Origin of the sequence: Streptomyces sp. NBC_01304, assembly GCF_035975855.1 — a bacterium.
In the GTDB taxonomy this organism is placed as follows: Bacteria; Actinomycetota; Actinomycetes; order Streptomycetales; family Streptomycetaceae; genus Streptomyces.
The window spans coordinates 10,528,209-10,585,495 of sequence record NZ_CP109055.1 but is presented as its reverse complement, the minus strand read 5'-3'; the positions used below and the strand labels follow the sequence as shown (position 1 = coordinate 10,585,495).

The following is a 57,287-nucleotide window of genomic DNA, read 5'->3' as shown; positions in this document are numbered from 1 at the left end:
AAACTCACTCGTAAGCTCGGAGAGAAGCCGCCCATCGTGGTCGCTTTCGAGGCCCACACCGGCGGGCAGGAGCCGGTCTCGTGCCTCATCGCCGCAGAGCGCCTCGACATCGTCCAGGAAACGGTCCTGCGCTACTGGCGCGAGGATGCAGGCCCCGATCAGCGGTTCGCTCCCTGGGTGTCGGTCCCGGGCCAGTAGACGCACTCGGCTATGCGGCCGCTGTGCCGATCTCGGCGGTGGTGCCGGGAAGGCCAGTGCCTCGTCATCTGGATGGCGCTGCTGGAGGCCATGGCAGAGCTGGCCGATCATGCGGTTGACGAAGTTGTGCTGGGCGGCGAATTGCCAGCCCGACGCTCACGTGACCGTCATCGCCGCCACTTCAGCTCCCGGTGTGGCCACTTCAATTCCCCGCTGGCGGCCATTGCGCCTGCAGAGCGTGACGTCACGGCGATGGCGTCGGTGGGCGCCCTCGTTCATGACGGCCGCCCGCCGAACTCCCAGTTGTGCACCTCGATGTCGGCGTACCGGTCCTGGGTGAGGATGGCGCGTGCGGTGTCCGGGTCCGGCGCCCGGACCAACGCCGCCGTGCCCAGCCAGAGGGCGTCATCGTCGGACAGCAGAGACCCGTAGGCGATCAGCTCGTTCCGCTCGGGCGGCAGCGCGAGGTCGGCAGCCTGCCCTGTGCCGAGGCCGAGCACCAGGTACCGGTTGCCTCCGGTCCGGCCGCCGGGGAAGTCCCACATGGTGCGCCCCAATGTGTTGCGCCACCGTCGCACCAGCACGTCCCGGTAGGCGCCGGCCTGGTAGTTCGGCTCGTCGAAGGCGAACGCGCGAGCAGCGGCAGGATCGGGCAGGTCGAGGATGTGCACGCTACCGGTGAGGGTGTCGCCGTCGTCCGCGAAGGTCGGACCACGGGCGATCATCTCCTTCGCGTATCCGTCCATGTAGGACAAGTGCGCGTCGTTCAGTTCGTAGCGCAGCGCCAGGGAACCGGTGCGGTCGCGGTGATAGCAGAGGAACTCCATGGCCGCAGTGTCCCTTTGAAGAGGCGCCGAATGCGAGGAGGTTTGCCTGCAATGACCACTCGGCGGACTCACCCGAAGCATGGTGCCGATGGCGACGACGAAGACTGACCAGGGCCGAGACTGCTGAGTGTGACAGTCGGGTGGGGTATCGAGCCGGCCGTACGCGGGATCTTCCACTGGCCGCCGACAGAAGACAGCTACGCAGACCACGGCCGCGGCACTGCTCGCGGGCGGCGCGATCGGGCTCGCCTCCGCAAGCGCCGCCACCAACGACGAACCTTGGCCGAGGAGCAGTGGCCTCCCACCGGCAACCGCGGACACCGACCACGACGGGACGGCGCACGCTGACAAGGTCGTCACACCACACCCACGGTGCCAAATGACGCTACGTCACCGTGCCGGAATCCAGCTGGTCTACGGTGACGACACCCCAGTGCCGCCGAACCGCGCGACCAGGCGGCCGAGTGCACCGCTGCAAGGCTCAGTGAGGGAGTTGCAGGCCCGTGCAGCCGTGCTGCTTCGCGGAGCGCTCGGCGAAGCCCTTCAGCAGGGCCAGCTTCTGCGTCCGCTCGTCGGGGGGCATCTGGTATCCGGGGTCCGGCTCTTCGAGAGGGACCCGCCTGAGTATGAACAGTGCCCCGGAGCCATACTCGCGGCACTTGGCACTCGCCCATACTGCGACGTTGTTCATACCGGCTGTACCGGGATAGATCGCGGGCTCGTCGGGACCGCGCCGCAGGCGCTGCGCGTAGGGGCCATACGCGGACTCCAGCATCGCATCCTCGCCCAACAGGCAATATTCCACTGGCGAGGCGCCGCTTGCCTGCGTCTCCGTGAACGACACGATGTTGTAGGTGCGCAGCGGAACGCCCCTGCAGGTTCCGGAGGCGCTGCCGGTTGCGGCTTCCAGACCGGGGGCCGAGAGCAGGGGGATGCGCCCACCGCCGACGGCGCTGCAGGACCAGTGCCGAGCCGCCTTTACCGCGACCGCGGCGACCAGTTCCGCAGCTTGGCGAGCCCTGCGGGCGTCGCCATAGTCGCCGTCTGCGTCATCAGCCGTTACGAGCACCGAGGCATTCCGGTTCGTGCACGGCAGGACCACAGCGGATTTGACCGTGTCCGTGAAGCCGCGCCAGCCGCCGCCCAGGGGGGCCGGCGGGTATGTCGGGACACTCGCGTTGAGCTGCGCGACGGTGTTGGGGCCGCCCTCCCGGGAGCCAACGCCCGTCGCCGGGACCAGGCCGACCAGGAGGCTCATTTCCCCGACCGTGCAGTGCCTGTTCTGCTCGCTGCCGTTGGTGTCCTCCCACAGCTCGCCGGAATCGGTGCGGCGGCCGGTGAAGGGCCTGGACTCGGCCTGCGGGATCAACCCGTCGCAGTACGTCGCGAGCTTGTCGTCGAAGCGCCAGCGCTTGCCCGTATCGCTCCACTGGTACCACCCGCCACCCACCGCCATGACCAGCGCCAGCCCCAGTGCCACGCCCACCATCGGCAGCCGTTCTCGTGCCACCACGCACCCCCGTAGCGCCAGCGTCACCGGAACGTACCGCACCAAGACATGTTCGGTGAATCGCTCGCGCTTTGAAGGCGGGAGCTCGATCACGCCGGGACGGCGGCACACTACGAACGGCTCGTCACCGCCTGCGCCTCCCGCTGATCGCAAGTTTTGGATGCCGGACATCAGGGCGGGCGCGGTTCGGACCAGGCGCGCAAAGCCGGGGGCTGCGACGGAACGGTAGGGCGCTGGGCCAGACGCGTGGCGCCACTGCTGCGGCCCGGGCTCGGCGTTCAACGCCGCATGATCAGCACCAAGACCGATACCAGTCCCGCACCGACCAGCAGGGCATTCCCCAGGGCCGGATTGCGTAGAGCAAGGCACGTGACGAACGCTGCAGCAGCCTGTGGTGGTGCCATCACGTAGCAGAGAGCTAACCTTTCGCGGCCCTCTGGCGTCCAAGGTCCGGCGTGCCGGAAGTGCTGGCGGCTGGGGGAGGTTGGCGCACGGCGGGCAGGCGGACGGCTGATGGGACGGCGAGCGCGGGGGCGGCTGGGTTGGTGAGCGTACGGATGGCGCTCGCGGCTGCCCTGATGAGCTTGTCCGTGGCCTGCGCGGGGACGGGCACCACGCAAGGCGGGGCGACCACGCAGGGCGGGGCAGCCGGTTCCTGCGTGGCCCTGCTCGTGTACCTGGGCCCTCCTGCACGCGGCCTCCAGCCGAGAAGTCCGGCTCCTGCGCGTGGGCGATATCGAGCCGGCAGACCGCACTGTCCGCCTGGGCAAGCGCCCGCGTCCAGTGCCGCTGGACCCGGCCAGCTGGTCGGTTCTGCAACGGTGCTTGGCCCACCGCGAGAGCCAGCGCACCGGCAACCCCCACGTCGTGGTCACCCGGATCACCAGGCCGGTCGGGCGCCGGCGTCGACCGCCCATGTCAGCCGCGTCCTGGACCCCTACGGCATCCCACCCAGGGCCCTGCGATGCACCCGCCTCGCCGACCGGGTGAACGTCCTCGACCCCGAACTCGTCGCCGTGGCCCTTGGCATGGAACCCGAGGGCGTCATGATCTATCTCGCCGACCACGTCGACCGGACACGGCTCCCCGACACACTGACGGAGAAAGGCCCATGAGCACCCCACTATCCGACGACGAGCTCTGGCAGGCATTCGTCGAGACCAAGCGGGAAATGCACCGCCGCCAAGCCGACTTCTACCAGAAGGCCCACGACAGGCCAGGGCTCCTCAAAGCCACGCTGGCCGCAGGAGCAGGACCGTGGCAACAGGGCGCCGCCCTCGACTTCCTCGCGGCACTCCCCGATGACGTTCCGGCTGTGCTCGGCGACCTTGTCGGCCTCTCCCTGTCTCACGGGTGGGCTCTGGCCGCCCGACAGGCCATCGACCGCATCCCGCACGCTGACCTGGTACCGCTGCTCGAACCTCTCGTTTTGGAGCGACTCGACTCGGCCGACGATGACGAGTACCGGCGCCTCGCCGAGCTCCTCGCGCATATCGAAGCCTGGGACCTCCTCGGCCGGCTCGTGCACCGCGCCCTGGACACCGATGACCTCGCCACACACGAAGTAGCCGAAGACTTCACGCAGTCGTACGGTGCGATGTGGCTCTCCAAGCCCAACCCGTGACGTTTCGCTGCCGCCTGGCACAGGTTCGCCGGAACATGTGCGCTGTGTTGAATGCCGCGTTGGAGGCGATCGCGATATTGCTCTCTTCCACACGCTCAGGGAGGACCTGGAGGAGCATTTCCGCACCGCGGCGGTCCAGTTCGAAATAGCCGAGCTCATCGATTTCGAGAAGGTCCACGCGCCCGTAGCGGGCGATGGTTTCGCCCAGCTGCTTGTCGTCTGCCGCCTGCGCACGAGCTCGTTCACCAAGGCTGCCGCGGCGGTGAAGCGGACTCGGTAGGTTCGTCACGGCCGTTCAGGATCTCGAGCCGGGGAAGTCGATGACGTTGCCGGAGACAGGTCAGGTCTCTTCCATCTCTTCGGCGTTCGTGCGTGAGGACGGCGCTGGCGAGGTTGAGCTTGGTGACCCGTTGGCGGAGCTGATCGAGCTCGGCGTTCTTGTCCGCGTGGCAATGGACCGCATCCTGGAGGGAATCGCGCAGCACTCCAACGGCGCGCTGACGATCGTCGCCCTGGCCCAGGAAGCTGGCTTTCCGCGCAAGGTGCTGACACAGCGCCACCTGGACCTCGACAACGACTTCTACACGCAGGTCAGGGCATGCGGACAGACGCCGGACTCCGAAATCCGTCTGCGTCAACACGTCGTCAAGCTCAAGGAACTACGCACCAAGGGCGCCACCGAGTCGGCCCAGCTGCGGACCGACGTCGAGCATCCCGCCCGAGCGGTCGACCAACTGACCGCGTACAACCGGCAACTGCTCCGCGCACTGTCCCAACTCGGCTTTCCCGTCCAGGCCCTGCCTACCCGGTGGCACCCGGACCGAAGGTACTGAGCCACTCCCCTACTCGCAGCGCAGCGAACCGGAGACACCCTTGATTCGGTGTCCATCCATCGGCCGGGGCAAGGCCACCTGCCTCTGCAACACCAAAGGCACCGCAGATCGGGCGGTCCCGCGTCACGACTCGAAGAGTTCGGCGGACCGGTGAACCTGCGCGAGGCGGCGCAGGGCGAGGAGGAGGGCGTCGCCGAGGATGTTCCCCAGGACCACACCTTCGGCCATGCTGTCGACGTCGCCTCGACGCCGGATGATGTCCAGGTCGGTGGCGGCAATGGCATCGGCGGCGAGGGCGTAGTCGTCGAGCCGGTCGGCGAAGTCGTCCTGGCCCAACTCCCGTAGGGCGCCGAGGACTTCGGCCACCGCGGCGAGCGGGGGGCTCTGGGGGGAGACCTTCCAGTTCAGGCGCTGGACGAGTCCGAGGACCTCGGTGGTCGCCGCCGTACGTGTGTCGTCGTCGCAATACGTCACAGTGCGGGTGACGGTGTGTTGCGCTGCGCCGAGGAGTTTGTGGGTGCCGGTGTCGGTGCTGTCGAGCGCGGCGATGACGTCACGCGCCACGGCAACGGACAGTCCGCCCACGTCGAGGAGAGCGCGGATGAGGCGCAGCCGACGCACATGCCGGTCGTCGTACTGGGCTTGGTTGCGGCTGGTGCGCTCCCCGGGCGGCATGAGCCCTTCTCGCAGGTAGTACTTGATCGTTGGCGCTGCTACGCCGCTGAGGCTGCTGAGCTCCGCAATGCGCATGGCTGATCCTCCGTGCTGTCGAAACTGGGGCTTGCACTGCTCCCCGACCATGATAGATAGTCCAACTACCGGCAGTAGAGCTATCTACTATCTATCGAGGGGCTCATGCTTACTTCATTGGGACGGCTAACCGCACGTCACCGTTGGTGGGTCGTGGTCGCAGCGGTGCTGCTGAGCGTGCTGGGCGGTGTGTGGGGGACGGGCACCTTCGGGACGCTGACCGGCGGCGCCGGATTTGATGATCCGCGCAGTGAGTCCGTCCGGGCCGATCGGATACTCGCCGGCCCGTTGGGCCGCCAGTCCGCCGACCTGGTCGTGCTCTACGCCAGTGAGAGCCACACCGTCGACGACCCGGCCTTTGCCACTCCCGTCCGCAAGGCCCTGGAGAAGGTGCCCCGTGAGGGCATCTCACGCGTGGAGTCGTACTGGTCGAAGGAGAACGGTGCCGCTCGGGCCGGGGACTTCGTCTCCCGCGACCGCCATGCTGCCTACGCAGTCGTCCAGTTCACCGCCGACGGTGATCAGGATCAGGTCACCGCCCTGAACAAGATCAAGGACCGGTTCGCGGTGCCCGCTGCTTCCGGCGTCACCGTCCGGTTCGGCGGCACGGCGGCCATGACCGAACAGGTCAACGCCCGCACCGGTGCCGACATCGCCCGCGCCGAGATGCTCTCCATGCCAGTCCTGCTGGTGCTGCTCCTTGTGGTCTTCGGCAGCGTCGTCGCGGCCTCTCTGCCGCTGGCCGTGGGCGTCCTGGTGGCGCTCGGCTCCCTGGTCGTGCTGCGGACACTGTCCTTCTTCACCGAGCTGTCCAGTTCGGTGATCAACGTGATCACCATCCTGGGCCTGGGGCTCGCGATCGACTACGCGCTGTTCATGGTCGGCCGCTTCCGCGAGGAACTGGCCGCGGGTGCCGACGTGGACCAGGCGGTCGAGCGCACCACCGCCACCGCGGGGCGCACGGTCGCCTTCTCCGGCCTGGCCGTGGCCATCTCCTTCGCCGGTCTCGCTCTGTTTCCCTCCCGCTTCCTCAGTTCGATGGGCTACGCGGCAGTTGCGGTCGTGGTCTTCGCCGTCGTCGGCTCGCTCACGCTGCTGCCGGCTCTGCTGCGATTCGCCGGACACCGCATCGAGGCCGGACGGCTGCCGTTCCTGCGCCGCCGCTCCGGCAGCACGGCACGCGGCCCGCAGGAGCAGGGCCGCTGGTACCGGATGGCCCACAAGGTCATGAACCGCCCCCTGCTCACCACCGCACTGCTTGTCCTCACACTGCTGGGGCTCGCCGGGCCGGCACTCGGCGTGAACTGGGCGCGGCCGGCCGACTGGGTCCTGCCCACCGGTGCCGACGCCCGTCAGGTCACCGAGCAACTCACCCACCACTTCGACCACGACCCCACCAAAACCGTCACCGCCGTCGTCGACCCGCACGGCACGGCTGCCAACGACCCCGCGAAGGTGGCCGCTTACGCCGAGCGGCTCGGCACGGTCGAAGGCATCAAGGACACCTCCGTCACCGCGGCCCACGGCGACCTCACCCGGATCACGTTGCACTACAGCCCGGACCCGATGTCTCCCGAGGCCCGCACCATGGTCGGCGACCTGCGCGCGCAGACCCCGCCCACGGGTGCCGAAACGCTGTTCACCGGCATGCCCGTCTCCCGCGTGGACATCGTCGACATGATCGGCCAACGCGCCCTCTGGATGGGGGTGTTCGTCGCCACCGTCTCCGCGCTCGTCCTGTTCCTCGCGTTCCGGTCGCTCGCGATTTCGCTGATCACCGTGGCCATGAGCGCCCTGTCGCTGCTCGCCGCCTTCGGAGTGATCACCTTGATCTTCCAGTACGGCATCGGGGCCGGCCTGCTCGGCTTCGAGCCGGTGGGTGCCGTGGACGCGAACTTCCCCGTCCTCATCGTCGCCATCGCCTTCGGCCTGGCCATGGACTACCAAGTGTTCCTGCTCTCCAGGGTCCGCGAACGCTACCTGGCCACCGGCGCTCCGGCCGAGTCCGTCGCCACCGCCTTGCAGCGCACCGCAGGAGTCATCACCAGCGCCGGGCTGCTGCTCGCCGTCGTGGTCGGCGGCTTCGCGGCCTCCTCCATCACCTTCCTGAAGATGATCGGCATCGGCCTCATCCTGGCCATCGCCCTGGACGTGCTGATCGTACGGGCCCTGCTGCTGCCCGCCGTGCTAGGACTGCTCGGCCACCGCGCCTGGCCCAACCCCCTGCGCCGAGACACCAACACGCACCCGTCCGCCGGGAACCGGACCGAGAACACCGCCGACACGCAGGTACCCGCATGACCACCCAGACCGCCTCGGCCGCACTTTCGGACGCCCTCGTCTTCCTCCGGCAGTTCACCCGCACCTCCCGGAGCACCGGAGCCATCGCGCCCAGCGGCGCCGCCCTCTCCCGCGCGCTCATCCGCCACGTCCACCCCGGCGGCCCCGACCAGCCCCGCGCCGTCCTGGAAGTCGGGCCCGGCACCGGAGCCGTCACCCGACACCTCGCCAGGCGCCTCGGCCCGTACGACACCCTCGAACTCGTCGAAGCCAACCCCCACTTCGCGCACCGGCTCTCCAACGCCCTGCACCGCGACCCCCTGCTGACCGCCCTCGCGCCACGCACCCGGTTACGGCACGGCCTCGTCCAGGACCAGATGCTCGGGCGCTACGACAGCATCGTGTGCGGCCTGCCGTTCGCGAACTTCCCGCCCGACCAGATCGAGGCCGTCTTCCGCCAGCTCTTCGCCGCGCTCAGGCCAGGCGGCCGGCTCTCCTTCTTCAGCTACGCCGGCGGCCGCACACTGCAGAAGATGGACCGCCGCCAAGCCGCCGCCCGCCACGCCCTGCGCACGGCAACCGACCGGCACCTCCTCCACAGCGAACTCGTCCTGCCCAACCTCCCGCCGGCACGGGTCCACCACCTGGCAGCCCCCACACCGGCCCTGTGCCGGTGTGGGGGTGCCCGCCACGAGGAGCAGGACAGCAGAGCGTGATCGAGAACCTTCTCGAAGGACTCCCCCAGCCCAGACATACGCGCTCGCCGCCGCGGTGATCGCGATGGAACCCGCCCTGCTCGTCGGCATGGCGCTGCCGAGCACTCCCACCACCCGGCTGGTGGGGGTGCTCGGCCACCTCGCCCAATCGGCCACCCGGCGGCCCACAGAACACGGATCGGTTCTCTGAACCCGTTCTCACACAAAGTGAGCCGGCGAGCCTTCGCGCGTCCTCACACCACAGCGCCCGAATCCCGTGCCCGTCCGCGTCGCTCGAGCGGACTGCGCGCCCCGTTGTCCTTGGTGCGCTTGGGGTGCGCCGGCGGCGCCGGGTGGCTGCTCTCGAGTTGTACGGCGATCGGCACGGCGGTGAACACCGTCGACGCCGTGCCGATCAGCACGCCGGCGATCAGTGCCATGGAGAAGTCCGCGAGCGCGTCGCGGCCGAGGATGGCCAGGGCCGCGAGGATGAACAGGGCGCCCATGCCGGTGTTCACTGTGCGTGGGAGCGTCTGGATGACGGCGTTGTTCGCGGTGGTTTCCAGGTCGGACGCCGGATCGCGGCGGCGCGCCTCGCGCACCCGGTCGAAGACGACGACGGTGTCGTTGACGGAGTACCCGATGACCGTGAGCAGGGCTGCCAGGAAGACGCTGTCGACGGGTTTACCGAGCCAGGCGAACAGGCCCACCACGAGCAGCACGTCGTGGACCATGGCGGAGACCGCCGCGGTGGCGAACGTCCAGCGGAACCGCACGCTGAGGTAGATCAGTTGGGCTGCGACGGCGATGCCGAGCGCGATGAGTGCGTTCCTGCGCAGTTCGTCGCCGAGGCTCGGGCCGATCAGTTCGTCCCGCTCGACGGTGACCTCGCCGCCCTGTTTCGCCAGCGCTGTTTTGATGGTGTGCTGCTGGTCGTTGCTCAGCTCACCGGTGCGTACCGAGATGTTGCCGTCCCCCGATTCCTGCACCAACGCGCGTGGGAACCCGGCGTCCGTGACCGCCGTACGTGCTGCGTCCGCGTCCAGGGGTCTGCTGGTGCTGTACTCCACCAGGCGTCCGCCGGTGAACTCCACTCCGAAGTCCAGGCCGCGCAGGCCGATTCCGGTGACGGCCACCACGATCAGCAGCGCGCTGACGCCGAGCCAGCGGCGCCGGTGGTGCAGGGGGCGGGGCCGGCGGCGTGCGAGCCAGGCACGCACCCTGCCGGTGGAGGTGATGCCGGTCAGGCCGGGCCGGTTGCGTACGAAGCGGCGGCGGATCGCGAAGTCGGCGAGGACCCGGGTGATCACCAGGGTCGAGAGCATCGAGACGAGGACACCGATGGAGAGGGTGACGCCGAAGCCCTTGACGGGTCCGGTGGCGAAGAAGAAGAGCAGCCCGGCCGCGAGCAGCGTGGTCACATTCGAGTCGACGACCGCGCTGAAGGACTTGTTGAAGCCGGTGCGCAGCGGCTTGTCCAGGTGCGGCGAGGCCGCCTTCAGGGCCGGCTTCGAGGCGCGGGCCGCCAGATACTCCTCCCGGGCACGCTCGAAGACCAGGACGTTCGCGTCCACGGCCATGCCGATCGCCAGGACGAAACCGGCGAGTCCGGGCAGGGTCAGGGTCGCGCCCAGGGCGATGAGTGCGGCGTAGGAGATCAGTCCGTACAGGGCGAGCGCGAGGGTGGCCAGGGCGCCGAGCAGGCGATAGACGACGAGGATGAACAGTCCCGTCAGGGCGAGTCCGATGAGCGCGGCCTGGGTGCTGGCAGCGATGGCGTCGGCGCCGAGCGTGGGGCCGACGGTGCGCTGCTCCACGACGTCTACGGGCACCGGCAGGGCACCGCCCTTGACGAGTGCGGACAGCTCGCGGGCCTCTTGTCGGTCGAAGCCGCCGGTTATTTGTGTGGAGCCGCCGGCGATGCCGGTCTTGCATGGCACGTCCGCGTTGACGGCGGGTGCCGAGAGGACCTTGCCGTCCAGAGCGATGGCGACGCGCCGGTCGGGGGCGCCCTGCGGGGCGCAGGCCGCCGCTCCGGTGACCCGTGCCCAGTCCTTGCCCGCCTCTCCGCGGAAGGTGAGGTTGACGGTCCAGCCGGACATCTTCTGCTGGTCGAGGACCGCCTCGGCGTCCTTGACGCCCTCGCCGGTCAGGGCGGTGGGCCCGAGCTTGAGGAACCTGCCCTTGCGGTCGGGGTCGGCCAGGGTGCGTGAGCCGTCCTTGGCCGGCTTTCCGTTGTTCTCGTTCTGCTTGTCCGTCGTGCCCTGTACCGGGTGGACCGTCAACTGGGCGGTGCGGCCGATGACTTGGGCGGCCTTGCGCGGGTCCTGCAGGCCGGGCAGCTCGACGAAGATCCGCTGTTGTCCGGACCGGTACAGGTTCGGCTCGGACACGCCGAGCGCGTCGACCCGCTGGCGCAGCACCTCCAGGGCCCGCTGGGTCGATTCGGCATTGGCCTCGACGGCGGGTGAGTCCTTGGTCTGAAGGACGATCTGGGTGCCGCCGCGCAAGTCGAGGCCGAGGCGGGCGGGCTGGGTGAGGGCGAAGAAGAGCGAGGCGGCGATCACACCTAGGGCGATGATCGCCCGCCACAGGGGCGCGCGAGACATGAATTCTCCACGATGGGCAGGCAGACGGAGTCGACGTCCTTGCCGGGCGCGGAGGCGAACGGTCAGGCGTCGATACGGACTTCGGTGCTCCATCGGGACGGCGGGCCGCGCGGGCGATACGCGTGGGTGCCCGAGCTCGTTCCTGCCGTGGCGGCCGCCACGGGCACGGCGGGGCCGCCGACAGCGCGGTGTGGGGCCGTGTCCCCGGCGCCAGGGCCCAGGAAGCCGTGGAACGGGTACGGCACCGTGTCGTTGTGGCCGCGCACGGGGTGCGCCGCCGTGACAGGCCGCTGCGTGTCGGCGGTCACGGAGGCCTGCGCGGTCGCCGTCGCGGCCGTGCCCGTCGAGGACGGGCGGGACGCCGGCGCCGACTTCGCCGACACCGGCAGGAGGAAGGTCAAGGCCGCGAGCAGCGCGCAGAGCATGGCGGCGGCCGGGCGCGAGGAGTGTGCGGGATGCTCGCGGGGGTGCTGCACGCCTTTTGCCCCCCTGGCCAAGTCGTCGTACGCAATCAGCAGTTGGGCACTGTGAGCCGACGGCTCGGCTTCGTTCGGCCGTCAGTGACACGAACGCCGTGCGGCGTGCTGAGGTTCCCCGCCCACCGCAGGAAGACTGCTGTTGCATCGACGACGGCGTTCCGTCCGCCTGCTGGATCGTGACCAGGCGCTCGTGCCGTACGCGCCTTCCGGGCGAGGGCGATGCGCTCCTCGCCGGACCTGAAGTGAACTGGCGCGGTCGTTGTTGCAATGGACGCCGAAACGGCCGGGTTTGCTGTCACACACCTCAAGTGGCGGGTGTTCGCTGACCGCAGTGCGCCGGTCGACCGGCGACGGACCGGTTATGGCGCCCTGTGCGCCGAAAGCCCACTCGGCTTGTCGTACAGGGACCAGATCCAGCTCTTCACTTCGTGTGGGGGACGATCTGCTCGCCGAAGGCGGCGGCCTGTTCGAGGAACTCGCTGCGGGTGCGGGCGGGAAGCGCGATGGTGACGCCGGTGACCCCGGCGGCGGCCTGCTCGGCAAGGTCGGCCAGGAGCGCGTCGGCGTCGAACCCGGCGCCGGAGAACATGCTCAGGCCCCGCGGCATGAAGGTGACGTCGACGGGGTCGGTGCGGCCCACCGACTCTGCGTACTCACGCAGGTAGTCGAGACGGGCAGACAGGTCGGCCAGGGATTCGATGCCGGGTGTGCGCAGGCTTTTGGAGGCCTTGGCGGGGGCCGGCATCGGGAGCCAGCCGTCGCCGAGGTCCACCACGCGACGTATCGCCCGCTTGCTGTTCCCCCCGACCCAGACCGGTATCGGCCGCTGCACGGGCCGGGGCAGCATGGTGTTGCCGGCCGCCGCGTACCCCGAGCCCTCGAACACCACCGACTCACCGCTCCACGCGGCACGCATGGCGCGCAGTGCCTCGTCGAGCCGGTCGTTGCGCGCGGCGAAGTCCGCGCCCAGGGCGGTGAATTCCGGCTCCAGGTAGCCCGCACCCACGCCCAGGATGACGCGACCGCCCGACAGGGCATCGAGCGAGGAGACCATTTTCGCGCAGACGAAAGGATTGCGATATGCGGGTACGAACAGGTTCGTGTGCAGGCGCAGCGTAGAGGTCGCGGCGGCGGCGAACGACAGGGCGACCATCGGGTCCAGGGTGTGGTGCCCGCCATGGGCGAGCCAGGCATCACCGGGGAAGGGATGATCGGTCACGAAGGCCGCGTCGAACCCCGCGGCCTCGGCGGCACGCGCCATCTCCATGACCGCCTCGGCACTGACCAAGTCAGTACCGGCGTCCACCAGATGGGTCGGCAGCCCCAGCGAGAAGAACATGCCCGCACCGTAACTGACGCATCGTCAGATGTCAGCATCACGGGCATGCCCCTGTACGCCGGTCACGTCAGGCGGCCGGCCTCCATCACCTCCGACGCCGAAGCCGAGCGCGGGCCTACGCACCGTGCACTGCACAACCGGCGCCTGCACCTCGCTCCCCGAGCCCTTCAACTGTCGCGTCACCGACAGCAGAGGCCCGGCGCTCCACGGCTGCGCCGTGCGGGTGCGGGCGACCAGAAGCGTTGCGGCAGGCGGGCACGCGGCGGAGGCCCGAGGGCCCCGTCGCATGTCCGCCGGGACGGCGTGTCAGACCAGGGCGAGCCGGTCCACCAGCAGCTCCACCCTCTGCTCGGCGCCCTCCGGCGGGAGCCGTCCGGCCCGGGTCAGGGTCGCGATTCCGTGCAGGGCCGCCCAGAACGTCTCGGTGAACAGCCCCGGGTGGACGCCGTCCCCGGCGACCTCGCCGAGGCTCTCCAGCATCGCGGCGAAGGCATCCTTCAACGGCTCGGGGGTGTCCTCCTGCGCGTACGCCAGGCCGCCGTCGAGCTGGAACAGGGCGTCGTAGACCGCCGGATGGTGTGCGGCGAAGTCGAGGTAGGCGCCGGCGAGGGCGGCGACCCGCTCGCGCGGGCCCTCCGCGGCGCCGGTCGCGGTCCGCATCGCCACGGCCATCTCGGCGGCGCCCTCCAGGGCGACGGCGCCGATGATCTCCCGTTTGCCGCGGAAGTGGCTGTAGAGGACGGGCTGGCTGTATTCGATGCGCTCGGCGAGCTTGCGGGTGGTGACCGCGTCCCAGCCCTGCTGCTCGGCGAGTTCGCGGGCCGTCGCCACGATGAGGCGCTCGCGGACCGCCCGTTCGCGCTGCTTGCGTTCCTGTACCGACATGATTTGAATCCTAGCACCGCTAGACAACAGAGCGGCAGTAGTACTAGCGTTGCCTCATCACCTAGCGACGCTAGATACCAAGAGGGGTCACCATGCTCAACGCACTCGAGATCGTCACCACCGTGCTCGTCGGCCTGATGGTGGGAGTGGAGTTCGCCGTCGCCTTCGTCATGAACCCGATCTTCAGCGCCCTCCCTGACGACAGCAACCAAAGCGCCCGCAGCCACGGCGGCCGCATGCTCGGCGCCGTCATGCCCGTCTGGTACATCGGCTCGCTCATCCTCGTCGCCACCTGGGCCATCGCCGGATGGGACCACGACGGCGCCGGCCTCGTCGTCACCTCCGGCGCCTTGCTGATCCTCAGCGTGATCATGTCGATCCTGCTGCTCGTCCCGATCAACAACCAGGGCAAGACCTGGACCCCCGAGAACCGGCCCGCCGACTGGAAGCAGCAGATGAACCGCTGGGACCGCTACCACTACGCCCGCGTCGCCGTCATCATCGCCGCCTTCACCCTGCTCGTCACCGCCCTCGTCTGAGCCCGCGGGCCGGCCCCGCGCCGGCCCCGCGCCGACGGCGCGCACGCTCCCCGCTCCCCCGGGCAGCAGGCCACCCAACTCCCCGATCAGCCGGGTCTGCGCGGCCCGATCAGGCCCACACACCACTAGGCAAGCTCCACGCACCTAACCCAGCCGATGACGACCCGCAAGGAGAAGCACCATGACACTGAAGAAGATCAACACCGTTCTGGCCGCCGCCTTCATCCTCTTCATCCTCTGGTTCGGGACGGAGTTCATCCTGAGCCCGCAGACGACGGCGCCGGGCTTCGGCCTGCCGAGCTGGCCGTCCGGCGACGGCGGCGGCTTCCTGATCATCAAGGGAATCCGCGACGTCGTCCTGGCCCTGGTCCTGGGCATCCTGCTGGTGACCGGCCACCGCCGGGCGCTGGGCTGGGCGCTGCTGGTCGAAGCCCTCGCCGCGTACGGCGACATGACCACCGTGCTGGCCCACCAGGGCTCCGTCGCCACCGCACTCGGCGTCCACTGCCTCACCGCGACACTCATGGTCGTCAATGGCCTGCTGATACTGCGCGAGACCCGCAACGTCGCGGCCGCACCGGCCACCCTCGCCCCACAGCCCGCCTGACCCCATCAATCGTGAGGAAGGCCGCCGAGGCCACCTCGGCGGCCGCCGCCACGCGTAGTCCCGTGCCTGAAAAGGAGTCACCATGCCCGTGGAACTGAATCACACCATCGTCCCCGCCCGTGACCCGCAAGCGTCGGCGCAGTTCCTGGCCGGAATCCTCGGCCTGAGTGTCGACCCGCCGGTGGCGCACTTCACGCCGGTCACGCTGGCCAACGAAGTCAGCCTGGACTACGACCAGCTCGACGACTTCGAGCCGCACCACTACGCGTTCATGGTCGGCGAGCGGGAGTTCGACGCCGCCCTCGCCCGCATCCAGCACGGCGGAATCACCCACTACGGCGATCCCAAGTGCCAAGAGATCGGGCAGGTCTATCGCAGCCAGGCCAGCAAAGGCCGCAGGGGTACCTACTTCCATGACCCTGACGGACACCTCATGGAAATCCTCACCCCGGGCAGCGCCCGGCCGTGAACCGATGACCCCCAGCCGACCCGGTGCGAACAATCATGGCCTGGCCGGAAGCGCAGGGAATGGCATGGCTGGGTCAGCGCCGGGCCAGTCCTCACCGGTGAGGGTCGCGGTCAAGCGCCCGTCCCGCAGGGCCACGCCGACATCCAAGCCGTGAGCTGCGGCCTCGGCAGCTGCTGCGGGCGGGGTGTGATTGAGCAGGAAGACGAAGTGGAGCGTGAACGGTGGCCAGTTCGCGTGCGGAACTCCATCGGCGTCGAGCTGAAGGTTTGCCTTCCAGCCGGCCTGGCACAGGACCGATACGAACAGGCCGAGGAATTCGCTACCGAGCAGGGCATCGGCGTGGTCGATCAGGATGGCGGCGTCCTTGGTATCGCCCCCGTGGCCGTGCCAGTCGTGCAGGCAGTCCACCAGCGCGTCCCAGTTGCGGCCGAAGTAGCCGGGAAAGGACAACTCCCGGGCGAAGGCAGCAAACAGCGAGGCCGGCTCGCGCATTTCTCGGCCGTCGAGCCGGAACACGCGCCCGCCCTGCTCGCGGAGCTTGGCTGTCTCGCTGCTCACCCATGGGTCGTCAACGCGGGTGAAGACGACCCATGGTGACCGGCGCTCCGTGAGGGTGGGGGTGTCCATGGTGCGATCCTCACACGGGTCTCCGGCTCCACCGAAATCCGCTTCACCTGGCACGTCGCAGCATGCTGAGCGAGACCCTGCGCACGGTTCCAGGCGGCCCACGGACCACCCAAGTTCGCGCCCTTCATGGGCAGCAGGCCACGACCACTACCGCCCTTCGGCCGACCGCTTCCCACATCCGGGTCGGTCGCGGCAGACGGTCTCGCGGGTGCGCTTGCAGGTCCTGGACTCCTTGGGGGAAGTCGAGGTCGTCGACAGTCAGGACCCGCGCGCCTCGGGTCTCCTTGCGGCCGTTCCCGGCGGTGCGGTCGTAGTGCTTCGCCGTGACGTCCTTCCAGGGCAGGGCATGGAGCTGTGCGTAGAGGCCGACTTGGTTCCGTTCTCGCATCCAAGCTGGAAATCGACGCAGGACCCGGCCCCGTTGACCCGTCACCGGGGAAACACTCGCGAGGCCGGCTGGCAGCCAGAGTCCTGCACTCTCACCGCTGGTGAACTCCCAGGCCGGCGCGGCCCGGTGCGAGGTCGGGCCGTAGGACGAGTTCGTCGTCGTACTCACCGCCCGCCTCGGGCCGGTACGTCAGCGGTTCTTCGTCGGGCAGCGTGCGCAGCCGCTGCCGCAGCGCGGCGGACGTACGGGCGTAGTCCGCCGGGTCATGCCGGTCCGCGCCGTACGCCACGAACGGCTTGAGCGGCGCCATCCCCGTGTACCAGAACGTGCCGTGCAGCAGCGGGAACAGCACCTCGTCCACGTGCCCATGGATCCCTCGCGGCCCGAACCCGGGCGGCCGAGCCCCCACTGACGTGACGACCAGGGCCCGCTTGCCGGTCAGACCGCCGTCGCCGTACCGGCGGGTGTGCCCGTCCGGTGTCTTCACGCCGAACCCGAGACCCTGCACCAGGACCCGGTCGAACCAGCCCTTGAGGATCGCCGGAGGCCCGAACCACCACAGGGGGAAGTGCAGGACCAGCACGTCGGCCCAGGCCAGCTTCTCGATCTCGGCACGGATGTCGGCGCTCAACTCACCCGTCTTGTACGCGCGTTCCTGCTCGGCTCCGACGAACAGCCGTTCACGGACGGACGGCCCGTCGCCGAAGTCGCCGGCGTCGAGGACCGCCTTCCACTTCATCGCGTACAGGTCGGACACCTGGTACGCGTGCCCGAGCCCGTCGAGAGCGCCGAGCGCGTCGGACATCAGGGAGCCGTTGAGGGAGTGCTGTTCGGGGTGGGCGAAGATCCAGAGGATGTTCATGCCCTCGAGCGTGCACCTTCGTCGTCGTACGACATCAGCGGCCAGATGGTCAGAGGGTGAAAGAATCTGGCCACTGCGGGGAGAGGGACTGGCGCTCATGCAGGCCGCCTCGTCCGCCACGCACAGCGGCGCCGGGCGGCGATCGTCGGGAGTGGGTGGGAATCGCCGCGGTCTCGATTCCATCAGGGCGAACCGCCATACCCGCGCTCCCTGATACGGCGCCACCACAAACGTCACGCATCCGATCAGGTGCTCGGCACCGGCACCGGCACCGGCCGGGCCAGCACCTGGTCCAAGACCTCGGTGAGGAATCGTGCCGGATCCGTCGCCGGTGTCGTGGCGCGCATCGCGACGATTCCGTCCGGGCGGACGAGCAGGGCCCCTTCGTCCGCGAGCCACGGGACTGCGACGCGGTGTGCGGGGAGTTCCAGGTCCGCTGCCGCGGTGAGCCAGCGCTCGCCGGCGGTGCCTGCCAGCAGGGTCCATCGGGAGGCCACCAGGTCGAGTGTGGAGACCCCGTCGATCCACGCGTGGGGTACCCGTGAGCCCGGCGATCCGTCCAGTACCAGGTCGACTGTGGAGGGGAGTTCCGGGCGCGGGTCGACGACGGCGGCCGAGTCGTACCTGTGGCCGAGGTGGACGACCGGCGCGGCCCACACTCCCGCTGCCGCCCTGGCGGCGTCGGCCTCGGGTCCGCGGCCCCAGTGCAGCTGCGGGTCGGCGAGTCTGCGCATCGCCTGGTCCAGTGTCGCTGCGGCGACCGGTTCACGTTCGTGCGCGTAGGTGTCGAGGAGGCGGGCGCCGGCCTCGCCGTGGTGGACGGCGGCCAACTTCCACGCCAGGTTGTGTGCGTCGGCGATCCCGGTGTTGAGGCCGAACGCGCCCATGGGTGACACGGTGTGCGCGGCGTCGCCGACGAGGAACACGCGGCGGTCGACGGCGAAGGTTTCGGCCGCCGCGCTGCGTGGGCGCCACGGGAGCACGCTGCGTACCTCGACGTCGAGGTCGGGATCGCCGACCGCGAGGCGGACGAGTGCGGCGCAGCGCTCGTGGGTGAAGTCTTCGGGGCGTTCGCCGGCGTCGACGTCGCAGGCGACGTGGAAGACCCAGTTCGTCGCGCCGTCCACGGTGGCAAGCAGGCCGGCGGCCTTCGGCGTGGTGATCGTGCAGGTGGCGAAGGACATTCCCCGCAGGTGCGGTCTCAGGTCGGCGCGGAACAGGATGTTGATCATCGTCTTGCCCAGGTCGCCGGGCCCGGAGGTGCCCACGCCGAGCGCGGTCCGCACGGTGCTGTGCGTGCCGTCGGCGGTGACGAGGTGCGTGCACCGCAGCGAGTAGCGGCCGTCGGGGCCTTCCAGTTCGACGTTGACGCCGTCGGCGTCCGGCGCGATGTCGATCAGGCGGGTCGACCAGCGCAGGTCCGCTCCGCGGCGGGCCAGGTCGGCTGCCACGACGGCGTCGAGCCGGTCCTGGGCGCAGACGCCGCGCAGTCTGAACGGCGTCACGTCCAGTTCGTCGGCGGACGGGGTCGGCATGGGCACCGTCACGACGTCGCCCGCGCCCATCTCGACGACGGTCGGCGCCACCGCCTTGCCCGCGCCGCCCCTGAGGTCGACCGCGGCGGCGTCGACGGCGGCGTCGAGGCCGAGTTCGCGCAGGACCTCGACGGAGCGCGGTGCGATGCCGGTGGCACGCGGGTGCACCGACGGCCCGGACCTGCGCTCGACGAGCACCGCGTGGACGCCGTGGTGGGTGAGCAGTGCCGCGGTGAGCAGGCCGACGCTGCCACCTCCGACTACGAGCACGGGGGTGGGTGCGGGCGTGGGCGTGGACACTTCTGGATACGGTGTTTCCGTCATGGATACACCGTAGCCAGAAGGTAGGATGCAGGTCAACGAGGAAAGGAACCAGCCCCGATGACCGAACCCGCCCCCTCCTCGGTGTGGACCCGGCCGCGCCCGGAGCCGCGCCGACGCGCACCCGGAGTGGACCAGTACGTGGCCGCCGCGCTGGCCGTCGCGGACGCGGAGGGACTGGCGGCGGTGTCGATGCGACGGGTCGCAGGTGATCTCGGCTCCGGGACTGCCTCGCTCTACCGGTACATCACCAACCGCGACGAGCTGGTGGACCTGATGGTCGACGCGGCGCAGGGTGAGGATCCGCTGCCCGAGTCCACCGACGACTGGCGTGCCGATCTGGGCGCGGTCGCGCACGCGTTGCGCGCGACGCTGCTGCGGCATCCCTGGCTGGCCGGTGAACTGGCGGGCCGGCCCGCGCTCGGCCCCCACTCGTTGCGGCGGTCCGAGTCCGCGCTGCGCGCCGCCGTCGCGCTCACGCCCGACATCACCCTGGCCTCGCGGGCGCTCGGCGCCGTGCACGCGTACGTGCTGGGTTCGGTCGCCGCCCAGCAGGCCCTACGACGCGCGGAGCAGCGCACCGGGCTCAGCGAGGAGGAGTGGCAGCGCAGCGTCGGCCCCTACATCAGCGAGGTCCTGGCGGCAGGCCAACACCCGATGCTCGCCCGCCGCGTCCACGAGGCCGAAGAGCCCGACCCCGACGTCGAGTTCGCGTTCGGCCTGGACTGCGTGCTCGACGGGCTCGCGGCTCGGATGGATCGCTGAGCGGTCAGTACGCGCAGCAGTTCACGGCCTCCGGGTGGCCCGTGAGTGACCTCCGTCCGGTTCGACCCATGACGGTGCCCTACTCGGCCATCTTCAACGTGGCGCCCTGACCGCCTGGCCGTACCGAACCGGTGGAGCACTCCCCGCGCTGCGCAGGCACGACAGACCTGAGTCCGCAGCGGCCCACGCCGCACCAATCGGCCATTTATCCCAGCTCGCCCAATAACAGGGTGATTCACCTTCCAACTCCCCTGTACCGGCGTTACGTTCGCCTCGCCCGGCCAACGGGCCGGGGCTCCCGCGTTCGTCAGGTGACAGGAGACCGGAAGATGTCCAAGGTCGACACGTCAGGCACGTGGACAGCCATCAGCATCAACCCGCCCAACCTCGAGGGACTCAGCACCGACAACGTCAAGTGGGGCATCCCCGCGGGCAGCGGCAAGAGCGGCTACCTGTTCGCCGGCGGAACCGTGGACGTACTCCTGGACGGCACCGAGTTCACCCTGGGCACGCTCACCCACCAGAACTTCCCGATCCAGGGCATGCCGCAGAACCAGTTCGAGGTGCACCTCTCCGCGCGCGTCGTGTTCGAGGACCAGGTGCCGCACGACTTCAGCTTCCGCTTCCAGCACAACGAGACCCCCAACGTCGGCCCCAACCCGGAAGACATCGTCGACCTGCCCACCCGGGTGTCGCCCGAGACGGTGACCATCGACAACACCGAGTACGCCGTGGTCATCACCGGCTTCAAACAGGGCGGCCAGATCGTCACCCGGTTCATCAGCCCGGAGAACGCCGCCAACAGCGCCGACCTGGTCGCCGTCCTCGCCCGCACCGGGCAGCCCGACGTCCAGATCACCAACGTACGTTTCAAGGGCGAGGTCAAGCGCACCCAGGCCGACGAGTTCGTGGAGGTCGTCAACCGGGGCACCGCTCCTGCCGACATCTCCGGCTGGGTCCTGGGCGCCGACGACGCCGGACAGGACTTCACGTTCCCGGCCGGCACCGTGCTCCTGCCCGGTCAGCGCATCCGCATCTACACCAATCAGGTCCATGCCGAGTGGGGCGGCTACACCTACGCCAGCGGGCGCCCCATCTGGAACGACCGCGGCGACGCCGCCAAGCTGCGCGACACCCAGGGCACCCTCGCCTCCGAGTACCGATACGGAACCGCCGCCACCCCGTAATCCGACCGCCCCGGGCCGGCGTCGGGCGAAGACGTCGACGAGCGGCCCGGGCCGGTGGCTGTCCGCGCGAGCTTGACGGGCCGCAGTGCCGGCGGCCTGCGATCACCCGCGAAGCGAACGGGCCCCCGGGCTGCCCGGGCGGACCTACCGCGATGTCGCCCGGCGCCGGCCACCGGTGAACTCCGTACAACCAGCTCCGTACTTCGACGGTCACACCAGATGTCCGTACTCCGTCGACCGAGTGAGAGCCTCCGTGCCACACAACCACCGCATCTTGACGTACGCCATCGCAGTCGCCGCTGCGGCCACCGCCGGGCTCGTGCTCCCGTCCGGCGCCACCGCTGCCGCACCCCCTGCCGCCACGAGCGACTTCAATGGCGACGGCTACGCGGACCTCGCCGTCGGCGTCCCGGACGGGACCGTCGCAGGCCAGGCCAAGGCCGGGTACGTGAACGTGGTCTGGGGCGGTCCGAGCGGCGTCGGCGCCCACGGCAGCATCCGTGTCAGCCAGGCCACTGCCGAGGTTCCCGGCAGCCCCGAGGCGGGTGATCGCTTCGGCGCATCCGTGGCCCTGGTGGACCTCAACGGCGACTCCGTCGCGGAGCTGCTCGCCGGTGCCCCCGGCGAGGACGTCACCGACCGCGGTACGGACGCGGGCATGGTCATCGCCGTAGGCGGCTCGGAGGACGGGCCGGGGCCGGGGTCGACGGTCCTCACCGGGCCGTCGCCGTCGGCTGCGTACGGCAGATCGGTCACGGCGGCGCACCTGACCGGCGGCGACAACAAGACGATCGTGATCGGCGGTACGGACAAGGTCGTCGCCCGTGTCATCCAGGGTGAGGACAGCCTGGTGACCACCGTCGTCGCCGCCCCGATGGGCGGCCGTGCCCCCGTCCTTGCCACCGGCGACTTCGACAGCGACGGCACGGCGGACCTGGCCGTGGCGTACTGGACCGCGGGCGACCCCAACACGCAGTCCCACGTACGCCTGTGGAAGTGGGACGCCGACCGGGGCGAGATGGCGAACTTCTGGAACACGGACAACGCCGGTGTGAGCGCTCTGGCCGCCGGTGACTTCGACGGCGACGGCCACGACGACCTGGCGCTCGGCGAATGCCGTGAGATCGCCGACGAGAACATCGACGACCCGTGCGGTCCCGAGCAACTCGCCAAGGGCGGCGGCCTTCACATCCATTACGGAAGCACCGCGGGCGGCTCGTTCGGCAGCCGTGCGCAGACCCTCAACCAGGACACGGCAGGCGTCCCGGGTGTGGCCGAGGACGGTGACCGCTTCGGTGCCGCCCTCGCCGTCGCGGACGTCGACCGCGACGGCCGCGACGACCTGATCGCGGGCGCTCCCGGTGAGGCCATCGGGAACAAGGCGAGGGCGGGCGCCGCCTGGTTGCTGCACGGCGGCGCCAAGGGCCTGCTCGACACCGACGGCGGGGCCAGGTCCGTCTCCTGGAACCAGGACACATCCGGTGTCCCGGGCGTCGCCGAGGCGGGCGACGCCTTCGGTGCGGCGGTCGCCGCGGGCGACCACAACGCTGCCGGTGCAATCGATGTCTCGGTCGGATCCCCCGGTGAGAACGCCTCCCTGGGTGCCGTGTGGCTCCTTCCCGGCGGCTCGGCCGGGGGCTCAACTGCCTTCTCGCCCCGCACGCTCGGCCTGCCGTACCTCTCCACTGCTCAGAAGTACGGCACGGCGCTGCACAGCCACTGATGGCCCAGAGCCCGGTGTGGAGATGACCGCCTCCACGCCGGGCTCCGCTGTGCCCGGCTTGCGTCTGCCTTGCAGTGGAGCGGTGATCCTGGGGTGAACCGCGGCAATTTCATGCCCAGCCTCTGGACGAGCTCGCCTTGGAAGGACTCCACGTGATCACTCGAACCAGGATGGCACCGGCCGTTGGCGCCGCGCTCATCCTCACCCTGTTCACCCCCGCGGGCGCCGAGGCGGACCAGGGCCCGACCACGGTTGCGACCGGCCTCGACAACCCGCATGGCCTGGCCTTCTCGGCGGACGGGTCGTTGTACGTCGCCGAGGGGGGCGTCGGTGGTGCCGGGCCGTGCTTCCCCGGCGCGCAGGCCGATTTGGAGTGCTTCGGTACGTCGGGGGCCATCACCAAGATCAGCGGTGGCAGCCAGCGGCGCGTGGTGACGGGGCTTCCGTCGATCGCCGCACCTGACGGTGCGCGGGCCATCGGCCCGTCCGACGTGACGGTGGTCGGCGGCGTCCCGATGTTCACCGCCGGACTGGCCGTCGCGCCCGCCAAACGCGACACCCTGCCGGCCGCGGGCCGCAACATCGGATGGCTCCTTGCATCCGTGGAAGGTCGCGTGACGCGGGTCGCCGACATCGCCGGACACGCGGCCAAGACCGATCCGGACGGCGGCAATCCGAACTCCGTGACGTTCACGGAGAACGGCGCGGCCGTCGTCGATGCGGCGGGCAACACGCTCGTCCGCGTCGCGCCGAGGGGCCGTGTCTCCACCGTGGCCAAGTTCCCGAGCCAGGAGGTCGACGCCCCGCCGTCCACGGGGACGCCGCCGGGCACCAAGATCACCTCGCAGGCCGTGCCCACCGCGGTCGTCGCAGGCCCGGACGGCGCGTACTACGTCAGCCAGCTCACCGGGTTCCCGTTCCCGGTCGGCAAGGCCGGTGTGTTCCGCGTGGTGCCCGGGCAGGAGCCGACCGTCGTGGCCACCGGCTTCAGCACCGTCATCGACCTCGCCTTCGACCGCGACGGCTCGCTCTACGTCCTCGAACTGGCCCACAACGGCATGCTTTCCGGCGACCCGTCCGGTGCGCTGATCAAGGTCAAGCGCGACGGCACGCACCAGATCGTCACCACCGACCTGACCGGCCCCGGCGGCTTGGCGATACGGGACGGTGCCGCGTACGTCACCGACTGCGGCGTATGCGCCGGGACCGGCACCGTGGTGCGCATCCCGCTGCCCTGACCACTCGTAGCCCTGTCCGAAGCGTGCTGCCCGTCGGGTTCTCCGCCTCTGGCGGACAGCACGCTTCGGAATCTTTTCGGGGTCGACCCTGATCGTTCTCAGGGCTTTCCCGGAGTGCGCCGAGGTATCCGCCGAACCTAGCGTGCGGGCATGTCAACTTCCCTGCGCATCAAGGCCTTTGCCGCCTGCGCGGCGGTGCTAGCCGTCGCCGCGACGACCACTGCTACCGCTACGGCCTCCGGCGACCCGGATCCGTTCGCCCGCTTCCACGGCCAGCGCGTCGACTGGCACGCCTGCGCCCTCGGCGCCGACGACGAACTCGGCCGGAAGCTGGATGCCGCCGGCGCCGACTGCGCCGACATCACCGTGCCGCTCGACTACGCCGACCCCGGCGGTCGCACCCTCACCGTCGCCATATCCCGCCTGCAGGCCACCGACACCGCCCACCGCGTCGGCCCGCTGCTGCTCAACGACGGCGGACCGGCCGGCCCCAGCCTCCACATGCCGCTGACCAAGTCGGAGGTGATGGGAGAGGTCGCCGGCCGCTACGACCTGATCGGCATGGACCCGCGCTTCGTCGGCCGGAGCACCCCGCTGGACTGCGGCTGGGACCTCGGCTCCGCACCCCTTCGCTCGGCGGGCGCCGACCTGGCGGCGTACCGCGAGGAGGTCGCCGTCGCGCGCGAGCTGGCCGGGCGGTGCGAGCGCGCCCACGGCGACGTACTGCCGTACGTCACCACCCGCAACACCGCCCGCGACATGGACGTCATCCGCGCCGCCCTCGGCGAGGACGCCCTCTCCTACCTCGGCTACTCGTACGGCAGTTACCTCGGCGAGGTCTATACGCAGCTCTTCCCGGGCCGCACCGACCGCATGGTGCTCGACGGCGTCAACTCCCCGGAGCGCTACAACCACACCCTGCTGCGCGGCGCCGAGGCGGCCAACGAGGCGGCCCTGCGCGCGTGGGCGTCGTGGGCCGCCGCGCGGCACGGCACGTATGGGCTGGGTGCAACGCGCGCCGAGGTCCTGGCTACGGTGGAGCACATCCTCGGTGCCGCCGAGGAGGAGCCGCTGCGGATCGGGGAGGCGTACCGGCTGGACGAGCATGTGCTCCCCTTCTTCTTCATCGGCGGCCTCGGGAGCGACCTCGACGAGCGGCGTGCCGAACTGGCCGGGACCGTACGCCTCTTGGCGCGTGCTGCGGACAGGGAGCCGGTCGAGCCGCCCGAAGAGCTCGCCGGGCAACTGGAGTTCCTGCTGACCGGGGCGGGTTCGGCCGCCGCCAGCCAGATGACCGCGATCGTGTGCGGCGATGTGGCCGAGCGGCGCGGCGTCGGGAGCTATTGGCGCGCGGTCGAGGAATCCCGCGAGCGCTCTCCCCTGGTCGGGCCGGTGGCCAACAACATCACGCCTTGTGAGTTCTGGGACCGGCCCGCCGAGGCACCGAGCGTGCTCGACAACGACGTCCCGGCCCTGCTCGTCGCCGCCACGGGCGACCCCCGCACCCTCTACGCCGGCGCCGAGGCCGTGCGCGCACAGTGGCCGAGTTCCCGGCTGCTCACCGTGCGGGGTGCCCGACAGCACGGCCTGTACGGCGAGTACGGCAACGCCTGCGTCGACAAGAGGGTGAACGACTACCTGCGCACCGGGCGGCTACCCGCGCACGACCTGAGCTGCGAGGCGTAGGCATTGGTCACTGCGGCCGGCGGCCGGAGCGCTGCGACAAGCCGGCGGACACGGCTTGGCCCAGCGCCAGCATGCTGAGGCCGAACATGAGGATGCCCAGCGGCACATGGAGCGACGACACGTGCGCGACGCCGAGGACCACCTGGACCGAGGCGAGTACGAGGAAGCCGGACGCGTACAGGATCGGGCGGGGCGGGCCGCCGCCCGGCCGCCAGGCGAGGATCGCGGCGAGTACGTACAGCATCGACGCGCCGTACATCACCTTGGAGCCGGCGTCGTGCAGTGCATAGCCCCGGGACGAGGAGAGCAGGAGTCCTGCGGTGACGGCCTGGAAGAAGAGAGCCAGGGTCTGCAGGGCGATCGCGACCTGCACGAACGTGAATCTGCCGGGAACTGCCGTCGTCGGTGTGGCCATGATGTGGTCCCCTGTCCTGCCTCGCGGCGAAGATCGGTACGGTCTCGATGGCTTGACGACATGGGCCCGCGAAATGTGAGGTGCCGCGCCGATCGCACCGTCCGGTGCGGTGCTTCGCCCGGGGAAGCAGGTGCGGAGCGAACAAGAAGGACCAGGGGGGCGATCGCGAAGATGAGCACGGTGTCCGAGTCGGTGGAGGATCGGTCCGAGCCCGGCGCCGGCGCGGTCGTCGCAGAGCGGCGGCGCCTCATCAATCTCGCCTATCGGCTGCTCGGTTCGCCGGCCGAGGCCGAGGATGCCGTCCAGGAGACGTACGCCCGCTGGTACGCGCTGTCGGAGCCGCAGCGGGAGGCGATCGCTTCGCCCGGTGCCTGGTTCACGACCGTGGCCGGGCGTATCTGCCTGGACGTGCTCGGCTCCGCGCGACTGCGGCGCGAGCGCTACGTCGGCGCGTGGATACCCGAGCCGCTGCCCGATCGTGCGCAGTGGACCGACGGACACGCGACCGACGGCAGCGGCGGGCCGGCCGACCCCGCCGACCTGATCACCCTGGACGAGTCGGTGAACATGGCCTTCCTCGTAGTGCTGGAGACGATGACACCGGCGGAACGTGTGGCGTTCGTCCTGCACGACGTCTTCCGGTACCCCTTTGCTGAGATCGCCTCGATCGTCGGTCGGACGCCTGCCGCCTGTCGTCAACTGGCCACCTCCGCCCGCCGGCGCATCGGAGCCGCACGAGCCCTTACGGCTGCGACGGCCGGGCAGGCCGATCTGGTGCGCGACTTCAAGGAAGCGTGGGAGGCGAAGGACATCAAGAGCCTTGTCGGCCTCCTCGACCCCGACGCCACGATGACCGCCGACGGTGGTGGACTGGCCGGCGCCGTCCTGCGCCCCGTGGAGGGCAGCGAGCGCATCGCCCAGTACCTGATCCATATCGCCGACAAGGCCCCCGGTCTGACCCTTCTCGAGCGAACGGTCAACGGCCGGCCGGGACTTGTCGCCCAGCACACCGGCGTCACCGTGACCGTGGCGGCGTTCGGCCTCGCCGACGGCCGCATCGCCCATATCTGGGCGGTACGCAATCCGGAGAAGCTCCGTCCGTGGACCGAACGCGGACGGGCGGACGGAGCCGACCCGGCGGCGCGCGTCTGAACACGCGGCGCTCGCACGACAGCGGGGCCACGTCGGGAGCCCCGCCGGTCCGACCGGCGGGGCTGATCAAGCGATTCCGATCAGGCGGTTCTGCATAGGCGGTTCCGATTGGGCGTCAGACCATGAACAGCAGGCGTGTGTTCGGTATCAGCTTGCGGTTCACGCTGGTGCTCTGCACAAAGATGGTGAAGTCGTCGTTGTGGTCCGGCTTGACGCGCACTTCCTGGTCCGGAAGGCCGAGCAGGGCGCGGGCCTCCGGCCCCGTGTACACCCGGTCCGTCTTCTTCTCCAGTACCGCGATCTGCTTGCGCGCCTGGACTTTCTCCGACTTGCTCAGCTGATAGAACGCACAACCTGTGCGGAAAGTGTGTCCGCATTCGACGACCCAATTCCGGATCGTCGCTTCGCGGGACACCGCGAGCAACTCATAAGCCGTCGGATCGGCCGGGGTGAGGCCGGCCGCCTTTATCGTCTCCTTGTTGACCGCCTCGGCACCGGCGGAAAACACCGCCCGGGATCCCCTGATGCCCTTGGTGCGGCCGACCATGAATTTCTCGGTTGCCTCCTGGATGACCTGCCCGGCCTCCTCCAGGCCCTGTGTGCTCGTGGCATCCCAGATGGCGATGTTGTCCTTCGGGAAGCCGCACTGCATGGCCTCGCGCTTGCCCATCTGGTCCGGCACCAGGACGGCCAGCGTCCAGTTGTCCTGCTGCGTCTCGGTCAACTGGGCCACGGCCTGCACCAGTTCACCCGTATTCCTGGCCGGGGCGTCCGGGCAGCGATGGCTCGCGTTCTCCTGGCCGTCGGTCAGCACGAACGTCAGGAAGCTGTGGTCTCCGTAGAGTTGGGCCGTCTGCGCCAGCTCCCGCTGCGACTTGAGCGTGGCCGCCAGCAGCGCCGTCATTCCACCGACCCGGTACAGCTGCTTCAGGGACGGCATGCGCAGCACGTCCTTGTCGTAGATGACGCACTCCACCTTGTCCGCGAAGACATAAACCGTGACGCGGGTTTCCTGGTCCAGTTCCTGCGAGCGGCGGGCCAGATAGGCAATCTGCTGGTCGGCGACATCGACGACCTTGCCGCTCAGGTGCGACATGGACGAACTGGCATCCAGGACAAGCGCAACGTGATTGATGTAATTCTGGTTTCCGGACATGAGTGCTCCCCCTCTTCCGACTTGATGCCTCCATCTTCCCATCCACCACTGACAATTGATCTTGGAGTCGAGGGGCCCGACATCAGTGGTCGGTGAGTGCGCTGTCCGGGTCTCAGCTCGGAACGACGACGCGGAGGTCGAGGAGCTGTTGGGTATGCACCGGGACGTGGTTCTCGGCGAGGCCGTCGATGAGGCTCGCGAGCGGGATCGGCTGGTCCAGGACAAGTGCGTCGTTGGACATCAGGAACGCCGGCACCAAAGTCGAGGCGGCCGTCTCGTGGAGCTGGTCGGCGACACCGCACAGAACGGCGGCCTGGCTCCGCACGTGCTCGATGAGGTGCGCCCTGCCCGAGTGCTCGGCGATGATCCGGTCGAGGTTCCAGGCGTCGAGGCAGATGCGGTTGTCGAAGGTGGGGCGCGCGCCTGAGACGACGCCGAGTGCGACCGATGCGGTTGCGGCATCCACGCTGAGGACATGGGCCAGGATCTGATCGGCGTTCCATCCGCCGTCGTCGGGGTCGCCGAGGCCAGGGAGGGCCGCCGCGTCGAGCAGCCTGTCGTAGGCGCTGCGGAGTGCTGTCGTGTCCATGGCCTTCTGCCTTTCAGTCGGATCGAGTTGAGCGCGCATCCCGCTCGGCTGCCTCGGCAATGCGTTTGATGTTGGCCAGGCGCCGGTCCCAGTCGGTCGCGAGTGCGGCCATCCACCGCGCCGTCGCGTCCAGTGCCGCGGGGCGCACCCTGTACCGCACTTCGCGGCCGACCCGGCCGGCGGACACCAGGCCGGCTGCGTCCAGGACGCCCAGGTGTTTCACCACTGCCTGACGGGAGACAGGAAGCGGCTGGGCGAGTGTGGTCGCAGTGGCCTCGCCCTGCGCGGCGAGCAGTTCCAGCAGTCGCCGTCGCATCGGGTCGGCCAGAGCGGTCAGGACGCTGTCGACCGCCTCGCCGGATTCGCGATACTCGTCCGTCACGGTGCCGGCTGTTCGGCGCGGCTCTTGAGCGCGTCAAGCTCCAGGGGCCAGCCGCCCGTGTGGTCCTTCAGGTTCTGGCTGCGCAGTTCGTCCGACCCGGCCAGTGCCGCGAACCCGCTCTCCACGACCCGCAACCGCGTCTGCGCGCCTTCCTGGGTCAACGTGAACTCCACCAGGGTGCTGTTGTCCTCACGCAGCTCTTCGCCCGGGAAGGCGCTGGTCCAGCGGTATGCCAGATATGCGGGCGGCTCGACCTTCTCCACGCGCACCGGGAAGTCACCGTGCTCTGCGTTCTTCGCCACCATCACCTCCCCCTCTATGGCCATGGTGCCCGGCAGGCTCGCCTTGTCGGCCACCCAGAAGCCGGGCTGGGCCACGAGCGACCAGACCCGCTCCAATGGCGCCTCAATCAGGGTTTCGCGCTCGATCCGGTCCTCATTCATCAGGAGCTCCTTCGTTGCCACCATGCGATGCAACTCAAGAGTTGCACATGCATTACCCGGGTGCAACCCTGGGGTTGCACCTGCGTTGGGCGGTGCATCACAAGCCGCCTGCGCATGCCCTGGTCGCGCGAGCTCCCCGACTCAACACTTCGACCGGCAGCCACACTCTCGTCGCCGAAATCAGGCACCGGTCGGGTCGCTCGGGACCCACGGACCGCCCCGCATCCGCCATCGCGGCGTGTGACCCAGATCACTCACCCCCTGTCGATGAACTTCCGCTCCCGCGCACGTCAACCCTTCGACAGCAACGGCCACTTGGGCCACCACAACGCGGAAGAGGTTCCTGACATGAGCGAGAACACCCACACCACCGGCTTCCCCTACACCGTCTCCCGCACCATGAACGCCCCGGTCGCCCGCGCCTGGCAGGCCTACACGACTGCGGCGGAGTGGCCGGCCTGGTTCGGTGCGGCCGAGGGCAGCGTGGAGATCGACGTACGGGCGGGTGGCGCCTGGAAGTCCACGCTCCTCGGGCCGGAAGGCGGGGAGTTCCCGCTCACGGGCACCTTCCTGGAGGTCGAGGAGGGGCGCCGGATCGTCCTCACCATGGACGTGCCGGGCGCGCCCGCCGAGGTCATGGCCATCACCTTCGAGGAGGACGGGGACGGCGTGAAGGTCACCATCGATCAGACCAACTCGACCGCGGAAGCACGCGAGCAGGCCAAGGAGGGCAGCACGATGATCCTTGCCGGCCTGGCCGCACACATCGAAGCGTGAGCGAGCAGGCGACCGAACAGGCCCTTCAGCAAGGTCCGTTGCCCGGTGGGGTCAGGATCGGCGCGGGCGTCGGCGGGGAGCGGTCGGCTCGGGGTGTTCGTCCTGTGGCGGATCGGGCAGGGCGAGGCACAGGGCGTCCAGGGCCGCTGTGAAGGCGTGCTCCGGTGGGGTGCCGTAGCCGATGACCAAGCCGTCGCGGGGCGGCAAGGTGCTGTGCGGATGCCGGAACGGGTGCAGGCCTTCCAGGGCCAGGCCCTGACGGCGGGCCGCACGCAGGGCCGCCTGCTCGGTGCCTTCCGGGAGTTCGAGTACCGCGTGCAGGCCCGCGGCGATTCCGGTGACCGCGATGTGCGGGGCACGCTCGGCGAGGGTCGCGGTCAAGTGGTCGCGGCGGCGCCGGTAGATCTTGCGCATGCGGCGCAAGTGGCGGTCGTAGGCACCGCAGTTGATGAAGTCGGCGAGGGTCAGCTGGTCCACCACGCCGGTCCACATTTCGCGCTCGCCCTTGGCCTCGGCGACGCGGTCGGCGAGATGGCCGGGCAGCACCATCCAGCCGAGGCGCAGGGCCGGGGAGAGGCTCTTGCTGGTGGAGCCGAGGTAGGCGACGCGGTCGGGATCCAGGCCCTGAACCGCGCCGACCGGTTCGCGGTCGTAGCGGAACTCGCCGTCGTAGTCGTCCTCGAGGAGCAGTCCTCCGGTGGCGCGGGCCCAGTCGATGACGGCGGTGCGGCGTTCGGGGTGCAGGGGGCCGCCGGTGGGGAATTGGTGGGCCGGGGTCAGCAGCACCGAGTCGGCGCCGGTGGCGGTGAGTTCGTCGGTACGGGCGCCGTGGGCGTCGACGGTCAGCGGGACGGTATCGAGGCCTGCGCCGGCGATCAGGGAGCGGTGGAAGGCGAGGCCGTACGACTCCACGGCCATGGGTCCTTGCAGGACTTGGCAGAGCAGGCGCAGGGCGTGGGCGTATCCGGCACAGATGATGATGCGGTCCGGGTCGGTGCGTACGCCGCGGGCGCGGGCCAGGTACTCAGTGAGGGCGTGGCGCAGCTCCCGCCTGCCGCGGGAGTCTCCGACGCCGAAGGCATCGTTCGGGGCGGCGGCCAGGGCGCGGCGGGCGGAGGCCGCCCAGTCGGCGCGGGGGAAGGCCGCGGCGTCCGGGGAGGTGGGCATCAGGTCGTGGGTGACGCGGTGGCGGGTGGGGCGGGCCGGGCCGCGGGACTGGCCGGGATCGAGGGGGGTGGCGCGGCGGGCGACACGGGTGCCCGAGCCCTGGCGGGCGGTGAGCCAGCCTTCCTCGACGAGTTCGGCGTACGCACCCGCGACCGTATTGCGGGCGATGGCCAGGTCGTTGGCGAGGGTGCGGTACGGAGGCAGTCGGGTGTCGGGGGCGAGGCGGCCTGAGCGGATGGCTTCGCGCAGTGCGCGCATCAGGCGGGCCTTGCTGCTGCCGGGTCCGGCGAGGTCCAGGTGGAGGTCGGCGCCTGTGCCGGACTGGTCGCCGGTGGTCGTCGACGGGGTGTCGGTGTTGCTCGCCGCACTGCTCGACGTGTCGGCTTGGTTCGGCACATCGCCGCCTGCACCTCTGCCTGCCCCTGCCCCTGCGGAAGAATTGACCCCTGTTTCTGCCATGGGAATGCACCCTACCTGGGGGCTTTTACTCCCTAGGGTTTGAGGCATGACAACTTTTCAGGTGCCCGAGCGCATGAACTTCTCCCAGGTCTCCCCGAAGGTCTTCCGGGCCGTCCTGGCCCTGGACGCGGCCGCCCGTGACGGCCTCGACCCGGTCCTCGTCGAGTTGGTCAACATCCGCACCTCGCAGGTCAACTCCTGTGCGTACTGCATCGATTACCACACGGGCGATGCCCGCCGGGCAGGCGAGAGCGAGGCCCGGATCTACCAGCTCAGCGCCTGGCACGAGTCGAGTCTCTACACCCCCAAGGAGCGGGCGGCGCTGGCGCTGACCGAGGCCGTCACCCTCCTGCCCCAGGGCGTATCGGACGACGTCTACGCCGAGGCGGAGAAGCACTTCGACGAGAAGGAACTGGCCCAGCTGATCGCCCTGATCTTCACGGTCAACGCCTGGAACCGGATGAACACCACCACACGCAAGACCCCCGGCACCGAGTGACCAGAGCTGCGGCGGGGGCCTCCGCCCGGCCACTCCCCCGGCCCCCGCCCGAAGGCGGGGGCCAAGCGGGTCAGGCGGCGGGCGTGGTCCACTCGACGAACTGGATGATCACTCCGTTGGGGTCGGTGATCTGGAACAGGCGCTCGCCCCAGGGTTCCTCGCGCAGCGCCATGGTGATCTCGACTCCGGCGTCGCGCAGCCGCTTCTCCTCGTCATCGAGACCGCCTTCAAGGGTGAAGGCCAGGATCAGGCCACTGGCCTGCTGGTCACGCTGCTCGGGCGGCAGGACCTCGGTGCCGCGGGCCAGCAGCACGATGTCGACCGCGTCGCTGCGGGTGAGGGACGCGAAGCCGTCGGCATCGGCCTGGGTGGTGTAGCCCAGGTGGTCGGTGAGGAACGCCTGAGAGGCGGCGACATCGGCGACGGTGAGCGAGACGGTGGACGCGGCGATCTTCAAGTAGGTCTCCCTGTGAGTGGTGAGCTCTGTTTGGCGAGTGGCGAGTGGACGGTTGCGCGTGCGCGGGCCGAGAGGCGCTTGCGCGGTCAATAGCCGCGGCGGCGGGGGATGTTGCGGGAGATCCGGGGTTCGCGCCGTCCCGACTTGGACCGGTCGTTCGCGAGGTGGCGAAGGTCGACGCCTCGGCGCCGGGCCGGGCGCGGAGCGCGGCCGGCAGCGCCGGTGCCGGTCGGGGGTTCGGCGTGGTCGGTCGAGCGGGCGGAGGCCGTGGTGCGGTCAAGGTCGGGCATGCACTCTCCTCGTCGGTCCGTCGTCGTCATGTCGCTTCATTCCGTCGTCGTATTTTTACGACGGACGTAAACTTAGACCAGGAGTAGCGCGACTGTCAACGTAAAAATGCCATGAGGGTAAGATTCCCTCATGGCTACCGACACTGCAACGCCCCCGCAACCCTCCGGCCTGCGGGAATCCAAGAAACAGGAGACCCGGCAGCTCATCTCCGACCAGGCCACGCGGCTGTTCATCGCCCAGGGCTTCGAGCGGACCACCATCGCCGAGATCGCCATCGCCTCCCGGATCGCGAAGAAGACGGTCACCAACTACTTCGCCCGCAAGGAGGACTTGGCCCTGGACCACCAGGAGGCGTTCGCCGCCTCCCTGGCCGAGGCCGTCGCCGCCCGCCGCCCCGGCGAATCGGCCCTCGCCGTGCTGCGCCGCGCCTTCCAGGACGCCGCCGCGGCCCAGAACCCGGTCGCCGGGTTCGCCGGACCGGACTTCGCCCGCATGATCGCCGACAGCCCGACCCTGACCGCCTGCCTGCGCGGGCTGCACGACCAGCGCGAGCACCGCCTCGCCGAGGCCCTCGCCGAGGCCACCGGAGCCGAATCCGGCGACATCACCGTCCAGACCGCCGCTGGACTGCTGGCCACCGTCCACCGCGTACTGTTCCAGCGCATCCAGGACCTCACGCTGGCGGGCCGCCCGGGCGACGAGATCGCCCGCACCATCACCGCCGACGCCGCCGAGGCCTTCGGCCTGCTCGAGCCCGCCCTCGCCGACTACGCCACCGCCTGAACCACCAACAGGTCGGGGCCGCACGCGAATGCGTACGGCCCCGACCTGCCCCCCGAACCCCCGACGCTAGGACGCGACGCGCTCCCCGGAAGGCTCGGCCACCACGACCTGGATGTGCGCCGGGGCGTACTTGCGCGCCTTGGTCACCATCGTGCCCAGCTCGAACTTGTGCCGCTGGACCGACACATACAGCGGGGCCGACATGGCCGGGTGCTGCGGCTGGACCTGCGCGCCGGCCGGCAGCATCGCGCCGGGCCGCAACCGCGCCCCGATCAGGGCCTGTTCACTTCCTTGGGGGGTTGCGACCACGAACTGGGTGACGCCGTTCCACGGCAGGATCACATTGCCGACCCGCACCCCGGCGGCGTCGAACTGGAACAGGATGCGTCGGGAGTCGAACCACTGCGAGATGAACGGGATCGCGGCGACGATCACCACGCCGCCCTTCATGTCGAGCGCCCACCCCAGCAGCACGGCCAGAGCCACCACTCCGATGATCGCGCCCCACAGGCCCGCCAGGTCCTGGCCCGAGAACGGACGCGTGACCTTGTAGCGCTCCCAGCGCCCGCGACGGCGCGCGGGCCGGGCGCCCGCAGTGGAATTCGGGTACGACATCGTGGATTCCCCCTGACTCGACACTGTTGAACCCGGGCGTCGGGCCAAGGCGCCGCCACTGCCCGTACGTCCAAGATCACTGCCGGGGACGATAGCGACGCGCCCACCACCTGGCTTGGATAAATTTCACCTCGCCGCTCAGTGCGCGAGGGCTCCCTCCGCCACCCGTGCACCCGCCACGCGCCCAGGGGTGGTCCCGGCAAGCGCGCGGAACTCGCGGTTGAGGTGGGCCTGGTCGTAGAAGCCGCAGGCGGCCGACACCTCGACGGGGTCCACTCCCCCGCACGTCAACAGCCCCACGGCCCGGTGGAATCGCAGCACCCGCGCGGACATCTTGGGCGTCAGGCCGACCTGTTCGGTGAACCGGCGCACCAGATGGCCCTGGCTCCAGCCCACCTCGGCAGCGACCCGGGCGATCGGGACCGCCCCGCCCGCGCCCGACAGCAGCCGCCATGCCTGGCTCACCTCGGGCGCCGGCACCGGACCCCGCTCGAACCGGGCCGACAACGCGACATCCAGCAGGTCGAACCGGGACGCCCAGTCGGGGGCGGCCGCGAGCCGCTCCACCAACTCACCCGCGCCCGGACCCAGCACATCGGCCAGCTCGACCACCCGGTTGGCCAACTCGCTCATCGGCACCGCGAACAGCCGGTACGCGCCGAGCGGCGTCAGCTCCAGGCGGATCGCCATCTGACCGCCGGGGTGGACCAGTTCCCTGGGCCCGTCCTCCAAGCCCCCGGCCAGCGACCCGACCACACCACCGGAGGGGCCCTCCCGGCCCGGGCGGAGGACCTGGGTGAACGGCTCCGCCAGGTTGATCACCACGACGGCCCGGCCCGTCGGAACCAGCCGGACCCGGTACGGCGAGATCGCCGTGTCCCAATAACCGGCGTAACTCACCACATACGGCCGCCAGGACACCGGCCAGGGCCGTGTCGCCCGCCACCGGTCGCCCAGACAAGTCGCCTCGACCCCACGGCGGATGACACCGCTGCCCCCGGTACCCCACACGACCGTCTCCCCTCCCGCGGCGCGCGGAGCACCGTCGCCGACCAGCGGACCCGGTCCGGCCCGCTGGGCAACAATAGGGAATCAGCCCGAACGTGTCGGGGCGGCACTGTCACGTTGTTGTGGACGGTTGATGCTGAGGGTGCGTCGGGGCGTGAATTCTTGCTCGGTCGGTCTTGGTCAGGCGGGGACGGGGCAGCCGGTGACCTCGTGACGACCGGAGCGGCAACCCCACTATTCCGCAGCGACTCGGCTGGGGCTCAGGGAGACCGGCAGGCTGCTGTATCCGCGGAGGAACGTCGAGTAGAGCGCCTTGGGGTCACCCGTGAGCTCGATCTGATCGACCCTGCTCATGAGGATCTTCAGTACGGCAGTGATTTCGGCTCGCCCGAGGTATGACCCGAAGCAGAAGTGGGGCCCGTAGCCGAAGCCCAGGTGCTTGTTGGGAGTCCTTGCCAGGTCAAAACGGTGCGGGTCCGAGAAGACGCTTTCATCGCGGTTCGCGGAAGTGCTCCAGAGGATGACGTGGTCACCTTCGCGGATCGTCTGGCCGCCGATGGTGACTTCGGCTGTCGCGGTACGACCGATGTGCATCGCCGGCGTGGTCCAGCGCACGATCTCCTCGACCGCGCTCGCCATCGAAACACGCCCTTCCTTCAACGCCAGCCACTGATCGGGGTGCTGGGAGAAGGCGAGTACGGCGCCGACCATGGCCAGGCGGCTGGTGTGATCTCCCGCGAGGATGAACCCGTAGCAGTTGAGGACCACTTCGTCGTCGGTCATCGGCTCACCGTTGATCCGGCAGGTGGCCATGGCGCTGATCAAGTCGTCCTGCGGATCTTCGCGGCGGGCCTCGATGATCTCCTGGCAATAGATGAGGAGTTCGTTGCGAGAGAGCCAGACGTCCTCCTCGGTCTGCCCCTCGTCGTCCGCGCTGACCGCCTCCCGACTCAGGTCGAGCACGTACTTGTGATCCTCCGACGGAAAGCCAAGCAGGTCACAGATCATCCCCATGGGGATGACCTCCGCGACCTCCTTGGCGAAGTCGAAGGTCCCTGCACCGACGGCGGGGCCGAGGGCACGGTCGACCCTCTGTTGCAGTTTGTCCGTCACTTCTTGGCGGATCCGGGGACTGAACGCCTTCAGCAGGATCGTCCGCATGGCGTTGTGGCGCGGTGCATCGGTGAGCGCCAGGATCTTGCCGGCCGCCGGGTCCCCTCCGGGCTTGTGCAGCGAGGACATCATGTTCCCGGGCTGCGAGCTGAATCGCTCGGCGTCCTGCAGAACGGCCATGGCGTCCGAGTACCGGGACACCGCCCAGAATTCGGACCCGCGGTCCGTGGTCGGATGCAGGTATACGGGCTGCTCGGCTCGCACACGCTGCCAGAAATCTTCCATGTCAGTACGCAGGAAGGTGTTCGGGTCCGTCAGGTCCACGCTGTTGAGATCGTCAGCGAATATGCCCTTGTTCGGCATGGAAATCTCCTGGCCTTCAGAATAGGTGACTACTGCGTAGATTTTTCCTTGCCGGAAAGGTCGGCGATCAGCATCGCCAGGCGATCCAGTCCTGCTTCAATCTCAGCCGGCGACACCACGCTCACCGAAAGGCGTAGCTGGTTCTCGCCGCCACGGCCGTCGTAGAAGTGACTCATGGGCGTCCACAGAACGCCGTACTTACTGGCCCCATATTCCAGTGCGGCGTCATCGGCAATGAACGGAACATTGACTACCGCGAAGAATCCACCGCCGGGCGCATTCCATGAGACCTGGTGGTTCTCGCCTCGCGGAAACCGTCGCTCCAGCCCCTCCAGCAGTAGTCGCAGATTTCGGCTGTAGAGCTGCGTTTCTCGCACATTTGCCTTGACCAGACTGCAGTCATGCTCCAGCAGCTTGCCCCCCGCTACGGCCTGGGCCACGGGCGAGGTGTTCACGGTGAGCATGCTTTTGATCTTGGACAGTTCGTCCGCGAAAAGCGTCAAATCTCCCTCCGCACGGGCCACGCGCTGATTCGCGACGACAAAGCCGATCCTGGCTCCGGGGAAACAGGTCTTTGCGAGCGAGCCGAGATAGATCACCCGCCGCGACGTGTCGAGGGCCTTGAGTGTGGGCAAGCGCTGACCGTCTCCGGCCTGGAACAAACCGTATGGATTGTCCTCAAGAATCAGCAGATCGTGCTCGGCCGCGATGGCAAGCAATTTCTGCCTGGCCTCCAGGCCGATGCTCGCGCCGGAGGGGTTGGCGAAGTCCGGGACGAGATAGAAGGCCCGCGGCCGCTTCCCCGCGGCGCGCACCGCCTCGATCTGCTCGACCAGGTGGTCGAGGTCAATGCCGTCCTCGTTCTCCCGCACCGGCCAGAGGGGCATGTCCACCAGCCTCGCGGCACCGGTCAGTCCGACGTAGCACGGCGAGGCCGTCAGCAGGACGTCACGCTCGTCCGTGCGAAGCGCCCGGAGCACCAGGAACATCGCCTCCTGACAGCCGACCGTGACGACGATCGACTCCGGGTCGACGTCGATGCCCTCGTCGCAGGCGAGATGCCGGGCTAGCAGCTCGTGGATGATGCCCTTGGTCCGGCCGTACTGGAACAGGGTGCGGCGTACGAGTTCTGTGTCCGCACCCTTCTCGGCGGCCAGGTAGTCGCAGAAGATCTGCAGATATCGGGGAAGATCGTCGACGTCGAAGAAGTCTTCGCTGGGCCGGCCGGCGGCGAGCGAAATGGCCTCCGGGAATCGGCCGGCCACCTCGTTCAAGAAGTTCATGGAGGCGAGCGCCGGATCCCGGAGCGATGAATGCAGTCGATCCGTGCTCAGGTCGGCGGCCAGGAGTGCCGCTCCACTGTCGTTCATGCAACCTCGCTTGCCTAGGAGAAACAGCGACCCCGCGACTACTTCGACGCGTCCTGGTTCGACGGCGTGACGGAAGCTTCTTCCGTCGCTTCTCGAATGGAGCGGTTGCTCAGGGCGGGCAGGCTGACCAGGGCCACCAGGACCATCAGGAGGCCGCCCATGATGAACGGCGTCCGCAGAGTGAACTCACTCGCGAGGTAGCCGCCGAGAACACCTCCGAACGGTGCACCCACGAGCGAGATCAACCGGCTGGCAGAGAGCACTCGTCCACGAATTTCCGGCGGTGCGAGACGCTGCCGCAGTGCTCCGACGACGACGATATTGACACTCATCGAGAATCCGACGATGGCCATCATTCCGCCGGCGACCCAGGGGTTCTCGGTCAGGCCGAGTCCGACGACCGCCAGTCCTTCGACGATCAGGCCGAGGAATCGCATGCTGCCCACTTGGAGCTTCTTGGAGATCGAAGAGGCCACAAAACTGCCGACGAAGGCACCGACCGCGGTCGAGCTCAGCAGCAGGCCGTAGCCGATCTCACCGAGGCCGAGTTGGTCCTTGGCCAGCAGGACCAGCAGCGCCATTTTGGCGGTGAGGACGAGATTGCCGACGGCTGCGGTGGCGGACAGCGCTCGTAGTACTCGATGCTTCAGCAGCCAGCGCAGCCCTTCGGCGACCTCGGCGCGCAGGCTTCTGCGGGTCGGCTCGGCGGTCGGGGCGTTCCCGAAGTCACCCTTCAGGGAACCGACGAAGAATGCGCTGATCAAGAAGGAGATCGCGTTCCCCAGAAACGGCAGAGAGTGTGACAGGGAGAAGAGCACACCGCCGAGCGAGGGTCCTGCGAGCTGTTCGCCATTGATCTGAGCCGCGGAGATCCGGCCGTTGGCCCGAATGAGCGCTTGTTCCCCGGAGGCGACCACCGGCAAGACGGCCTGCGCGGAGATGTCGAAGAAGATATCTCCGCAGCCCAGCGCGAATCCCGCCACTATCAGCAGGAAGATGCTTGCGTGATCGGTCAGTACGGCGACCGTGAGCAGGGCGATGACGACGAACCGGACGAGGTCCGCACGGAGCATCACCTTTCTCCGGTCCCACCGGTCCACCAGCGCTCCGGCCGGCAGGCCGAACAGGAACCATGGCAAGGTTCCGATGGCGCCGACCGCACCAATGAGCAAGGGATCACTGGTGAGTTGGACCGCCAGCAGGGGCAGCGCAGCCAGCTGAACACCATCGCCCAAGGACGAGGCGATCATGGCCACCCATACCTTGTTGAAGTTGCTGCCCAATTGCGGCTGGGTCGCCTTCTCTTCGCTGGTGACTGTCAACGGTTCTCCTGGAAATGGATTGTTGGATTGCTGCCGTGAGACAGAGAGAGCACCCCGGACGGGGGAAGGGAAGAGTCACCCCTTGCTCTGTTTTCCCGCGCCACCGGCCAACCTTGCAGCCAGTGTCTGTCCTATTTCGGACAGCGGGCGGGACTCGGTCATCGCCCCGTGCACGCAATCGATGGCGTGTACTTCAACGCGTCCACTCGTATGCGGAGACCAGACGTCGGGGGCGAGTTCACTGCCCTCCTTGTCCGCAGTCGCGGCAAAGAAGAGTATGTCGCCCATGAAGTTGCCGACATTGATGTGATCGCTCAAGTTGGCGATGTCCACGAAGACTTTGACGAGGGCCGAGTGCTCATCCACGCCAAGCCCGGCGAGAGGACTTTCAGGCGATGTCGGGTCATGTCCGATGGATTCGGCGATGGCACTCAGTACCTCCGGGCTGTCGTACGACAACCGCTCGCTCTCCCAGCCGTCAGTGGGCAGGTAACTGTCCATCATGGCGAGCAGAGCGACTTCCTCGCCTTCCTCCTGCAGGCGGACGGCGACGGCGTGCGCCACGATGCCCCCGAAGGACCAGCCCAGGAGGGAGTAGGGACCGGAAGGCTGAACTGTTCGGATCTCGTTCAGGTAGTCCTCGACCATCTCCTCCAGCCCGGGCGCCGCGGCGTCCGGTTCGCTGAACCTGCGGGCCTGAAGGCCGTAAAGCGGCTGCTGACGGTCCAGATGACGCAGGAGGCCGGAGTACGCCCAACTGAGCCCGATCGCCGGATGGATGCAGAACAGCGGGTCGAGCTCCCCTTCGGTGCGCAGAGGGAGCAGGACTCCCAGCGAGTCCCCGGAATTGCTTCCCGGCGTCTGGTCCAACTGCCGGACGAGGGTGGCGATGGTGGGGGCCTCGAAGAGGGTGCGTACCGGAAGTTCGACGTTCAGGGTCGAGCGGATGCGGCTGGCCAGGCGGATGGCGAGGGTGGAGTGGCCGCCGAGCACGAAGAAGTTGTCGTCGATGCCGACCGTGGGCACGTTCAGGACCTCGGCGAACAGGCCGCACAGGATCTCCTCCCGTGGGTTCCGCGGGCCGCGTCCGGTACCGGCCGTCGCCGGCAGGTCGGGGGCGGGCAGAGCCCGTTGGTCGACCTTGTTGTTGGCGGTCAGCGGGAGCTGGTCGAGGACCACGAACGCGGAGGGAACCATGTACTCCGGCAGCAGACCCGCCGCGTGCTCGCGCAGAGCCTCCATGTCCAGGGTTTCGTTGTCGGGCTCGGCAACCACGTAGCCGACCAGGCGTTTGTCGCCGGGCTGGTCCTCGCGGGCCATGACCGCGACCTGGGTGAGCCCCGGGAAGCGGCTCAACACCGCTTCGACCTCACCGAGTTCGATGCGGAAGCCGCGGATCTTCACCTGGCTGTCGGCTCGGCCGACGAATTCCAGCAGGCCCTTGTCGGACCAGCGGGCCAGGTCGCCGGTGCGGTACATGCGGCTGCTGGCCGGTCCGAACGGATCGGCCACGAACCGCTCCGCCGTCAGATCCGCACGCCCGAAATACCCCCGCGCCAAGCCCGCACCCGCCAGATACAACTCCCCGGCTACACCTGCCGGAACCAGCCGCAGATTGCCGTCCAAGATGTAGGCGCGCATGCCGTCCAGCGGACGCCCGACCGGCACCGGCGCCGGCACCTCGTCAGCAGCCCGCCACGGGGACTGAGTGGCGAACAGGGTGGTCTCGGTCGGACCGTAGGCGCAGCGCACCACCGTGTCCGGGCAGTGCTCAAGAACCCGGCGTACCGCGGTCGGGGATATCAGGTCACCGCCGGTGATCACCTCTCGTACGTTCGCGAAGCAACCCGGGTCCTCCTCGGCCATCACCCGGAACAAGCCCGCGGTGATGTCCAGACCAGTGATCTCCTCCTCCACGATCAGCTGGGCCAGTTCGGCGACCCCCAACTCGCCCTCCGGTGTGATGACGGTGCGCCCACCGTGCAACAGCGGCACCCAGAAGGCGTACGTCGAGGGGTCGAAGGCGTACGAGGCCAGCAGCAGCACCCGCTCATGCGCACCCGCCCCGAACATGCCGTCCACGACCAGATCAAGGATGTCGCGATGGGTGACCGCCACACCCTTCGGACGACCCGTCGAACCCGACGTATACATCACGTACGCGAGTTGCTCCGGACGGCTCTCCACCCCGGGGTCTCCGACCGGGAACCCGGCCAGCTCCTCGTCCTCGTCGACCGCCACCACCACAGGAGCAACAGGCAGACCACGCTCACGCATCACCCGGTCGGTCAGCAGGACCGGCGCGGACGTCTCATCCACGATCCACTGCATGCGCTCCAACGGATAACCACTGTGCAGCGGCAGGTAGAACGCCCCGGCCTTGAGCACTGCGAGCAGGGCGACGGCCAGGTCCACCGAACGTTCCATCAGCACCGCAACCGGTGCCTCCGGACCCACCCCCAAATCCAGCAGCCGGTGCGCCAGTTGATTCGCCCGCTCATCCAACTCCCGGTACGTCAACTCCCGCCCGGCACACCGCACCGCCACCGCACCCGGCGAACGCAACACCTGAGCCGCGAAGCCCGCCGGCACCGAACCAGCCTCGAGCTGCTCGCCGGGCTCCGCGCCGGCCCACGACTCCAACAACTGCACGCGCTCTGTCTCCGACAGGATCTCCGCTTCCCAGATCCGGCGGTCGGGAGTGGTGCTGAGCTCTGTCAGCAGCCGCACCAGCTGGGCCACCATCCGTTCGGCAGTGCCCTTCTCGAAGACGTCGGTGTTGTACTCCAGCATTCCGTCGAACCCGGCCGGACGGTTGTCGGCCTCGTAGTGCTCGCTGAGGATGAAGCCGAGGTCGAACTTGGCCGTGCGAGTGCTGAACACCCCCTCGGCCTCCGTCACCACGCCGGGCAACGAGAACTCGTATCCACCGGTGTTCTGCAGGACCACCATGACCTGGAAGAGCGGATGCCAGGACAGTGAGCGAGGCGGGTTGACGGCCTCGACCACGCGCTCGAACGGCACGTCCTGGTGCATGTAGGCGGTCAGGGCGGTCTTGCGGACCTGCTCCAGGAGTTCCAGGAAGGTCGGGTCCCCCGAGGTGTCGGTCCGCAGCACCAGCGTGTTGAGGAAGACACCGACCAGATCGTCGAGGGCCTCGTCGGTGCGTCCTGCGCTCGGGGTGCCGATCGGGATGTCCGACCCCGCGCCCAACCGGCTCAGCAGGGTGGCGACAGCGGCCTGGAGCACCATGAACACCGTGGTGTTCGTGTCCCGGGCCAGGTCGACGAGCGTGCGGTGCAGCTCGGGGCCGATCCGGACCGGAACCATGTCGCCGCGGTAGCTGGCCACCTGCGGCCGGGGGTGGTCGAAAGGCAGCTCAAGACGGTCCGGACTGCCCTTCAACTCTTCTTTCCAGTACGTCAGTTGCTTGCTCACCAGGGAGTCGGGGTCGTCTTCCGCGCCGAGGAGCTGTCGCTGCCACAGGGTGTAGTCGGCGTACTGCACCGGGAGCGCGGACCACGTCGGGGCGCGGCCCTCGAGCCGGGCGCGGAACGCGGTCTCCAGATCGCGTCCGAGCGGCCCCATCGAGGCGCCGTCGCTCGCGATGTGATGCGTGAGCAGCAGCAGTACATGCTCCTTCGCGCTGACGGTGAACAGCGTTGCTCGCAGTGGCAGTTCGGCGGACAGGTCGAAGACATACTGCCCGGCCGTCCGCAGCGTCGCATCGATTTGATCTGCACCACAGCTGACGTGGTGCAGCTTCAGGTCGAAGGCGTCCGCTGCCAGCACTGTCTGCGCCGGGGTTCCGTCGATCTCCCGGAAGACCGTCCGCAGGCTCTCGTGGCGTACCACTACATCATTCAGTGCCTGTTCGAGGACACCCGCGTCCAGGTCTCCGGTGGTCCGGAATGCCACCGGGACGTTGTAGGTGGCACTCGCCTCTTCCAGCTTGTTCAGGAACCACAGGCGGTTCTGTGCGGGTGACAGCGGAATCAGCTCCGGCCGCTCCGTCACCGTCAACGCGGGCCTGGCCGAACCTGACTCCGCCTCCGCGACCCGACCCGTCAACGCCGCGACTGTGGGAGCCTCGAACAAGGTCCGCACCGGCAACTCGACACCCAGGATCGACCTGATCCGGCTGACCACGCGGGTGGCGAGCAGAGAATGCCCGCCGAGCTCGAAGAAGCTGTCGTCGATTCCGACCGAGGGCAGGCCCAGAATCTCGGCGAACAGCCCGCACAGGACCTCCTCCTGCGGAGTCCGCGCGCCACGTCCGCCCGTCTCCGCCTCGTACACCGGAGCCGGCAGAGCTCGCCGGTCCAGCTTGCCGTTCGTGGTCAACGGCAGGCAGTCAAGAATGACGAATGCGGACGGAATCATGAACTCCGGCAGCAGCCCGCCCACATGGGCACGCAAGGCGTCCGCGTCCGCCTCCTCGCTCCCGGTTCCAGCGACCGCATAGGCCACCAGACGCTTGTCTCCCGGCTCGTCCTCGCGCACCACGACCACGACCTGCGACACGGCCGGGTGACGACCCAACACCGCCTCGATCTCGCCCAGTTCGATGCGGAAACCGCGGATCTTCACCTGGTCGTCGACCCGGCCGACGAACTCGAGCTGGCCGTCGCCTCGCCACCGCATCAGGTCACCGGTGCGGTACATGCGGCTTCCGGCCGGGCCGAAGGGATCGGCCACGAACCGCTCCGCCGTCAGTCCCGGGCGACGCAGATACCCGCGGGCCACGCCCGAGCCGGCGATGTACAACTCCCCCGGCACCCCTCGCGGCACCAGCCGCAGCCGCTCGTCCAGAACGTACGCTCGGGTGCCCCTGACCGGGGCTCCGATGGAGGTGGACGCGGACCCGTCGGTGCCGGACAGCGGCTCGCTGGCCGTCGCCGAGATCGTCGTCTCGGTGGGCCCGTAGAGGTTCAGCATCCGCCGCCCGTCGGCCCAGCGCGCGGTCAGTGCCGGGGGGCACGCCTCGCCGCCGACACTCAGCACGCGCAGGGCGGGGAAGTGCCGCGCCGGGAGGGTGGCGAGCACGCTGGGCGGCATGTCGGAGCAGGAGATCCGGCGCTGCTCCAGATAGTCGCCGAGGGCGTCCCCGACGAGGGGTCCGGGTGCGGGGACGACGAGGGTCGCGCCGAAGCAGAACGCCCTGAGGAAGTCCTCGAGGGCCATGTCGAAGCTGATCGAGGCCAACTGCAGGACACGGTCGTCCGGTTGGACCTGGTACTTCTCCGCCAGTGTGGCGGCCAGCGCGCAGATGCCGCGGTGGGTGACGGCCACGCCCTTGGGCTTGCCGGTGGAGCCCGATGTGTAGACGGTGTACGCCAGGCCGTCGGGCCGGGGCTGAGCGGTCCGCTCGGCATCCGTGGGATTGGCGCCGTCGAGTCCGGCCAGGGCCTCGAGGTCGTCGAGGAGCAGGGTGGCGGGGCCGTCCTGCGGGAGCCGCCCGGCCGCCTCGCGGCTGGTGAGCACGCGGACCGGGGCGGCGTCCTCAAGCATGAAAGCGATGCGGTCCGCCGGGTACTCCGGGTCGATCGGAAGGAAGGCGGCACCGGCCTTCAGGATGCCCAGCAGTGCCGCCACCATCTCCACCGACCGGGGCACCGCCAGCGCCACCAGTTGCTCGGGGCCGATGCCCTGGCGGATCAGCCAGCGGGCCACTTGGTTGGCCCGCGTGTTCAGCTCGGCATAGGTGAGTGCGGTGCCTTCGTGCTCGAGCGCCGGTGCGTCGGGGCGGAGCTCTGCATGCTGCTGGAACCGGTCGACGAAGAACCAGTGCTCGGGGGCCGGACCCCCTGTTCCCTCGGCGAGCAGCTCGCTCTGCTCTGTCGGGGAGAGCACTTCGGCGGTGCTGATCGGCAGGTCGGGGCGCTCGGCGACGGCCGCAAGGAGCAGTCGGAGGCCCTCGATGAAGCTCTCCGCGGTGCTCACACCGGACAGGTCGGTTCGGTACTCCAGGAAGCCGTCGAGTCCCGCGGGTTCCCCGGCGTCGTCTGTGACCTCGTAGAAGTTGAACGTGAGATCGAAGCTGGTCACGTCTTTGGTGAGGTCTTCGGCGACGGCCGACAGACCGGGCAGTTCGAAGGCGGGGGCCTCGTTGCTGTGCATCACCAGCATGACCTGGAACAGGGGGTTGTGCGCCAGTGATCGCTGGGGGTTGATCGCCTCCACGAGGCGTTCGAACGGTACGTCCTGGTGCGAGTACGCGGCCAGGTCGGTCTCCCGGGTCCGGGCGAGCAGTTCCCGGAACGTCGGGTCGCCCGACGTGTCGTTCCGCAGGACCAGGGTATTGACGAAGAAACCGACCAGGTCGTCCAGTGCCTCGTCGGTACGTCCCGCGACCGGAGTTCCCAGCGGAATGTCCGAGCCCGCACCCAGCCGGCTCAGCAACGTGGCGAGAGCGGCCTGGAGCACCATGAACAACGTGGTGTTCGTCTCCTGGGCCAGACCGACCAACGCACCGTGCAACTCGGCATCGAACCTGATCGGAACGGTGTCACCGCAGTAGCTGGCCACCTTCGGCCGGGGGCGGTCGAAAGGCAGCTCAAGCTGGTCGGGGATGCCGTCCAGGGTGTTGGTCCAGAAGTCCAGCTGCCTGCTCACCACGGAACCGGGGTCGTCCTCCGCACCGAGGATCTCACGCTGCCACAACGTGAAGTCGGCGTACTGCACGGGCAACGGCGACCAGGTCGGCGCCGTGCCCGCACACCGTGCGGCGTAGGCAAGGCTGATGTCACGGGCCAGCGGGGCCAACGACCAGCCGTCGCTTGCGATGTGATGCTGTATCAGGAGCAGGACGTGGTGGTCCGGGCCGGTGGTGAACAGCCGGGCTCGCAGCGGAAGATCGACAGTGACGTCGAAGGCGGTGTTGCCGGCTGCTCGAAGCGCCTCGTCCAGGTCCGCTGCCTCGACCTCCACCACAGGCAGCTCAGGGCGGACCTGGTCGGGCTCCAGAATGAGCTGCTGAGGCTCCCCGTCGACCTCCGGGAACACCGTCCGCAGCGTCTCGTGCCGGCCGATCACATCGACGATCGCCGCTTCCAGGGCTGCTCGATCGAGATCCCCTGAAAGTCGTACGGCGAGCGGCAGGACGTAAGTGGCGCTCGTCTTCTCCAGGTTGTTGAGGAACCAGAGGCGGTTCTGTGCGGGGGACAGCGGGATCCGTGCCGGGCGCTCCAGCGCGGTCAGTGCGGGCCCGGCCGAGCTCGCTTCCGCGATCCGGTCGGTGAGGGTGGCGACGGTGGGGGCCTCGAAGAGGGTGCGTACCGGAAGTTCGATGCCGAGGGTCGACCGGATGCGGCTGACCAGGCGGGTCGCGCGAATGGAGTGGCCGCCGAGTACGAAGAAGTTGTTGTCGATGCCGACCATGGGCACGCGCAGGACCTCGGCGAACAGCCCGCACAGGATCTCCTCCCGCGGTGTTCGCGGACCGCGTCCGGCTCCGGCTGTCCTCGACATGTCCGGGGCGGGCAGGGCCCGTCGGTCCAGTTTGCCGTTGGTGGTCAGCGGGAGCTGGTCGAGGACCATGAACGCGGTGGGGACCATGTACTCCGGCAGCAGACCCGCCGCGTGCTCGCGCAGAGCCTCGGTGTCCACTGTCTCGGTGCCGGCCTGGGCGACCACGTAGCCCACGAGTTGTTTGTCGCCGGGCTGGTCCTCGCGGGCTATGACCGCGACCTGGGCGAGCCCCGGGAAGCGGCCCAACACCGCCTCGATCTCGGCGAGTTCGACGCGGAACCCGCGGATTTTCACCTGGTCGTCGACCCGGCCTACGAACTCCAGCAGCCCTTCGTCGGACCGACGGGCCAGGTCGCCGGTGCGGTACATACGGCTGCCGGCCGGCCCGAACGGATCGGCCACGAACCGCTCCGCCGTCAGATCCGCACGCCCGAAATACCCCCGCGCCAACCCCGCACCCGCCAGATACAACTCCCCGTCCACGCCTGCCGGAACCAGCGACAAGGTCTCATCGAGAACATAGGCGCGCATGCCGTCCAGCGGACGCCCGACCGGCACCGGCGCCGGCACCTCGTCAGCAGCCCGCCACGGGGACTGAGTGGCGAACAACGTGGTCTCGGTCGGACCGTACGTCGACCTCACGACGGTGTTCGGGCAGTGCTCAAGGACCCGGCGTACCGCGGTCGGGGAGATCACGTCACCACCGGTGATCACCTCCCGTACGCCGGCGAAGCAGCCCGGGTCCTCCTCGGCCATCACCCGGAACAGACCCGCCGTCACCTGAAGCCCGGTGATCCTCTCCTCGGCGATCAACCGGGCCAGCGCCGCCACACTCAGATCACCGTCCGGCGTGATGACGGTGCGCCCGCCGTGGAGCAGCGGCACCCACAGTTCGTACGTCGAGGGATCGAACGCATACGGAGCCACCATCAGCACCCGCTCATGCGCCCCCGCCCCGAACATGCCGTCCACGACCAGGTCGAGGATGTCGCGGTGCGTGACCGCAACACCCTTGGGACGACCCGTCGAACCCGACGTGTACATCACGTACGCCAGCTGCTCCGGACGGCTCTCCACACCCGGATCCCCCATGGGGAACCCGGCCAGCTCCTCACGCTCGTCGACCGCCACCACCACAGGAGCAACAGGCAGACCACGCTCACGCATCACCCGGTCGGTCAGCAGTACCGGCGCGGACGTCTCATCCACGATCCACTGCATGCGCTCCAACGGATAACCACTGTGCAACGGCAGATAAAACGCCCCCGACTTCAGCACCGCCAGCAGGGCAACGACCAGGTCCACCGAACGTTCCATCAGCACCGCAACCGGCGCCTCCGGACCCACCCCCAAACCCACCAACCGATGGGCGAGTTGATTCGCCCGCTCATCCAACTCCCGGTACGTCAACTCCCGCCCGGCACACCGCACCGCCACCGCACCCGGAGAACGCAACAGCTGAGCCGCAAAAGCCGCCGGCACCGATTCGCCAACCATCGCCGAATTCGACTCAAATGACCGATCGTCGACGAAATCGGCAGCACCTGCAGCATGCATTGCGGATCACCCTCTTTCGGTGTTGAGAACGCGCGATGTTCAGCTGGGCCAAAGATGCTGACGATCGTTGCGGAATGAAGAGCCCCGGATAGCGCGTGGTCGTATCCACTGGGCCCCTCCCTCCGGACGTGCAAACCTCGGCCACTGGGCCGGCCAACGGTATTTCAGCCCGCCATTTTGACATCTCCGCAGCCAGATTAGGCCAGCGACCGCAGGCGGTCACCCCTGGATCCGCCAGGGAGGCATGGATCTCAAGCGGCGCTCAAGGCCACTTCGAGCGCAGTCGACAATCTTATTGAATTGGGATCCAGATCTACCCGCGGGGATCGCTCCGGTTCCCATGCATGGCGCGGCCGTTGGCGTTGTCCGCATGTCGCGGCTCAGTAGGTCCCACACATCACCGAGCCCGGACACCCGCAAGGAACAGAAGGAGCGAGGTCATGACCAATCCTTTCGAGAACCCCGAGGCGGAATACCTCGTACTGGTCAACGAGGAGAAGCAGTATTCGCTCTGGCCGAAGTTCGCCGAGGTACCGGCCGGCTGGACCAGCGTGCATGCGAATGACCGCGCATCGTGCATCGGTTACATCAACTCGAACTGGACGGAAATGCGACCGCATAGCCTCGTCCAGCAGATGAATACAGCGGCGTGAATCCTGCCCGCCCTTGCCAGCCTCAGTTTCTGCCCGCACAGTCACCCGAGACAGTGAAATAAATGGCGAATTCAAACGTGTCCATCTTCGATGAACTCTCCCTTGACCACGTCGAGTTTTATGTACAAGACACGGCGGTGACTGCAGCGCAGTTCGTGGACGGCTATGGGTTCGAGATCTACGGAGCTTCCGAACCGGCCGAGCCTGCCGAGGCGATCCGTTCGGTGGCACTCGGCAAGCATCAGATCCGTCTGGTGCTGACGATGGCGCAGGGCGCCGACCACCCCGCAGCCGCATACGTCGCGCAGCACGGCGACGGGGTGGCCAACATCGCGCTCACGACCTCCGATGCCACGGAGGCATTCACCGAGGCAGTGCGCCGGGGTGCCGCAGCAGTGGCGGAGCCGGCCGAGCGGGACGGGTTCATCACGGCCTCGATCAGAGGCTTCGCAGATGTGGTCCACACCTTCGTGCAGCGCCCTGCCAGTCGCGCCGCGCGGACCCTTCCGGGCTTCTCATCGGGTACTGGGGCGGGTGCTCGGTTTGACAGTGGTCTGGGCGAGATAGACCACTTCGCCGTCTGCCTCGAAGCCGGGCAGCTCATACCTACCGTGGAGTTCTACGAGAAGGTCCTGGACTTCCGGACGATCTTCGAAGAGCGCATCGTGGTGGGCGATCAGGCAATGGACTCCAAGGTGGTCCAGAGTCGATGCGGCTCTGTCACGTTCACCTTGATCGAACCTGACACGTCGCTCGAGCCGGGGCAGATCGACAAGTTCCTGAAGAATCACGGTGGGGCCGGCGTCCAGCACATCGCTTTCACCGCAGACAACATCGTGGAGTCGGTGGGCCTGCTCAAGTCGCTGGGTGTGTCCTTCCTGAGCACTCCGGATGCCTACTACCGGCTGCTGTCCGTGGATCCGACCAAGCACTCCGTTCCCGAACTGCAAGAACTGGACATCTTGGTCGACGAGGATCATGGCGGCCAGTTGTTCCAGATCTTCACCGCCTCCGTCCACCCGCACGGCACATTCTTCATGGAGGTCATTGAGCGTCTGGGGGCTCGCACCTTCGGAAGCGGGAACATCAAGGCACTCTACGAAGCAGTCGAACGGCAGCGGGCTGAAGCGGGGGCTGAGAAGTAATGGCCCAGCAGTCCGGGGCGCCGGTCGATGCCGCGGGAACGCAGCCCGTGTGCGTGAGCGACCTGCAGCAGTCGGCCGCCACGCGGTTGGCGCCGGCGGTGTGGGACTTCATTGCCGGTGGCAGCGGCAATGAGTCCACCCTGGACGCCAACCGCGCGGCCCTGGACAACGTGTCACTCATGCCCAGGGTGCTCGCCGGCATCAAGAAGACCGACACCGGTGCGCAGCTCCTGGACACTTCAACCGCGCTGCCCCTCGCCGTCGCGCCGATGGCGTACCAGCGTCTGCTGCATCCAGAGGGCGAACTCGCAGCCGCAGAGGGCGCTTTGGCCGCGCAGGTGCCCTTCGTGGTCAGCACGATCAGCAGTCATTCGCTGGAGGAGATCGCCAAGGTCGGGGCAACCTTGTGGTTTCAGCTGTACTGGTTGCACGATCGCGGTCGGATGGTCGAGCTGATTCGCCGCGCCGAGCAAGTCGGTTGCCAGGCGTTGATGGTGACCGTGGATGTCCCGATCATGGGCCGTCGGCTGCGCGATTTGCGAAACGGGTTCGCGCTTCCCTCCTGGATCCGTAGTGCCAACCTGGAGCCCGACGGCCCTTCCGAGGCGCATTCCCCCCGACCCGGCCAGTCGGCCGTGGCTGCGCACACGAAGACTGCCTTTGACCCCACGTTCGGCTGGTCCGATCTGGAATGGCTCCGGGAGCAGACCCGACTTCCCTTGGTGATCAAAGGCATCCTTGATCCCCGGGACGCGGAACAGGCCGTACGGCTCGGGGCCGACGCGGTGGTGGTGTCCAACCACGGTGGCCGGCAGTTGGACGGTGCGCTGCCCAGCATCACCGCGCTGCCATGGGTGGTCGAAGCGGTGGGCGGGCAGTGCCAGGTCCTCATGGACAGTGGCGTCCGCAGCGGCACCGACATCCTGCGAGCACTGGCGCTGGGTGCTGATGGGGTTCTGGTGGGGCGTCCGGTGTTGTGGGGGCTGAGTACAGCCGGCGCAGCGGGAGTTGCTCAGGTGCTTTCCCTGCTGCGGACGGAACTCGAGGAGGCCCTCCTCCTGGCCGGCTGTGCCGACCTGGCCGCCGCACGCACCTTGCGCTCGTTCGTTTCCGGTACGGGGTGCTGATATCGCGCTTGCGGCCCGGTCGCCCCTCCGGCTTCGCCGAACATATTCGGCATTGCGCGTGAGTACTGATGGACATCTTTCATTTGCCCTGAACAAACTAGCTAGGGAGAAGACGCCATGCATGTTGAAGGCGGCCACGAGTTCGATGTCGTTGTCGTCGGTGGTGGGCCCGGTGGTTCTACCGTGTCCACTCTGGTGGCTATGCAGGGGTACCGTGTTCTTCTCCTGGAGAAGGAAGAGTTCCCCCGGTACCAGATTGGGGAGTCCCTGCTGCCGTCGACGGTGCATGGTATCTGCAGACTCCTCGGTGTCTCCGACGAGTTGGAGAAGGCCGCGTTCATGCCCAAGCGTGGAGGTACCTTCCGATGGGGCAGCAGTCCCGAGCCGTGGACGTTCTCCTTTTCCGTTTCCTCGACCTTCTCGGGCCCGACCTCGCTGGCCTATCAGGTCGAGCGGATGAAGTTCGACCAGATTCTCCTGGACAACGCGCGTGACAAGGGAGTCGAGGTCCGCGAGAAGAGTTCCGTGGTGGATGTCATCGAGGAGGAAGGCCGCGTCTGCGGGGTGCTCTACCGCGATGCTGACGGAGTTCAGCACGAGGTGCGCAGCCGCTTCGTCGTGGACTGCTCCGGCAACAAGAGCCGCATTCAGAGCCGGATCGGCGGTACCCGGCACTATTCGGAGTTCTTCCAGAACGTCGCGCTCTTCGGCTACTTCGAGGGCGGAAAGCGGCTTCCTGCCCCCAACTCCGGAAATATTCTCTGCGCCGCCTTCAACTCCGGTTGGTTCTGGTACATTCCGCTGACCAATGAGCTCACCAGCGTCGGCGCGGTACTGCGGCGCGATGCTCTGGAGCGGGTGCAGGGGGACCGTGAGAAGGCCCTGATGGGCCTGATCGATGAATGCCCGCTCATTGCGGAATACCTGTCCGAGGCACGTCGGGTGGAGAGCGGACCCTACGGCGAGGTCCGGGTCCGCAAGGACTACTCGTACTGCCAGGACACGTTCTGGCGGCCCGGCATGGTCCTGGTGGGAGATGCGGCGTGCTTCATCGATCCGGTCTTCTCCTCCGGCGTGCACCTCGCCACCTACAGCGGTCTTCTGGCCGCTCGCTCCATCAACTCATCGTTGAGCGGAGACTTCGAAGAGAAGACGTGCTTCGAGGAGTACGAGGCGCGGTACCGGAATGAGTACTCGCTCTTCCACGATTTCCTGGTGGCGTTCTACGACATGCACCAGGACGAGGACTCGTACTTCTGGACCGCCAAGAAGGTCATCAACAGCTCGGCGCCCGGACTCGAGTCCTTCGTCGAACTGGTCGGCGGTGGAGCCTCGCACGAGAGCGGACTGGTCAACGCCGCCTCCTACACCGAACAGCGCGAGTCCAAGTTCCGGGAGTTCTCCGAGCTGGCCGACCGGCCCGCGGGCGAGAACGGAACGGATCGCGAACTGTTCGACTCGACGCTCGTCCAGTCGGTCCTCGAAGAGGGGGCCAAGATCCAGGTCCATGCCGCGCTGGGAGGCGCCGTCGACGACGAAGGCCCCATGCGGGAAGGCGGACTTGTGCCGACCGCCGACGGAATGCGCTGGGCGGATTACGACTACTGACCTGATCTCGCGTTCGGGTCTGGTTCTCAGGGTGCGGGACGGCCGATGGCGTCGACCAGGTGAGCCCTGCGGTGGCCGGTGGCCGCCAAGAGGCTGATGGAGGGGGTAACGATGATACGAACGATGGCTGTGGTCGGCACGGGCCTGATCGGCACATCAATCGGCTTGGCTGTCAGCCGACATGGCGTCACCGTGCATTTGCTCGACAAGGATGAGGTAGCCGCACGTACGGCCGCCGCGTTGGGCGCGGGAGTGGTCGGTGCTTCGGACGAACAGGTCGACTTGGCGGTGCTCGCGGTACCACCGAGCGCGGTGGGCGAAGTGCTCGCGGAGATGCAGGCCCGAGGGCTGGCCCGGAGCTACACCGACGTGGCCAGTGTGAAGGCGCAGCTGGCACGAGACATCCGAACGTCCGTGGATGTTCCGTCCAGTTATGTGGGCGGGCATCCTCTTGCCAGCAGTGAGCACTGCGGCCCGCTTGCCGCTCGCGCGGATCTGTTCGAGGACCGGGCCTGGGTCCTGACTCCGTCGGAGACGACGTCTCAGGATGCGGTGAACCGGGTGTTCGAGATGATCGCGCTGTGCGGGGCAATTCCAGTGATCATGGAGAGTGGAGCGCACGACAACGCGGTGGCGTTGACTTCGCATGCCCCTCATCTGGTGGCCAGCCTCATGGCCGCGCGACTTCGGCACAGCCCTCGGGAGGCTATTCGGCTCGCGGGGCAAGGGCTGCACGACATGACGCGGATAGCTGTCAGAGATACCGGACTGTGGAGCGACATCCTGCAGGCCAACGGACCGGCTGTCGCCGGAGTTCTTCGGGGACTCAGGGACGACCTGACGACGCTGCTGGCCACCCTCGACGACTTGTCCAGCACACCGCAGGACATGCGGAGCCAGAGCCTGGACCCGCTGGTGGACCTGCTGGACAGGGGAGCTGCCGGACTGGCGGCGATTCAGGGACGTCAGGCGGCGGACAGGCAGACTCGCGTGGAAGTTCAGGTCGCGGAGGGCCCTGGGCAGTTGGTGCGTTTGCTGGACACTCTCAAGACCTTCCACGTGGAGGCGGAGGACGTGGTGCCGCGGCACTCCCCCGAAGAAGGAACCCTCTCCCTCACGTTCGCAGTGCAGCCGACGCGTGCCGGCCAGATTGTCCTGGAGTTGGGCCGGGCCGGTTGGAACGCTGAATCCCTCGACCCGGTCTCCGGCGCACGGCAGCGGAAGATCGTCAGCGTCCTTGCCCCACGAGCCGCGTGAGGACCTGATGAGCCATGTTTGCGTTGTCGGCGCGGGTCCGGTCGGTCTGACAACTGCCCTCGGGCTAGCCGTCGCCGGCCTCGACGTCACGGTGTTGGAGAGGGATCGCGACCTCCAGCGAGCCTCTCGGGCGCTGGTCCATCAGAGCCACACTCTGGAGGGCTTCAGGCCGCTCGGGGTGCTCGATGAGATCGTTCAGCAAGGGATTCCACTGCTTGGACGCGATTTCGTGGTCCTGCAGACCGGGGAGCGCATCCGGCACCAAGCCCCCGTCAACGGGGTCGGCACCGAGGCCGCATGCAATCTCATCCTCAGACAGGACGCACTGGTCAGAATTCTCGCCGGAGAGCTGGCTCGGTATCCCCACGTCAAGGTCCTGACGAATCATCAGGTCGACGAAATTGATCAACGCGATGACGTGGTCCATGTCGGAGCGGCAGGACCAAGCGGCCGCCTGAACGTCACTGCGGAATGGGTGATCGGCACCGATGGCGCGCGGAGCGCCGTGCGGAACGCCCTGAATCTCGAGTTCCCTGGCTTCACATGGCCCGATCAATTTGTCGCCACCGACATTCGCTGCGACCTCGAGAAGTACGGCTACGCCAATGCGAATTTTCTGATCGATCCGCAGGACGGCGCCATCGTGGTGCGTATTGACCGAACCGATCTTTGGCGGGTCACCTTTACAGAGGATGCAGTTCAGCCGGAGTCAAGTATCTCCGACCGAGTTCATGGCTACTTGCGCCGAGTCCTGCCGAGCGGCGCGGCATACGAAGTTGTGCACCATTCCCCCTATCGTGCGCATCAGCGCGCCGCCGAGACGTTCCGCGTCGGGCGGGTGCTGCTGGCGGGAGATGCGGCACATGCAACCAACCCAACAGGCGGAATGGGCCTGACATCCGGACTGCATGATGCCTTCATGTTGAGTGAGGCCATCTCAAGTGTGGTGGCGGGCAGCTGCGACGAACAGATACTGGATCGATACTCGCGCACCAGCCGGCAGGCCTTCCTGGAGCAGATTTCACCGATGGCCAGTGACCTCAAACGCCTGGTGTTCGACCTGAGCGACGGTGAACTGCGCGATCAGAAGATCGAGGGCCTCAGGCGGGCCGCAAGCGGTGGCGCGCAGTTGGCTCGGCTGCAGAACTTGAAGTCCATGACGCCGATGTCGGTCGTGTAGGAATCCGCCGAGGGGGACAGCAATGACACAGACGTCAGAAGTACGAAGCTGGCGTAGCTTTGATGAGCTACGCGAACTCCAGGACGAGCGAATAGCGCAGTCGATACGGCGAGCCAGCGCGACTCCTCATTATCGAGAGCGCTTCGGCTGGGGCGTCGATGCCGCAATTCCCACGCGACTCGACCAGATCCCGGTCACGACCAAGGATCATCTGCGAGCTTCCTACCCTTTCCAGATGCTCGGTGTCCCCTGGGAGGAGGTGGCCACCTTTCACGAGTCAAGTGGGAGTTCTGGTCAGGTGACTTCTGCGTTCTACACCGACAACGACTGGCGCGATGTGGGGGAACGCTTCTCGCGATTGCCTGTCGACATCCGGGCCGCTGACACACTCCTCGTTCGCAGTCCGTATGCCATGGTATTGGCGGGACATCTCGCGCACTACGGTGGCCGACTCAATGGCGCCACCATTGTTCCGGCTGACAGCCGCAGCGCGGTCACGCCGTACTCGCGCGTAGTGCAGTTGCTGAAGGATCTCAAGGTCACGCTTACCTGGTCCATGCCGACCGAACCGCTGATCTGGGCCGCAGCGGCACGTGAAGCCGGGCTGGATCCCCGCGTCGATTTCCCCGGCCTGCGCGGAATCCTCACATGCGGCGAACCGCTCAGCTCGGCTCGAAAGCAGCGGATCAGCGAGATCTGGGGTGTCCCCGTTTTCGATGACTACGGAGCCACGGAAGTAGGTCCACTGGCTTCTGAGTGCGCCTTCGGCAACCGTCACTTCTACGCAGACCGCGTGTTCCCCGAGATCTATGACCCGCACAGCGGAGAGTTCAGCAGTGAGGGTGTGGGCAATCTCGTCATCACGCCACTGCAGCTCGAGGCGATGCCCATGCTTCGCTACTACCTGGAAGATCGCGTGGAACTTGGCCTCGAGCCGTGCGCGTGCAACAGCT

Annotated in this window: 50 protein-coding genes and 1 pseudogene (2 of these 51 cut by a window edge); 25 read left to right on the top strand and 26 right to left on the bottom strand. The window is 68.3% G+C overall.

Annotation, left to right across the window (positions count from 1 at the left end; genetic code table 11):
- Positions 1-198 carry the final stretch of a hypothetical protein gene (locus OG430_RS47210; RefSeq protein ID WP_327358912.1) on the top strand. The gene continues 222 nt to the left of window position 1, outside the view, so only the last 198 of its 420 coding nucleotides appear in the window; its start codon lies off the left edge, out of view; it ends in the stop codon at positions 196-198.
- A 275-nt stretch (positions 199-473) separates the two neighbouring features.
- On the opposite strand, the gene OG430_RS47205 is transcribed toward OG430_RS47210, so the two are convergent.
- Both OG430_RS47205 and OG430_RS47200 read right to left on the bottom strand, forming a co-directional pair.
- Complete coding sequence (locus OG430_RS47205) at positions 474-1,025, bottom strand: YciI family protein (RefSeq protein ID WP_327358911.1); 552 nt, start codon at positions 1,023-1,025, stop codon at positions 474-476.
- A 481-nt stretch (positions 1,026-1,506) separates the two neighbouring features.
- Positions 1,507-2,628, bottom strand: a complete 1,122-nt coding sequence (locus tag OG430_RS47200; protein WP_327358910.1) for a hypothetical protein — start codon at positions 2,626-2,628, stop codon at positions 1,507-1,509.
- 1,018 nt (positions 2,629-3,646) lie between these two features.
- On the opposite strand from OG430_RS47200, the gene OG430_RS47195 reads away from it, so the two are divergent.
- The gene (locus tag OG430_RS47195) at positions 3,647-4,159 is read left to right on the top strand and encodes a hypothetical protein (protein ID WP_327358909.1); all 513 of its coding nucleotides are present in this window, start codon (positions 3,647-3,649) and stop codon (positions 4,157-4,159) included.
- Between the two features lie 49 nt (positions 4,160-4,208).
- Here OG430_RS47195 and OG430_RS47190 read toward each other — a convergent pair.
- Positions 4,209-4,438, bottom strand: a pseudogene (locus tag OG430_RS47190) (ATP-binding protein); the annotation flags it as partial.
- Positions 4,439-4,569: 131 nt separating this feature from the next.
- On the opposite strand from OG430_RS47190, the gene OG430_RS47185 reads away from it, so the two are divergent.
- Complete coding sequence (locus OG430_RS47185; protein WP_327358908.1) at positions 4,570-4,992, top strand: hypothetical protein; 423 nt, start codon at positions 4,570-4,572, stop codon at positions 4,990-4,992.
- Positions 4,993-5,115: 123 nt separating this feature from the next.
- Here OG430_RS47185 and OG430_RS47180 read toward each other — a convergent pair whose 3' ends face one another.
- Positions 5,116-5,742, bottom strand: coding sequence for a MerR family transcriptional regulator (locus OG430_RS47180; RefSeq protein WP_327358907.1), 627 nt, complete (start codon positions 5,740-5,742; stop codon positions 5,116-5,118).
- 153 nt (positions 5,743-5,895) lie between these two features.
- On the opposite strand from OG430_RS47180, the gene OG430_RS47175 reads away from it, so the two are divergent.
- The 3 genes from OG430_RS47175 (at position 5,896) to OG430_RS47165 (ending at position 8,928) form a co-directional block, all read left to right on the top strand.
- Positions 5,896-8,043, top strand: coding sequence for an MMPL family transporter (locus OG430_RS47175; protein WP_327358906.1), 2,148 nt, complete (start codon positions 5,896-5,898; stop codon positions 8,041-8,043).
- Positions 8,040-8,738, top strand: a complete 699-nt coding sequence (locus OG430_RS47170) for a class I SAM-dependent methyltransferase (protein ID WP_327358905.1) — start codon at positions 8,040-8,042, stop codon at positions 8,736-8,738. The genes OG430_RS47175 and OG430_RS47170 overlap by 4 nt, the downstream gene beginning before the upstream one ends.
- Before the next feature lie 64 nt (positions 8,739-8,802).
- Entirely contained in the window at positions 8,803-8,928 is a 126-nt protein-coding gene (locus OG430_RS47165) for a hypothetical protein (RefSeq protein WP_327358904.1), read from the top strand.
- A 43-nt stretch (positions 8,929-8,971) separates the two neighbouring features.
- Here OG430_RS47165 and secD read toward each other — a convergent pair whose 3' ends face one another.
- The 4 genes from secD to OG430_RS47145 form a co-directional block, all read right to left on the bottom strand.
- A complete protein-coding gene (gene secD / locus OG430_RS47160; protein ID WP_327358903.1) occupies positions 8,972-11,326 on the bottom strand; it encodes a protein translocase subunit SecD in 2,355 nt (784 codons plus the stop codon).
- Between the two features lie 62 nt (positions 11,327-11,388).
- Positions 11,389-11,802, bottom strand: coding sequence for a hypothetical protein (locus OG430_RS47155; protein WP_327358902.1), 414 nt, complete (start codon positions 11,800-11,802; stop codon positions 11,389-11,391).
- 424 nt (positions 11,803-12,226) lie between these two features.
- Complete coding sequence (locus OG430_RS47150) at positions 12,227-13,144, bottom strand: LLM class F420-dependent oxidoreductase (protein ID WP_327358901.1); 918 nt, start codon at positions 13,142-13,144, stop codon at positions 12,227-12,229.
- A gap of 306 nt (positions 13,145-13,450) precedes the next feature.
- A complete protein-coding gene (locus OG430_RS47145) occupies positions 13,451-14,029 on the bottom strand; it encodes a TetR/AcrR family transcriptional regulator (RefSeq protein WP_327358900.1) in 579 nt (192 codons plus the stop codon).
- Positions 14,030-14,121: 92 nt separating this feature from the next.
- On the opposite strand from OG430_RS47145, the gene OG430_RS47140 reads away from it, so the two are divergent.
- From OG430_RS47140 to OG430_RS47130, 3 genes are all read left to right on the top strand, one after another.
- The gene (locus OG430_RS47140; protein ID WP_327358899.1) at positions 14,122-14,568 is read left to right on the top strand and encodes a DUF1772 domain-containing protein; all 447 of its coding nucleotides are present in this window, start codon (positions 14,122-14,124) and stop codon (positions 14,566-14,568) included.
- 181 nt (positions 14,569-14,749) lie between these two features.
- Complete coding sequence (locus OG430_RS47135) at positions 14,750-15,175, top strand: DUF4267 domain-containing protein (RefSeq protein WP_327358898.1); 426 nt, start codon at positions 14,750-14,752, stop codon at positions 15,173-15,175.
- A gap of 82 nt (positions 15,176-15,257) precedes the next feature.
- Complete coding sequence (locus OG430_RS47130) at positions 15,258-15,644, top strand: VOC family protein (protein ID WP_327358897.1); 387 nt, start codon at positions 15,258-15,260, stop codon at positions 15,642-15,644.
- 33 nt (positions 15,645-15,677) lie between these two features.
- Here the strand turns inward: OG430_RS47130 and OG430_RS47125 are convergent, their stop codons facing one another.
- The 4 genes from OG430_RS47125 to OG430_RS47110 form a co-directional block, all read right to left on the bottom strand.
- Positions 15,678-16,271: a barstar family protein gene (locus tag OG430_RS47125; protein ID WP_327358896.1), complete on the bottom strand. Its 594-nt coding sequence runs from the start codon at positions 16,269-16,271 to the stop codon at positions 15,678-15,680.
- Between the two features lie 124 nt (positions 16,272-16,395).
- On the bottom strand, positions 16,396-16,659 hold the full coding sequence (locus OG430_RS47120) for a hypothetical protein (protein WP_327358895.1): 264 nt from the start codon (positions 16,657-16,659) through the stop codon (positions 16,396-16,398).
- A 91-nt stretch (positions 16,660-16,750) separates the two neighbouring features.
- Positions 16,751-17,521: an NAD(P)H-dependent oxidoreductase gene (locus OG430_RS47115; RefSeq protein ID WP_327358894.1), complete on the bottom strand. Its 771-nt coding sequence runs from the start codon at positions 17,519-17,521 to the stop codon at positions 16,751-16,753.
- Between the two features lie 245 nt (positions 17,522-17,766).
- Positions 17,767-19,380: an FAD-dependent monooxygenase gene (locus tag OG430_RS47110; RefSeq protein WP_327358893.1), complete on the bottom strand. Its 1,614-nt coding sequence runs from the start codon at positions 19,378-19,380 to the stop codon at positions 17,767-17,769.
- Between the two features lie 57 nt (positions 19,381-19,437).
- Here OG430_RS47110 and OG430_RS47105 point away from each other — a divergent pair, with 57 nt between their 5' ends.
- The 5 genes from OG430_RS47105 (at position 19,438) to OG430_RS47085 (ending at position 25,976) form a co-directional block, all read left to right on the top strand.
- A complete protein-coding gene (locus OG430_RS47105; RefSeq protein WP_327358892.1) occupies positions 19,438-20,142 on the top strand; it encodes a TetR/AcrR family transcriptional regulator C-terminal domain-containing protein in 705 nt (234 codons plus the stop codon).
- Positions 20,143-20,471: 329 nt separating this feature from the next.
- Positions 20,472-21,329, top strand: a complete 858-nt coding sequence (locus tag OG430_RS47100) for a lamin tail domain-containing protein (RefSeq protein ID WP_327358891.1) — start codon at positions 20,472-20,474, stop codon at positions 21,327-21,329.
- A gap of 253 nt (positions 21,330-21,582) precedes the next feature.
- On the top strand, positions 21,583-23,052 hold the full coding sequence (locus OG430_RS47095; protein WP_327358890.1) for an FG-GAP-like repeat-containing protein: 1,470 nt from the start codon (positions 21,583-21,585) through the stop codon (positions 23,050-23,052).
- A gap of 152 nt (positions 23,053-23,204) precedes the next feature.
- Complete coding sequence (locus OG430_RS47090; RefSeq protein ID WP_327358889.1) at positions 23,205-24,290, top strand: ScyD/ScyE family protein; 1,086 nt, start codon at positions 23,205-23,207, stop codon at positions 24,288-24,290.
- 150 nt (positions 24,291-24,440) lie between these two features.
- On the top strand, positions 24,441-25,976 hold the full coding sequence (locus tag OG430_RS47085; RefSeq protein ID WP_327358888.1) for an alpha/beta hydrolase: 1,536 nt from the start codon (positions 24,441-24,443) through the stop codon (positions 25,974-25,976).
- A 7-nt stretch (positions 25,977-25,983) separates the two neighbouring features.
- Here OG430_RS47085 and OG430_RS47080 read toward each other — a convergent pair whose 3' ends face one another.
- Complete coding sequence (locus tag OG430_RS47080; protein WP_327358886.1) at positions 25,984-26,391, bottom strand: hypothetical protein; 408 nt, start codon at positions 26,389-26,391, stop codon at positions 25,984-25,986.
- Between the two features lie 171 nt (positions 26,392-26,562).
- Between OG430_RS47080 and sigJ the strand changes: the two genes are divergently transcribed.
- Positions 26,563-27,543, top strand: a complete 981-nt coding sequence (gene sigJ, locus OG430_RS47075; RefSeq protein ID WP_327358885.1) for an RNA polymerase sigma factor SigJ — start codon at positions 26,563-26,565, stop codon at positions 27,541-27,543.
- Between the two features lie 115 nt (positions 27,544-27,658).
- Here the strand turns inward: sigJ and OG430_RS47070 are convergent, their stop codons facing one another.
- From OG430_RS47070 to OG430_RS47055, 4 genes are all read right to left on the bottom strand, one after another.
- The gene (locus OG430_RS47070) at positions 27,659-28,699 is read right to left on the bottom strand and encodes a vWA domain-containing protein (protein ID WP_327358884.1); all 1,041 of its coding nucleotides are present in this window, start codon (positions 28,697-28,699) and stop codon (positions 27,659-27,661) included.
- A gap of 112 nt (positions 28,700-28,811) precedes the next feature.
- Complete coding sequence (locus OG430_RS47065) at positions 28,812-29,288, bottom strand: hypothetical protein (RefSeq protein WP_327358883.1); 477 nt, start codon at positions 29,286-29,288, stop codon at positions 28,812-28,814.
- A 13-nt stretch (positions 29,289-29,301) separates the two neighbouring features.
- A complete protein-coding gene (locus tag OG430_RS47060; RefSeq protein WP_327358882.1) occupies positions 29,302-29,670 on the bottom strand; it encodes an ArsR/SmtB family transcription factor in 369 nt (122 codons plus the stop codon).
- Positions 29,667-30,113, bottom strand: a complete 447-nt coding sequence (locus OG430_RS47055) for an SRPBCC domain-containing protein (protein ID WP_327358881.1) — start codon at positions 30,111-30,113, stop codon at positions 29,667-29,669. The genes OG430_RS47060 and OG430_RS47055 overlap by 4 nt, the downstream gene beginning before the upstream one ends.
- A 348-nt stretch (positions 30,114-30,461) precedes the next feature.
- Between OG430_RS47055 and OG430_RS47050 the strand changes: the two genes are divergently transcribed.
- Complete coding sequence (locus OG430_RS47050) at positions 30,462-30,890, top strand: SRPBCC family protein (RefSeq protein WP_327358880.1); 429 nt, start codon at positions 30,462-30,464, stop codon at positions 30,888-30,890.
- Positions 30,891-30,941: 51 nt separating this feature from the next.
- Here OG430_RS47050 and pdxR read toward each other — a convergent pair whose 3' ends face one another.
- Positions 30,942-32,315, bottom strand: coding sequence for a MocR-like pyridoxine biosynthesis transcription factor PdxR (gene pdxR, locus OG430_RS47045; protein WP_442816775.1), 1,374 nt, complete (start codon positions 32,313-32,315; stop codon positions 30,942-30,944).
- Between the two features lie 274 nt (positions 32,316-32,589).
- Here pdxR and OG430_RS47040 point away from each other — a divergent pair, with 274 nt between their 5' ends.
- Positions 32,590-33,015, top strand: a complete 426-nt coding sequence (locus OG430_RS47040) for a carboxymuconolactone decarboxylase family protein (protein WP_442816774.1) — start codon at positions 32,590-32,592, stop codon at positions 33,013-33,015.
- A 70-nt stretch (positions 33,016-33,085) separates the two neighbouring features.
- Here the strand turns inward: OG430_RS47040 and OG430_RS47035 are convergent, their stop codons facing one another.
- Positions 33,086-33,472: a VOC family protein gene (locus tag OG430_RS47035; protein WP_327358878.1), complete on the bottom strand. Its 387-nt coding sequence runs from the start codon at positions 33,470-33,472 to the stop codon at positions 33,086-33,088.
- 86 nt (positions 33,473-33,558) lie between these two features.
- Positions 33,559-33,762, bottom strand: a complete 204-nt coding sequence (locus tag OG430_RS47030) for a hypothetical protein (protein ID WP_327358877.1) — start codon at positions 33,760-33,762, stop codon at positions 33,559-33,561.
- A gap of 130 nt (positions 33,763-33,892) precedes the next feature.
- Between OG430_RS47030 and OG430_RS47025 the strand changes: the two genes are divergently transcribed.
- Positions 33,893-34,546, top strand: coding sequence for a TetR/AcrR family transcriptional regulator (locus OG430_RS47025; protein WP_327358876.1), 654 nt, complete (start codon positions 33,893-33,895; stop codon positions 34,544-34,546).
- 66 nt (positions 34,547-34,612) lie between these two features.
- On the opposite strand, the gene OG430_RS47020 is transcribed toward OG430_RS47025, so the two are convergent.
- The 6 genes from OG430_RS47020 to OG430_RS46995 form a co-directional block, all read right to left on the bottom strand.
- Positions 34,613-35,161, bottom strand: coding sequence for a hypothetical protein (locus OG430_RS47020; RefSeq protein WP_327358875.1), 549 nt, complete (start codon positions 35,159-35,161; stop codon positions 34,613-34,615).
- A gap of 138 nt (positions 35,162-35,299) precedes the next feature.
- Positions 35,300-36,172, bottom strand: coding sequence for a helix-turn-helix domain-containing protein (locus tag OG430_RS47015; protein WP_327358874.1), 873 nt, complete (start codon positions 36,170-36,172; stop codon positions 35,300-35,302).
- Between the two features lie 231 nt (positions 36,173-36,403).
- Complete coding sequence (locus OG430_RS47010; RefSeq protein ID WP_327358873.1) at positions 36,404-37,645, bottom strand: cytochrome P450; 1,242 nt, start codon at positions 37,643-37,645, stop codon at positions 36,404-36,406.
- Between the two features lie 29 nt (positions 37,646-37,674).
- Entirely contained in the window at positions 37,675-39,015 is a 1,341-nt protein-coding gene (locus OG430_RS47005) for an aminotransferase-like domain-containing protein (RefSeq protein WP_327358872.1), read from the bottom strand.
- A 38-nt stretch (positions 39,016-39,053) separates the two neighbouring features.
- Complete coding sequence (locus tag OG430_RS47000) at positions 39,054-40,337, bottom strand: MFS transporter (protein WP_327358871.1); 1,284 nt, start codon at positions 40,335-40,337, stop codon at positions 39,054-39,056.
- A 75-nt stretch (positions 40,338-40,412) separates the two neighbouring features.
- Positions 40,413-49,304: a non-ribosomal peptide synthetase gene (locus OG430_RS46995; protein WP_327358870.1), complete on the bottom strand. Its 8,892-nt coding sequence runs from the start codon at positions 49,302-49,304 to the stop codon at positions 40,413-40,415.
- Between the two features lie 500 nt (positions 49,305-49,804).
- On the opposite strand from OG430_RS46995, the gene OG430_RS46990 reads away from it, so the two are divergent.
- The 7 genes from OG430_RS46990 to OG430_RS46960 all read left to right on the top strand — a co-directional run.
- On the top strand, positions 49,805-50,017 hold the full coding sequence (locus tag OG430_RS46990) for an MbtH family protein (RefSeq protein ID WP_327358869.1): 213 nt from the start codon (positions 49,805-49,807) through the stop codon (positions 50,015-50,017).
- A 62-nt stretch (positions 50,018-50,079) separates the two neighbouring features.
- Positions 50,080-51,162 carry a 4-hydroxyphenylpyruvate dioxygenase gene (gene hppD / locus OG430_RS46985; protein ID WP_327358868.1) on the top strand — a complete coding sequence of 361 codons (1,083 nt, stop codon included), beginning with the start codon at positions 50,080-50,082 and terminating at the stop codon, positions 51,160-51,162.
- Between the two features lie 53 nt (positions 51,163-51,215).
- Complete coding sequence (locus OG430_RS46980; RefSeq protein ID WP_327358867.1) at positions 51,216-52,289, top strand: alpha-hydroxy acid oxidase; 1,074 nt, start codon at positions 51,216-51,218, stop codon at positions 52,287-52,289.
- Between the two features lie 117 nt (positions 52,290-52,406).
- A complete protein-coding gene (locus OG430_RS46975) occupies positions 52,407-53,897 on the top strand; it encodes a tryptophan 7-halogenase (RefSeq protein ID WP_327358866.1) in 1,491 nt (496 codons plus the stop codon).
- Between the two features lie 123 nt (positions 53,898-54,020).
- Positions 54,021-55,154 (top strand): prephenate dehydrogenase, encoded by a 1,134-nt coding sequence (locus OG430_RS46970; RefSeq protein WP_327358865.1) that lies wholly within the window; start codon positions 54,021-54,023, stop codon positions 55,152-55,154.
- The gene (locus OG430_RS46965) at positions 55,135-56,334 is read left to right on the top strand and encodes an FAD-dependent oxidoreductase (protein WP_327358864.1); all 1,200 of its coding nucleotides are present in this window, start codon (positions 55,135-55,137) and stop codon (positions 56,332-56,334) included. The genes OG430_RS46970 and OG430_RS46965 overlap by 20 nt, the downstream gene beginning before the upstream one ends.
- Positions 56,335-56,356: 22 nt before the next feature.
- Positions 56,357-57,287, top strand: the 5' portion of a protein-coding gene (locus tag OG430_RS46960; RefSeq protein ID WP_327358863.1) for a phenylacetate--CoA ligase family protein. The gene runs 374 nt beyond the window's last position; 931 of the gene's 1,305 nt are visible here — the first part of the coding sequence; it begins with the start codon at positions 56,357-56,359; its stop codon lies beyond the right edge, outside the window.

Excerpts from the sequence above, each read along its gene's own strand:
- OG430_RS47205 (WP_327358911.1), bottom strand. The coding sequence starts at position 1,025 with ATGGAGTTCCTCTGCTATCACCGCGACCGCACCGGTTCCCTGGCGCTG.
- OG430_RS47195 (WP_327358909.1), top strand. The coding sequence starts at position 3,647 with ATGAGCACCCCACTATCCGACGACGAGCTCTGGCAGGCATTCGTCGAG.
- OG430_RS47180 (WP_327358907.1), bottom strand. The coding sequence starts at position 5,742 with ATGCGCATTGCGGAGCTCAGCAGCCTCAGCGGCGTAGCAGCGCCAACG.
- OG430_RS47170 (WP_327358905.1), top strand. The coding sequence starts at position 8,040 with ATGACCACCCAGACCGCCTCGGCCGCACTTTCGGACGCCCTCGTCTTC.
- OG430_RS47165 (WP_327358904.1), top strand. The coding sequence starts at position 8,803 with ATGGAACCCGCCCTGCTCGTCGGCATGGCGCTGCCGAGCACTCCCACC.
- secD (WP_327358903.1), bottom strand. The coding sequence starts at position 11,326 with ATGTCTCGCGCGCCCCTGTGGCGGGCGATCATCGCCCTAGGTGTGATC.
- OG430_RS47150 (WP_327358901.1), bottom strand. The coding sequence starts at position 13,144 with ATGTTCTTCTCGCTGGGGCTGCCGACCCATCTGGTGGACGCCGGTACT.
- OG430_RS47145 (WP_327358900.1), bottom strand. The coding sequence starts at position 14,029 with ATGTCGGTACAGGAACGCAAGCAGCGCGAACGGGCGGTCCGCGAGCGC.
- OG430_RS47140 (WP_327358899.1), top strand. The coding sequence starts at position 14,122 with ATGCTCAACGCACTCGAGATCGTCACCACCGTGCTCGTCGGCCTGATG.
- OG430_RS47135 (WP_327358898.1), top strand. The coding sequence starts at position 14,750 with ATGACACTGAAGAAGATCAACACCGTTCTGGCCGCCGCCTTCATCCTC.
- OG430_RS47130 (WP_327358897.1), top strand. The coding sequence starts at position 15,258 with ATGCCCGTGGAACTGAATCACACCATCGTCCCCGCCCGTGACCCGCAA.
- OG430_RS47125 (WP_327358896.1), bottom strand. The coding sequence starts at position 16,271 with ATGGACACCCCCACCCTCACGGAGCGCCGGTCACCATGGGTCGTCTTC.
- OG430_RS47120 (WP_327358895.1), bottom strand. The coding sequence starts at position 16,659 with ATGCGAGAACGGAACCAAGTCGGCCTCTACGCACAGCTCCATGCCCTG.
- OG430_RS47115 (WP_327358894.1), bottom strand. The coding sequence starts at position 17,521 with ATGAACATCCTCTGGATCTTCGCCCACCCCGAACAGCACTCCCTCAAC.
- OG430_RS47110 (WP_327358893.1), bottom strand. The coding sequence starts at position 19,380 with ATGACGGAAACACCGTATCCAGAAGTGTCCACGCCCACGCCCGCACCC.
- OG430_RS47105 (WP_327358892.1), top strand. The coding sequence starts at position 19,438 with ATGACCGAACCCGCCCCCTCCTCGGTGTGGACCCGGCCGCGCCCGGAG.
- OG430_RS47100 (WP_327358891.1), top strand. The coding sequence starts at position 20,472 with ATGTCCAAGGTCGACACGTCAGGCACGTGGACAGCCATCAGCATCAAC.
- OG430_RS47085 (WP_327358888.1), top strand. The coding sequence starts at position 24,441 with ATGTCAACTTCCCTGCGCATCAAGGCCTTTGCCGCCTGCGCGGCGGTG.
- OG430_RS47080 (WP_327358886.1), bottom strand. The coding sequence starts at position 26,391 with ATGGCCACACCGACGACGGCAGTTCCCGGCAGATTCACGTTCGTGCAG.
- sigJ (WP_327358885.1), top strand. The coding sequence starts at position 26,563 with ATGAGCACGGTGTCCGAGTCGGTGGAGGATCGGTCCGAGCCCGGCGCC.
- OG430_RS47070 (WP_327358884.1), bottom strand. The coding sequence starts at position 28,699 with ATGTCCGGAAACCAGAATTACATCAATCACGTTGCGCTTGTCCTGGAT.
- OG430_RS47065 (WP_327358883.1), bottom strand. The coding sequence starts at position 29,288 with ATGGACACGACAGCACTCCGCAGCGCCTACGACAGGCTGCTCGACGCG.
- OG430_RS47055 (WP_327358881.1), bottom strand. The coding sequence starts at position 30,113 with ATGAATGAGGACCGGATCGAGCGCGAAACCCTGATTGAGGCGCCATTG.
- OG430_RS47050 (WP_327358880.1), top strand. The coding sequence starts at position 30,462 with ATGAGCGAGAACACCCACACCACCGGCTTCCCCTACACCGTCTCCCGC.
- pdxR (WP_442816775.1), bottom strand. The coding sequence starts at position 32,315 with ATGCGCGCACTGCGCGAAGCCATCCGCTCAGGCCGCCTCGCCCCCGAC.
- OG430_RS47040 (WP_442816774.1), top strand. The coding sequence starts at position 32,590 with ATGAACTTCTCCCAGGTCTCCCCGAAGGTCTTCCGGGCCGTCCTGGCC.
- OG430_RS47030 (WP_327358877.1), bottom strand. The coding sequence starts at position 33,762 with ATGCCCGACCTTGACCGCACCACGGCCTCCGCCCGCTCGACCGACCAC.
- OG430_RS47025 (WP_327358876.1), top strand. The coding sequence starts at position 33,893 with ATGGCTACCGACACTGCAACGCCCCCGCAACCCTCCGGCCTGCGGGAA.
- OG430_RS47020 (WP_327358875.1), bottom strand. The coding sequence starts at position 35,161 with ATGTCGTACCCGAATTCCACTGCGGGCGCCCGGCCCGCGCGCCGTCGC.
- OG430_RS47010 (WP_327358873.1), bottom strand. The coding sequence starts at position 37,645 with ATGCCGAACAAGGGCATATTCGCTGACGATCTCAACAGCGTGGACCTG.
- OG430_RS47005 (WP_327358872.1), bottom strand. The coding sequence starts at position 39,015 with ATGAACGACAGTGGAGCGGCACTCCTGGCCGCCGACCTGAGCACGGAT.
- OG430_RS46995 (WP_327358870.1), bottom strand. The coding sequence starts at position 49,304 with ATGGTTGGCGAATCGGTGCCGGCGGCTTTTGCGGCTCAGCTGTTGCGT.
- OG430_RS46990 (WP_327358869.1), top strand. The coding sequence starts at position 49,805 with ATGACCAATCCTTTCGAGAACCCCGAGGCGGAATACCTCGTACTGGTC.
- hppD (WP_327358868.1), top strand. The coding sequence starts at position 50,080 with ATGGCGAATTCAAACGTGTCCATCTTCGATGAACTCTCCCTTGACCAC.
- OG430_RS46975 (WP_327358866.1), top strand. The coding sequence starts at position 52,407 with ATGCATGTTGAAGGCGGCCACGAGTTCGATGTCGTTGTCGTCGGTGGT.
- OG430_RS46970 (WP_327358865.1), top strand. The coding sequence starts at position 54,021 with ATGGCTGTGGTCGGCACGGGCCTGATCGGCACATCAATCGGCTTGGCT.